This is a genomic window from Nostoc sp. C117, from assembly GCF_043099735.1.
GTDB lineage: Bacteria > Cyanobacteriota > Cyanobacteriia > Cyanobacteriales > Nostocaceae > Nostoc.
Map to the genome: position 1 here is coordinate 6289701 of NZ_CP170991.1, position 57671 is coordinate 6347371.

The following is a 57671-nucleotide window of genomic DNA, read 5'->3' on the forward strand; positions in this document are numbered from 1 at the left end:
AGGAGGTAGGAGTTCTAAAATGCTTGAATCTTGAATTGATTTGTCTCCCTCACTCCACATTCCCTTTTATCAATCAATAAAATCAATAACTAATTGGTAAATACCAGAGTAAGCAAATATGTTCAATGCCACTGAAATTTTAATTGATGCCTTTGTTAATCAAATTCGAGAAGGCTACCGTCGCACCTATGGGTGCTTCAAAAATGATTATCAGGACATCATCGCCTGGGCTGGTAACATGGCTTTAGAAAATATTGCTAATAGCGATGCCCTTTATCATAATGTTGAACACACTATCTTAGTTGCCCTAGTCGGACAAGAAATTTTGCGTGGCAGACACATCAGGGAAGGCGGTGTTTCCAGTGAAGATTGGCTGCATTGTATTATTTCCTTAGTGAGTCATGATATTGGGTACGTTAAAGGAGTTTGCCGACAAGACCGAGAAACAGCAGGATTGTATGCTACAGGAAAAAATGGCAAAATGATTTCTTTAGCTCCTGGCGCTTCTGATGCGAGTTTGACGCCGTATCATGTTGATAGAGCGAAGCTTTTTATTGATGAGCGTTTTGGCGGTCACAAGTTAATAGATGCTGAGGCAATTAAGAGCAATATTGAATTGACTCGATTTCCCGTACCTGCGGCAGAAGATCATCAAGATACAAAGTGCTTTGCAGGATTAGTACGTGCTGCTGATTTGATTGGTCAACTAAGCGACCCACGTTACCTGAAGAAAATTAATTCTTTATATTACGAATTTGAAGAAACTGGTGTAAATAAAGTATTGGGCTATCAAACCCCTGCCGATTTACGTAAGAATTACGCCAAGTTTTACTGGAATGGGGTATTTCCTTATATCCAAGAAGGACTGCATTATCTCTCACTGACACAACAAGGAAAACAAATTCTCGCTAATCTTTACTCGAATGTGTTTGTTGTAGAACACGAAAAACAACAGGAAGAACAGCAGCGGTATTTAGAGGAGTTAGCAGTTAGGAGTTAGCAAACTCCAAGAAATAAAAATAACCGCTTGAAGTTGTTGACTGTTGATTGTTGACTGTTGACTGTGAACAGTGGGATATTTTTTATGAAGAAGGGGAAGGTGGAGTCCCCTCTGGGGATAAGGGGCGGGGGGAAAGTTAAAAACCCTACTTCGTCCCGCTGCATGCTTTGCGCCGAAGTCAAGCGACCTGTTCATCCCTTTCCCCTTTCCCCTTTAACCTTTTATTTGTCAGTCCCTTAGGAGGTATTCGATTTTGGATTTTAGATTTTTCGTAATAATTCAGAATTCAAAAGAATTTGAGACTGAAGCATAATAATCAACAGGAAAATCAAGAATTTATAGGGCACTTGATTTTCCATCATTCTGAATTCTGACTACTCACTCCTGAATTATTACGATTTTTACTTCAATGTAAAATCCAAAATTTAATGATGAATTATGAATTAAGATAAAAGCTTAATAACTCATAACTCTTAACTGATAACTCCTAACTACTATGGATTGGTGGCGACGACTGAAGAAAAATCCTTTGGCACGATTTGGGGCTATTTTGCTGTTAATTTTCTACATAGCAGTAATTGCAGCTGATTTTATCGCTCCTTATGACCCCTACGCCTCACAGCCCAATGGTTCATTGCTACCACCAACTAAGATATATTGGGCTTCTCAATCAGGGCAGTTTATCGGACCTCATATTTATCCGACGACTCAGGGAGACACGAATTTAGACACAGGCGATCGCCAACTTATTGTAGACTTCAAAAAACCCTCACCGTTGCGTCTATTTGTCTCAGGCGCAGAATACCGATTGTTCCAGCTCAGTTTGCCACTACCCCCCACTTGGGACGAAGCTACAATCCTTCCCGGTATTCCCTTGAATTGGCATTTATTTGGTACAACAGACGAGGCAAAATTTAACCTCTTAGGCACCGATGACCAAGGCCGCGACCAACTTAGTCGCTTGCTGTATGGCGGCCGCATCAGCATGTTTATCGGGATTTTTGGCGTTGCTATATCTTTTCCCCTCGGTTTGCTGGTAGGTGGAATTTCCGGCTACTTTGGAGGTTGGATAGATAGCATCATTATGCGCTTGGCAGAAGTGCTAATGACTTTCCCTAGTATTTATCTTTTGGTCACCTTAGGGGCAGTTTTGCCACCTGGTTTAAGCAGTACCCAGCGATTTTTGTTGATTGTGGTGATTACTTCAGTTATTGGCTGGGCTGGTCTAGCACGAGTAATTCGCGGACAGGTACTATCAATTAAAGAGCGAGAATTTGTGCAAGCATCACGGGCAATGGGTGGTAACCCAATTTATATTATTGTCCGCCATGTTTTGCCACAAACAGCTACCTATGTAATTATCTCTGCTACTCTTGCAGTTCCTAGTTTTATTGGCGCAGAAGCAATACTGAGCCTCATTGGTTTGGGTATTCAACAACCCGATCCCTCTTGGGGTAATATGCTTTCTCTGGCTAGTAATGCTTCAATTTTGGTATTGCAACCTTGGTTAATTTGGCCGCCAACTGTGTTGATTATCCTCACAGTGTTGGCATTCAACTTACTCGGTGATGGGCTAAGAGATGCACTCGACCCTCGTAGTTTGCGGAGATAGTCCTTAAAAATAGCAAATGCGATCGCCGAAACTAGTAGTCTGCCAACCCAAAATTGCTAGGTTTTGACTGGGAAAAGGTGACTGGGGTTGGGGGAAGGAATTAAAACCTTTTCCCTTTACCCCGCTAAGACTATCTCCCAAAGGTAGCAAGTTCACATAGGCTAGCTTTATTTGTGAATCTAGACAGTTAGCAGCGTTAAGCAGAATAGAAGTTTTGCCCATTTGCCTGTGACCGTAGAGAACTATAGACTGGAGTTGATTACCCATCACCCAAAGTTCTTTTAACTGTCTGATGACATCTTCTAGCTCAACAAATAGATGACCTTGAACGGGGTCACCTACCACATAGGGATTAATCACAGGCTTGATGATGAAAATTTCTCCCACTTCACCAGCGATTTGTAAAAGGCTTTCTTTCCAAGTTTGGCTTAAGTCGATCTATCTACAGAGTGAATTTTTTTATAACTATAGATAGTGGCAAGTTCATTCTACAGATTGATACGTATCTGATGCTTTTCCAAGTACAAATAAATCAGGCAAACATTGAAAGTAAGAACTTGTCAAGAGTATTTGGTAATTAACCATTCTAGAGTTAATACACAAACACAAAGGCAATTTCTTCAAGTTAATTTTTGAAGTACTTCAAGATTGAAGCGTAGCTTGCTATTTTGCTTGGTCAAATTTGCCAAATAAAGGCATAGTCTTCGCTTATAGAGTAAATGTTTTGCGTTGTTAACGCTGTTATCGAGGATTTGAAATGAAAGTTATTGCTTCTGTTCTATCTATCTTGCGTCCAGTACGTTTTCTAGTTGTTGCTTTTACTTGTGCCTTACTATTGTTATCTAGTGCTTTTCCTGCTTTTGCGATCGATAGCTACCAAAGCAAGTCTACCGAAGGTGAAACACAACTGCTTGATATTCAGCGCGAAACTGATAAAGCCGCTACAAAACCACCAGCCGGATTGAAAGAGGTTCAAAAGAAATCTAACGAAGGACTCAATGAAGTTCAAGGAGCTGCTGACTTTGATAAGCAGAAGCGTCCTGACAATTCACAGAGTGCAACCACCGTGGAAGAAAATGTAAAGAATTTGTTGGATAAAGTTACAGGTAAGTAAAACAATCAAGACTTTACTTTAGTAATTTATCGGTAGTAATGGGTGATTGCATGAAAGCAGTAACCCATTACTAATTCCTAATTTTTAATGCCTTTGTATCACTGGTGAGTCAAGTATAGAATTAAGTCTAACTAATTAATAAATCATCCGCTTATTAAATACCTATTAAGGCATAGGTATAATTATCAATATTGTCATCAATCTCAACTGATAATGCGTCCTTTGGTTGATGTGTATTATGTCGTAAATTTGGGATTTTAATGAATAGTAAGTTTGTTTAGGAATGAAAAATAATGCGTGCGATAAACATTGGTTTGACACAAGAACAGCGTCAAGGTGTGATTAATCTGTTGAATCAAGATTTGGCAGATGCCTATTTACTGTTAGTAAAAACCAAAAAGTACCATTGGGATGTCGTTGGCCCTCAGTTCCGCTCTTTGCACCAACTTTGGGAAGAACACTACCAAAAGTTGACATTAAATATTGATGCTTTGGCAGAGCGGATTCGCGCTTTGGGTGGTTATCCGATTGGCACAATGGAGGGATTTCTCAAGATTGCTACCCTGAAAGAACATGCTGGTAATGTTCCTACAGCTACGGGAATGGTAGCTAATCTAGTGCAAGATCACGAGCAGGTTATTCGTAATCTCAGAGATCATGTGGATCAGTCTGGTGAAAAGTTCCACGATCAAGGAACTGCGGACTTTTTGACTGGATTGATGGAAGAACATGAGCAGATCGCTTGGATGCTGCGTTCATTTATTGAAGGACAAGCATTAGAGGGAGATGGGACAGAACCTACGGCACATGCTAAAACTCCTGTAGGTGTATAGCTAGCTAGTTGAGGGAGGATTAATTCCTTCCTCGCTAGTACCGTTTCACTTTAAGATTGATACAGATTCTTGCAGGGGGAGCAAGAATAGTGATTTAAGCGTTGCATAAATCCGGAATGAATTGACATTTTTGACCTAAGTCAAAGATTGATTCTTTGCGCGTTTGCGCGAAACAAAATTCATCCCATCAATCAGCAACGCCGCGATCTATTTGTATCCATTGCGGCATGATGAGCTAGCCAGAGATATCTGCGTTTCTGAATTTATTTATCGTATATTGACATCGTATATTCACATTTTTAAGCTATATTTTGCTCTGCCATTCCACATCTATCTGAGGTTACTATAATTTACTTAACTTTTCTCTCCCCTGATGGAAGTAAAAAACAATACATTCCCAGTATATTTAATAATAAGTCAACTAACTACAAGCAGGGAATAAAAACCATGAGTGCCGAAAAAAGAATAGAAGCTACTGCAAAAAATATTGAAGGAAAAATTCAAGAGGTTGTGGGTGAATTAACTGGAAACCCACAAGATAAAGCTGAAGGACAAGCAAAGCAAGCTGAAGCTCAAGTTGCTCATACCGTGGAAAACATCAAAGATGAAGTAAAGAAAGCTTTAAGCTAATTTAACTTGTCCAATCTAAATTGCAATTTTAGTCATACTTGATTACTGAGATTCTAATATCAATTGCTCCACTAACTTTTAGGATGTGGAGTTTTTATTTTATATTTGGGAAAATTTTATTAACAACTTGGTTCTAATTCTAATTATCCCGTTTGTAACTTTTTAAATATCCTCTCAGATTCCAATTTTTTGTAGATATTCAGGTGGTACACTATCCACTAACCAAACACCATTCTCGGAACAATAGAAAATATAACCTGCCTGATGCATTGCCGCAGCATCTACAATAAAAACGACTGGTTTTCCATGTCTTGCACCTACTGTTTGTGCTGTAGCAATATCCCTTGATAAATGGACGTGATGACGCGACATTTTGCAAAGTCCTGCTTGCAAAATTGACTCTACAGATTTGTGTCCCGTGCCGTGATAAAGCTGGTCTGGGGGAACAACAGATTCTAATTGTAAATCAACTTCTGTACTATGTCCTTGATTAGCGCGAATTAGAGTACCTGTGGAGTCAAAAGAAAAACGTTGTTTGTCGTTTGATTCAACTACCATCTGTAATTCCTGACGGCTAATTGGAAACTTGTTTTTAGCACAGGCGGTAAGTAGTTCATCAACAACGACCCAGCCACCAGGAGCAAGTTTAATTCCAATTACATCTGGTGTGTGTCGCAGATATTTACTGAGATATTTACTGATTTTGATCGATCGAGAATCACTCATTGAATTGGGTTATATTATTAATATTACATGTATCTGGTATTTATACTACATTGTAATTTGGATTGATGGTTTGAATTTGTGTAAATTTACAAAATTTCTTTGACCATCAGGGCTAATGCCACTGCAATCATAACAATGAGTGTCACTTTCCCACCAGGAACGAGTGGTTGATTGATGCTATTTGATTTTTTTTGCTCTTGACGTTGCTTCCAAGTCATTAACGCCGGAATAATCCCACCAAGAACTGAGATACTGAAAGTTCCAGTGTAATCTAGGGCAGTAAAAAAGATGCTGGGATTGAGTGTTCCCAGAGTCATAGGAGGGAAAAGAGCCAGCGAATAAAGGGGTAGGCGACCAGATAGTTCGCCTTGTGTAACGAGGAAAATATCTTTGAATAAATCCAGCAATCCGTACACAAATCCAATGAATGATGTGGCGATCGCAAACTCTGAGAAAATTGATACTAGCACTCCTAACCATTCTCCTGCACCACCGTCTCGCAGAATTTGCAGTGGGTCAAAAAAAGTTTTTCCGTTAGACATGCTGTGTAGCATATCGGGACTGACGCTTGCCAAAATTAGGGCATTCCACGCCAAGAACATAATTAAGGGAATTAACGAACCAATGAAGATGGACTGACGAATTTTGCGGACATCTCCTTCGAGTTGGGTCACAACCACCGGCACAACGTTTTGGTAAAACAGCGCCACACACATAACTGAAACTGCACTACCAACAGCACTCCAGTCCTGAATTAAGAATTGGGTACTCTTAATTTGTCCTCCTCCGAGCAACAATAGTCCCAAAAAGGAAACGATGACAATTCCGACAAAGGCGTTGTTTAATTTCTCAATAAACTTTTCTCGCCCAAGATACATAATACCGCCAAATATCAGGGTGAAAGTTGTTGTTCCTACCCAGGTAGGCAATAAGTTCTCTACACCCGAGAGTTTTGAAATGGCAGATATTAAAATTTCTCCGCCTTGGGTGATGTATGCCACCAACAAAGCATAATGCATGAATAAATATGCGCCGCTAGCAATCCGCGCTCCCAACTTACCAAGAGTCTTCTCAATAATTCCCAACAAACCTATACTCGGACGCCCTTCTAGACGGATGGCGTTCAAAGTCACCTCTGCAATCAACAAACCTGAAACTAAAGCGTATAGCCAAACAGCAATTAGCGCAGATGTAGATGGCAAAATCCCAGATGGTAGGGTGAATGCTGGTAGGGCAAGAATCCCAGCCCCTACGGTTGTTCCCGCAATCAGCGCTGTACTTCCCAATACACTACCTGGTTGATGATTGTGTTTATTTCCATCAAATTGAAGGTGAGAAAATAAGCGAGTAACTTGCTCTGAATTCTTGAGAACAGCCTTCATAAGGGTTATAGCAAATAAATGCGCCTAAATTAGGACACAATGCTAACATATGTAAATTTTTTTAGCAAAAACCCCTGATTTATGACTTAAGAACTGTACAAATTTATTATCTTGTGCATTAAGGAAAATACGTTGTTTCAGGCTTTGATAAATCATAACTTTGATAAATAGCGTAGCCGTAGCCCGCCGCAGGCATAGCCTAAAAAGTGTCGAAAAATCAAGATTAAATGGCTGAAATCTATACTACATATTTGGTTTTCCGTATCAATGCCTAAGTCCTAGATTTACTGTAATTAATAGGAAAGTTTTTGCATTATCAACACAAATTTAACAACATAAATGTCACTGATATTATAGACTTTATTAATTAAATAGATCGCGTTTTCGGGAACATTGTCCCTACAAAAGATGTAGTTTAAATAAATGAAAAATTGTATAATAACATCTTTGAAAAGTATTATTTTTAACATTAAAACCTCAACAACCTAACCCACCGAGAAAGTTTTCTCTACAAGGAGATTGCAGGGTGTTTTCATCCAAGCAGAGAAAAACTAAAACTGGGTTTCAAAGCCTCTAACCCTGTGGGAGAGACAAATGGAAGTGGGGTAAAAAGGCATACCACACTTTTACTAAATATCAGATGCCATAGGTTTCACCAGGGATAAAATTTACGTTTACAGATACTTAGTTTTGCCTTATTATCAAAAATAACTGCATCAACACCTGATTTAGCATTGAAACTGGCTAATTTTTCCCCAAAGCAATATTGTCTTTTAAAAGCCAGTTATTGAGAGGTATTGGCATTTTTGGGAGATGCCAATCGGGTTAAATAAAGAAGTTAGCTCGAATAAAGTATGATGTTTTTCATATTTGATTTAATTTGTCAATCTGGAATTATTGTTCCAGAAGTGTCTTCTTCTATTTTCCTTTGAGAATTTCCTCTATGGAGATGCATCTACTCGGTATTAGGTGACGTTGATGAAACAACCAAGCAAACGCAAGCGGGGTGTAATCCTGACCCTAAAAGGCTGGGAGAAATTTCGAGATGCCAAAGCTCAAGTCGAATTTGATGAAAATGCTGGAGATAGCTTTTCTTTAGAAGAACTGAGCGATCGCACCCGTTTGGCTCTACACACTATATCTAGAATTTTGGCACGCTTGGAACCTGTAGATAAAAGTTCCTTGCAGTTTGCCTTCGCTGCCTTTGGGCTAGAGTTATCTCAAAGCGATTATACCCGGCCTACCTCGACCTTAGAGGAATTAGAAACCCGACAACAAAACCCACAATATGATTGGCAAGAAGCACCGGATGTATCTGTATTTTTTGGTCGAGGTGAAGAATTATTCCAGCTACGAGAATGGATATTAGAAGAACGGTGTCGTTTAGTTGGACTGCTGGGAATTGGTGGTATTGGCAAAAGCACTTTAGCGGTGAAGTTGGGGCTGCAAATTCAAAGCGAATTTGAGGTAGTGGTGTGGCGCAGCCTACAAAATGCACCACCAGTAGAGGAGCAAATAACCAACATCCTGCAATCTCTGCTGTCGGGGTTGCAAAAGGAAATGGTAATACCCGAAAGCTTTGATAGCAAACTAGCAAAGCTGATGGAATGTTTGCAATCAAACCGATGTCTGCTGATTTTAGACAATGTTGAGACAATTCTCTCTGGCGATCAAGCAGGGCAATATCGTCCTGGTTACGAGGGATATAGTCAATTATTCAAGCGCGTTGGCGAAGTACCTCATATTAGTTGCGTTCTGTTCACTTCTAGAGAAAAGCCTAGAGAAATGATACCGCTAGAAGGAGACAGAACAGGAGTGCGATCGCTCCCATTAAAAGGATTAAATACTACCGAGGGACAAGAGTTATTTGAGCAAAAAGGACAATTCACGGGTACAGAACGAGAATGGCAAATACTCATCGAGCATTATGCAGGTAATCCCTTAGCGCTCAAGATGGTAGCAGCCGGAACCCAAGAGCTTTTCGACGGTAGAATTGCCCCGGTTTTAGAGTATGTGGAACATGGGATACTAATCTTTGAGGATATTGGCGACTTGTTAGAACGGCAGTTCTACCATTTGTCACCAGTAGAAGCGGAAGTAATGTATTGGCTGGCAATTAATCGAGAGCCAGTATCCCTTGCTGAGTTAGTTGCTGATATAGCGACATCTTCTTCCCAGCGTCTCATACCTTCAGCAGCTAAATCTCTATTGCAACGCTCATTAATTGAAAAAAGCGGGGAGCATTTCTTTCTACAACCAGTCGTGATGGAATATAGCACCCAGCGATTGGTTAAACAACTTTGTCAACAATTAGTAGAGGAAAAGTCTGACCGTTTAGGCTTATTCCAAACCCATGCTTTAATCAAGGCAACCAGCAAAGATTACATCCGGGAGACACAAAAGCAATTAATTGTGCAACCTTTGCTGGAGCAATTGTTGCTAGAGATTGGCAGTCAACAACAACTGATAATTTTGTTGCAGAATGTATTGGAGCAGCAAAGACATCTAACTGCAATATTAACTGGTTATGCAGGGGGCAATGTCCTCAACTTGTTAGCGCATTTGCAGATAAATTTACGAAAGTATGACTTCTCAAATTTGAGCATTAGGCAAGCGGACTTGCAGCGTGTAAATTTAGCTGGAGTTAATTTCCAAAATACTGCTTTTGATCGGTCTGTATTTGCTACAAGCTTGAAGAGTATTTTTTCACTTGCCTTGAGTCCAGATGGAAAACTGTTGGCTACGGGTGATATTGATGGGCAAATTCATTTGTGGCAAATGGCAGATGGAAAAAACTTGTTGACATTTAAGGCACATGATAGTTGGGTTTGGACTATCGCTTTTAGTCCAGATGGGCAAACCCTGGCCAGTGGTGGTCATCATGGATTCGTCAAATTATGGGATACACAAACAGGAGATTGTCTAAAAACTTTAGAGAAACATACAGGTATTGTTTGGTCTGTCAGCTTCAGTCCCGATGGCCAAACTCTAGCAAGTGGTAGTCAAGATACTTCAATTCGGTTGTGGAATGTCGCTTTAGGTAAGTGTCTTAAAGTATTGCATGGTCATACTGGTTGGGTGTGTTCAATCAGGTTTAATCCAGATGGTTCTATCCTAGCCAGTGGTAGTAATGATTCCGACATTCGCTTGTGGAATGTCAGTACAGGTATCTGTATAAAAACTTTGCAAGGTCATGTTGCTAAGGTATGCTCGGTTTGCTTCAGTCCAGATGGTAAAACTCTTGCTAGTGGAAGTAGTGACCACTCTCTTCAGTTATGGAATGTGAATAAAGGTACTTGCATCCAAACATTTCACGGTCATAAAAATGAAGTATGGTCAGTTTGCTTTAGTTCAGATGGTCAAACCATAGCCACGGGTAGTTTTGACTCTAGTGTGAGGTTGTGGAATGTGCAGCAAGGTACGTGCGCTAAAATTTTACAGGGACATAGCAGTGAAGTGTTCTCAATCACTTTTAGTTTAGATGGTCAAACCTTAGTTAGTACTGCTCACGATTCCACCGTGCGTTTGTGGGATGTAAGTAAAGGTGTGTGTGTGAGAACTTTACAGGGTCATACTAACGGAGCGCATTTGGTCAGCTTTAACCCTGATGATAGTATGTTGGCGACAGGTAGTTTAGATGGTTTAGTTCGGCTATGGGATGTTGCGTCTGAGTACTCTACTAAAATTTTACAAGGTCATACAGAGCGGGTATGGTCAATTAGCTTTAGTCCTGATGGTTCTTTACTAGGGAGTGGCAGTGAGGACGACAGCATTAAGTTGTGGGATGTTATTTCTGGTGATTGTATTACAACCATTAACGGTCATAGCGGTGGAGTAACATCAGTTACTTTTAGTCCTGATGGTCAAACCTTGGCTAGTGCTAGTAGAGATGCAAGTGTGAAGTTGTGGGATATTCATGAGCATAGATGTGTAAAAACCTTAGAAGGTCACACTGCTGACATCTGGTCAGTTAGCTTTAGTCCAGATGGCAATACTTTAGCTACAGCTAGTCAGGATTGCTTGGTTAAGTTGTGGGATATGCGTGAAGGTAAATCTATAACAACTTTGCTAGGTCATACTGATGGAGTCTGGTCATTAAGTTTTAGTCCTGATGGTAAAATGCTTGCTAGTAGCAGTGTTGATAACTCAATTAGATTGTGGGATACCAGTAATTTTACTTGCGTAAAAGTGTTGCAAGCACATACTTCTACTGTATGGTCAGTTAGTTTTAGCCCTGATGGTTCCACCTTGGCATCCACCAGTTCTGACCAAACAATTTGCCTGTGGGATACCAATAACTTTATGTGTGTTAAAGTCTTGCATAGTCATAGTAGTGGAGAATCTTCTGTTAGCTTTAATTCTGTTGGTAATATCTTGGTTCATACTAGTCAAGATGAGGGAATTAAGCTGTGGGATGTGGAAACTCTTGAGTGCATTAAAACCCTGAAGGTAGATCGCCTTTATGAAGGGATGAACATCAGGGGGGTGACTGGGTTAACAGCAGCGCAGCGATCGGCACTTTTGGCTTTGGGGGCGGTGGATGGTGTAAGGTAGGTTTTATTGTGGGCGATCGCTTATTTAGAAAACTACTATATAAGTGCGCTCATGCTGTGCCATCTGCGTAAGTCGTATCTAATTCCCACTAACTAAATTTTCTTTTAACTGAAATGCTTTTTTATATTATCCATAGCTTCATTAAATTTTTCGTTATGAATCCAACCTACATAGCCTCCAAATATCATTTTGTTGTTGGAATCTGCTAAAAATATGTGCTTTACTTGTGCCGGGTTTATGTAAATTTTCACTAATGTTCTATCTTTCAATGTGAACAAGGGCGTTGCTCGTTTAAAGTCTCTACTATGAGCCATAGTCATACCAGGTACATTGACTAATATTTCAATAACTTGTTGTGATGTTTGAGAAATACTAGAAGCAATTTCAGCCTCCGTATTCCATTTCATTAAATAATCAAGCGCTTTTTCAGATACTCGAAAGCCTTGTTCAAATGCTCCAAATGAATTTAACATTTTCGTCTCCTTCTTTTAATAGGGTTACTGTAACTGTTCACTGCTTCTTAGATGCTTATATAAGCTATAAGGGGTTAGAAATAAGTTACAGAAATAATTTGACATTTCGCTCGAATCTATTTTTTAAAAGAATCTTTAATAGCACGAAAACCAAGCGGAACTAAAAACAACGTACTCAACGCAAAAACTTTTGCCATGCCGTCGCTAGCACCATGATTTTTAGCAAAATTGTAGCGATTTTCATACTTGTTGGTTGTTGCACTTGCCCTTAATGAGGGGCTTTCTAGAGGAATGGCAAGGCTGGTAATAAACGCAAATGTTCCTACAATAATGAAAGTTTTGGGTTGAACAAAACGCATAGTTTATCTCCTAATTAGTATTTACTTGGTTACTTGCTTCAACTGTCTAACAGACAATGGATAAGAGGGCTATCGCCTTTATTCATAAGTCGCGTTAGCTGTTCTTTGCTTCTTTATAACCCTCTTTTGCCATCTTAAAGATTGTCTGAATAGACTCCTTGTCATCCATGATTTCATCAACTTTAGAAAGACCAAAAACATGTAAAGCAGTAATGATAGGAGTCATCTGCAATCTTCAGGTAGTTGTTTCATGATTACAGTTTGCCTACTTTCCGCTAGTGACACCAGGCAACTTTAGCAAGTTATTTTCAACTTATTTTCAACTTAAGCGTTTCAAAAACAAACGAGAGCGATCGCTGATTTAGTACAGTTGCTCAAAGAGCGATCGCCTACATTAACCCCATAACCATAAAATATGATTTCGGTAATTATTTATACTATATATTGATGAAATTAAACACTGTAGGCATCGCAGTTTGTCAATTGGGAATTTAACTTTTCAATCCAATCCCATAGAAAACAATTTACCAACTTGCGCCAAATCTACATTTCCACCGCTGATGATGACACCAATTCTCGCCTCTGGTGCTGTCACCACACCTTCGAGTAAAGCAGCAGAAGCTAATACCCCAGTAGGTTCAACGACAATTTTCAGACGTTCCCATAAGAAAAACATGGTGCGAAGAATCGCTTCTTCTGATACCGTCACCATATCATCGACGTAATGCAGCACTAAGGGGAAAGTAATTTTACCAAGGCTGGGAGTCCGCGCACCATCGGCGATGGTATTAGGATTTTTGACTGTTTGCAGAGTTTTGGTATGAAAAGAGCGGGTAGCATCATCGCCAAGGGCTGGCTCTACACCGATTACTTTACAATTGGGTAAAAGTGACTTGGCTGCGATCGCACACCCTGAAAGTAATCCGCCACCGCCACAACAAACTAATAGTAAGTCTAACTCACCAACTTCTTGGATCAGTTCTAAAGCACTTGTCCCCTGTCCGGCGATTACATAGGGATGATCGTAAGGTGGAATCAGAGTGAGATTGCGATCGCGTGCTAATTTTTGGGCTAATTCTTCCCGATTTGTTTCTTGGCGATTGTACAAAATTATCTCTGCACCATAACTACGAGTAGCAGTCTTTTTGACAACGGGTGCATCATCAGGCATAACAATGGTGGTAGGAATATTTAGTAATTGTCCAGCTAAAGCGATCGCTTGGGCATGGTTTCCCGATGAATAGGTGATAACGCCTGTTTGTTTTTCTGCTACCAATAGTTGGGCTAAGGCGTTGTATGCGCCTCTAAATTTAAATGCTCCTGTGCGTTGAAAATTTTCGCATTTAAAAAACACTTGACTATTAGTGCGATCGTTAACAGTTCTAGAAGTCAGCACGGGTGTCCGGTGAGCAACCCCCAAAAGTCGCGCTTGTGCTGCTTGGACATCAGTTATAGTCACGAAATTATGCTGTGGCATGATGATGAGTTAATCTAATAGCAGTTGATTTCCCTACTAAAGCTTACGTCTTATCATTTGCAGAAGCGATCGCTAATGAATTACAGAGTACGCCTGTTGAGTATGACTGTTGTTTATCCAAGGTTAACAGCATCAGAATTTAAATAACCTGCTACATTCAATAGATATATGTCAAAAGATAGTTGCTTTTTGCATATATCTATGAATTAAGAATTAGACAGAACTCGCTAGAGCATAAAAATAGTTCAAAATTACAGATAATAATGTTTGTCACTTACGTATAAACGTTTGTATGTTCAGGCATAGCTGCAATCAAAACTATTTCGCACAGGAACATCTATAGGAGAATCTGCAATCTCTATTCTAATCTTCATAACGACTAAAAAAGTGGCTTTTAATAACTTGGTAGTACTAAGTGTATTCTCCTAAATAAGTTTATATCTTTTGGCATTTTATTTTGTTTCCCTATCTAAAAACTCTCTTAATAGCTATGAATTATAGTGATTATTTATTAGTATCTTGAGAATGACAAATTACCTCACCTCAGTAAGATGTACTCTCACTATCTCAATGGTTATTATATTTATTAAATCTAAATTCTAGTTGAATTAATGAGGTAAAAAATGGCAATTAAATTGAAAGTTCCAAGTATTAAAGGTAATGATTGCGCCAAGAAAATAACTACATCTATTCAGACTATGGAATCTGATGCCCAAGTAGATGTCAACGTTGATACTAAAACCGTAACTGTAGACACTGCTGCTTCTGAAGAGTCCATTAAACAGATAATTCAATCTGCTGGTTTTACAATAGAAGGCTATTAGTCAATACTGATTGAGTCGCCACATTCATTATCCGTAAATATTTATTTGCGGATCGTGTTTCTTTATTTTGGCAAAAGTGGGAAACTTTCCATTCGATTCGAACTTACGCAAGTGGCATATTATTTTTAGTTTTTAGTGAGGACTTGAGTCGCCAAAATCAGGGCTGTTCGCTTTGGCGGAGCCTCTCTAAGAGTTGCGTTCCCCCAGGGTAGCCCTTACTACAAAGTAAAAATTTTAATTTTTTGTGACACTTGCGTAAGTCCTAGGATTGTTGCTGTTTATTCTCAAAGGAATGAGTAACTATGCCAATCACCCACTGACTGATAACCAATTTCTTGATATATATGATTCGATGTTGGGTTTGCCAAGTCAGTAAATAAAAAACAGTATCGATTTCCTCGGTTCAATAAAGTTTGACTTAACGCTGCTACGCAAGCACTAGCATAGCCTTGGCGGCGATACTCTGGTGGTGTGTAAACTATACTAATCCGCGCACCATTGGGCGTCATTCCAATATGACAAGCTATTGAAACCGGTACTTCATTCTGCCAAAGATAAGCAGTACCATGCTGCAAAACTCTTTTAACCCAGCTTTCTATATCCGAATCAATACTACCCAAAGCTTCCAGCGAAAAGGCTTTATACCAATTTTTTAGAAGTTCTCCATCGCCCTCTGTAGCTAAACGTAAATAACCTGGGACTTGAGAAATCGGTTGTACCTTTTTTAGTTCAAAAGTACCCAAAGCCATTTTCAACTGATAGGATTGACCAGTCAGCAAATGCCACGCTTGAGTAAAAGCTTGTGCTTCATCTGTGGGAGCATTTACTCCTGGTAATGATTGATAGAAGATAAATAAGTCTTGGGCTATTAACTCCACTGCTTGGAAATCTTTCATCTGTGAAAGTAGCAATGGTCTAGGCGGTGTTCTCATGGCTACAGCCACAATATCTCCATTTACCTCCACAGTTGCTAAATAAGGCTTTTCCTCAAAGCGTTCGGGATTTTCAATTAAGGTATGACTAATTCCCAACAGCAAGTTATGCAGCCCTTCCTGATTCAGCAAATAGTCTTTCACCCTTGGATAAAATTGAGCTGCATTTTGAAATCGATTAAGTTTCATCCTCGTTTCTTTATTCTTGGCTAGTAGTAGTTATGCTACTCATTTGTTCTCGCAAAACTGCAACTTGAGAAAATATTTAAAAATACAGAATTTATATTTGATTTTCAACAAAATTAGTTACAGTAGTGCAGTATTAGGATTGCTATACTCCCTTAGGCTACTGGCGAATGACACTGACTAAATTAAGTTTAGCGTTTATAGGTAGCGATCGCATCCCAAAATTGCCAGATTTAAATCTAACTGCTCACAAGTATTTGAAGCAACACTATAATAGTTTGTAGCTGATTTTCGCAAACAAGACACGAGGAAAGGTTTAATGAATACTATTGTCCTCAATCTAAAAGCGATCGCTAATTTAAGCGATGAGCAATTTTATCAATTGTGTCTTGCCAATCGTGATTTACCCCTGGAAATGAATGCAGCAGGAGAATTAATCATTGTGCCACCAGTAGGAGGAGAAAGCGGAAATCAAGAAGCTGGACTGATAGCTGATTTAGAAATCTGGAATCGTCAAGCTAAATTAGGCAAAGTTTTTAGTTCTTCAACTATTTTTATTCTGCCAAATGGTGCAAAACGTTCCCCTGATGCAGCTTGGGTTAAGTTGGAGAGATGGGAAGCTTTAACACTAGAACAGCGAAAAAAATTTCCGCCACTTGTACCCGATTTTGCTATTGAACTGCGTTCTGAAACAGATAGGCTCAAACCTATCCAAGAGAAGATGCAGGAATACATCGAAAATGGTTTGCGTTTGGGATGGCTGATTAATCCTCAAGATGGAAATGTGGAAATTTACCGAATCGGAAAAGCTGTAGAAGTTATACAAATGCCAGCAATTCTTTCTGGAGAAGATATTTTACCTGGATTGGAGTTGCAAGTATAGCTAAAGAGAGATTTCCACGTACATTCCTAACGAAATGCTCTCAACTTCTACCAAAATTTTATCGGTGATAGTTGCTAATAACTTTAATCGATTTGTGGGAAGCTGAATAATCGCTATGCTTCTTCCAGTCAAGGTTTGCTGGTATTTCAAATTCTTATCTGATGCGATACAAATATCATACACACCATCAATCCCAATACTTCTCGGTTAAGCATTTTTAACTCGGAATCGGGTTTGGGGAAAAGGGTAAAGGGTAAGGGTTAAAGGTTTTTTCTTTCCCTTTACCCTTTCCCCTTTTCCCCTTAACCGAGAAGTATTGCCATCAATCCTCACCATCAGTTCACCATTTTTAACTCCAGCCCATCCCTGCTCCTGAACGGTGGTTACTTCATCAGCTGACAAATAGCGCTTTAAAGCTTTTGGTAAATTTTCATCCAGAATTATTTTCATATTTAACTTCTTCACGAGCAAGTTTCAGAAAATTCACCGCATCTACACGATTAACAGATGGGAAATTGTCTAAAAACTCATCTAATACTCAAGAAGCGATTGGGCTGGAACTCTCGTATTTCGCAATACCAAAGTCCCGCCCATAACTTCGGGATTGGAATTTAGTGGACTTTGGAATAAGGTAATTATAATATTCGTTTTTGCTCTTTCTTTGTCCAGTATATCGTCTCTGAATTCTTTGCCCGTCAGTAGCAAAATAAAAAGCGTTGTGCTTGCAACACAACGCTTTTTCAAATTTATTGCTTGGTTTAAACTTGTATGCCCAGAATTCTATTCTGAATTCTGACTCCTGACTCCTGAATTCTTTCTTATTAAACCAATCTCAAATCAGAATAATTTGCCAATACATCATCGGATGTGAGGGTGTCACCTTCAGATTGCGGAGTCCAAAGAACTTCAATTGCTAGAAGTCTATCACCAGGAAGACTACCAATTTGCCGCAAAGCTTGACGTAAATCATCACTACTATTAATTACTGGGATTTCTAATTTACCTAGTGTCGCCGCTAGTAAGGTGACGATAATATATTCACCAGCTCCTTCAGTAATTAGACGAGTGGGATTGTCGAGTTCATCAGTTGCAGGTAAAGCTTCTTTGGCAAGGGCTGCTTTTAGCTGGTTGTTGACATTAGTCAGAGTTTCTTCGCTAAATTTGCTGCGTTCTGCCAATGATAGGCGGTTAAACTGAGCTTCAGCTGAGTTTAACTTGGCTTGTTGGCTACCACTACCTGCGTATACCCAATACTCAGGATGGCGGAGTAAAGCTAGGCTGGCTTCTTGCAAAATTTCTGCTCTGCCTTCTGGGGAGTTGGTATCAGCAGTTTCGGCAATGTGGTTGAGTTCAGTTTGCAAACTACGAGCTTGAGCTAATAAACCCACTTGCAAACGAGTCACAGAAACTGGGGAGTTGGTGGTGTAATCTTCTGCTTCGATTTCACCGCCAGAGACGCGGCGGAAAGTTTGTAAGAGGAAGTTGGCGATCGCCAAAAAAATTAAGATGGTAAATATACCACCGAATCCGCCTCCAATACCCCACAATGGGAGTAAAAAAGGAAAGCCAAAACCACCACCGCCAGGATAGTACCCACCTCCGCCTGGTGCGTAGGTACGCGGTGTATAGCCACGGCTAGAAGGTACTCTAAAAGAACCACCGCCAATCCGCCCGCCACTAGCTGCTAATGCTCCATCGGCATGACTAAGAGCCAAAGTTAACACCAGGCTTAGGGCTAAGAAGATTTTTAGCAGAGGTTTGATGGTTTGTTGTAGTTTTTTATGCATAATACAATCGCTTCAAAAACGGAATTTTTTATGACTTTTCCTATGCTTTTAGGAGTTTTGCGGTGTGTACCTAAGGCCAGACTGTAACGCACAAGCAAGTTTGTAGCATTCATTTTTAAAGCTACATATTCAATTTACCGCGTCTTATGTTGGGTAGGCAGCGATCGCAGGGGGGATTTCTCGACAGGGAAACCGTACCTAAAGAGATGTTCATCAATACTTAGAGAAATTGGCGATGTCTACGAAGGTCACTGAATCTCGACTCACTTCGACGCCGCTCAGTGCAAGTCGCTCGATTTGAGCGGAGCCGAAATGAGCCGAAATGAGCCAAAGTGCGGGCTACACCTACGAGTAATTGTTGCTATGTCTTGGACTAGCAGTTGTCTGGCTACAGTTTTGAATTATACAGATGATTTGAATTTGTTAGTGATTATTTTGACTCAATTTTTGTAATGCTTCTTGCTATTTGTGGTCTGGTAGACACGTATCAAGGCCGTTTTACTTCTGACTTCGGTCAGTAAGACCTTTATGACCAGAGCTTTTTGGCATTTTGGCATAATAGTCAACATTATTTAATATAATGTATTACATACATATAGCTAAATTTAATTCATAATTTTCGCAACAGTTGCTCATAGAGGAATTCAGCTATAAATTCTAGCTAGATTTATTTGATTTATTTATATATATTTACAGCAGATTTCCAGTTAGTGAACTACAGAAACTAGTACAGCATTGGGTAAATAAACCAGCAATTCCAAATCCATCAAACGCTTATGCTATATACCTGTTTGAATTTTAATTTCTGGCGTTAATAGGTCTGATAGGCAGGTATTATACTTGTTTTACTCCTGAACTTCTGACTACTGGATTTTAAATTATGCTGTATTGCCCATCATTTACACAAATTATCAAGTGGTGATAAATTTAGCAGCAAATATGTATAGGCATCCAGTTGGATTCCTGAATTTGCTTGTGTGGACAGGGTTGGCGGTTGGGGGAACAGGCTGGGGAAAAAAAGGGATAGATACGTACTGAGTCTTGTTTAAAAAACATATAGGAGTCATATCAGAAATGAAACCAAAAATCAATCTGGCTGGCTAATGTTATAAAATATGTTTAGAATTTATCTAGTGTATTCGTTTTTAACCCTGATAATTGTGGCTTTTAAAGTCATCATTGTGCATAAATGAAAAATTATTTAACAATATAGTTATCAACTTGATCATGGAACATATTTCTCAACTCACAGCCAAAATCAGAGACGAAACTGCACATCCGGATATTCTCGTGATATCCCGAGTCTTCCTACCTAGAGAAGCTGTAATTGGGGAATATATGTACAATCGCTGTCTTCAAGATCCAGAAAGAGTGATTGTGCTGGCGGCTAGTTGCTCAGGAGATAAAGTATTTGACGAAAATCAACAGTTTCCTATATACCGCTGGTCTTATCCTAAATATTTGCCTAGTAGCTTTTTAGAAACAATTTTCAATCCTTTGGTGAATATTGTCTGCTCATTTGTGTTAGCAATCAAACTTTATTTTCGCTATCACTACCGTTATATTGAGTGGGGTCACGGCTATGACTTTCCTTCATTACTGCTATTAAGCTATTTTTTACCTATTCGTTTTTTTATCTATCTGCACGGCAACGATTTTCTTTCTCCATTACACAATCCGGTGTTGCGATCGCTATTTAAATTAACACTTCATAGAGCCGAAGGTATTATTTGTAATAGTTCTTATACACAAAACTATCTCAGAACTGCTTTGCGATTAAATACGCCAACCCATGTTATAAACCCAGTAATCAGACCAGAAAAATTTGGCAATGCAACGTTAAATAACCTTGATGATTTAGGTATTCGGGTGCGTCAAATTTACAACATTCCTGAAACATCAATAGTTATTCTCTCGGTAGGGAGATTGCTAAAACATAAAGGTTTCGACCGAGTGATTGATAACATCCCACTACTGCTAACTTTTGGCGTCGATGTCCACTATATACTTTGTGGTGAAGGACATTGTGAGTCTCAACTAAAATCCTTGGCGCATCGGTTGCGGGTAGATAAGCGGGTACACTTTGCCGGATATATACCAGAGAAAGAATTAGCAGCTTATTATGCAGCCTGTGATATATTTGCCATGCTGAGTTTGTTAGATACTAAACCTAATAATATGGAAGGCTTTGGTATTGTTTATTTAGAAGCAAGTTACTTCGGAAAGCCTGTAATTGCTCCTCGTTTAGGTGGAGTTTTAGATACAGTTAAACATGAGGAAAATGGCATACTAGTTAATCCAAATTCTGGTTATGAAGTTTTTCAAGCTTTTAATCGGTTGTGTAAAGACCAACAGCTACGAGAGCAACTTGGTAACAAAGGTAAAGAACTAGCTAAGCGTAGGACTCTTCATCGATCGCTTTATAAATCGTAATATTTTAGAAGACTTTCATTCAGATTGGCATCGGCGCAGACATCGGTAGCCATTGAAAATTACACCCAAAGAGCAAATTAAGTTTTTGCAAAGCCTGTATTAAGGTGATTTGCCTTTCTCCCAACTGACAATAAATCTTGTCAAATTAATTAACCACCACCAACAATAGTCACGACTTCTAAGCGATCGCCTGACTGCACTTTTGTTTCTGTCCAAAACTGGCGGTGTAAAATTTCGCCATTATATTCCACAGCTACCAAACGGGGGTTGAAACCCAACTTTTGAAGTAAGTCCGGTAAGGGAGTTTGAACTGAGCAACTATGGATTTCACCATTGATCTGAACCGTAATCTCATTAGACATAATATCTGAGGCATGGGGAATTGGGTATTGGTTACTGACTTTGGACTAATGACTAACGACTCTTTTAAAGCTCTGGTTTAATGCGATTGAGTTGTGAAAGCAAATATTGCGTTACTAAGGTAGGCTGTTCAGCTTGCATGAGCGATCGCACTACTGCTACACGTTCGGCTCCTGCATCGATCGCATCATTAATATTATTTGCATCTATTCCCCCAATGGCAAACCAGGGAATCGAGCAGTTTTTAGCAACATAGCTGACATATTCTAGCCCTGTTGCTGCCTTACCTACTTTTGTGGGAGTTTCATAAACTGGCCCGACGCCAATGTAATCCACACCTTCAGCAATTGCTCGTTGCATTTCTTCTTTATTTGTGGTAGAAAGACCTACTAAACGCTGGGAACCAAGTAATTGTCGAGCAGTAGCAACAGGCATATCTTGTTGTCCGAGATGTACGCCATCTGCATCCACAGCCAAAGCTAAATCTACGCGATCGTTAACGATAAATAAAGCACCATAGATGTGGCATAACTGCCGAAGTTTTCTCGCTTGTTCCAAACGCAAAGAATCATCACTGGTTTTATCACGGTACTGTAAAAGCGTTAATCCACCTTTGAGTGCGGCTTCTACGGTGTTTAATAAAGTTTCACTAGGGGAAGTCACAAGATACAAACGCGATCGCCATAATAATTGATGGCGCTGATGACCCATTAAATTACTTTCTAAGGTATAAACCTGATAGCGCATCTGCTTACAAGCTTTCGCCATAGTTGGGTGATAAAGCTTGCCGTATTCTTCCAGCACCCGCAAAGCTTCTTCTATCCGACAAAAGTTAGCTTGCAAAACCGATTTTATACTCGCTCTTTCTTCCTCCTGAGGATGGGTTAACTCAGTCCCTGGATCGCCTGGTGTATCTCGCGCTGCTCGTAATTCTGAGGTATGCCACTTGGCTACTTCTTGTCGCAAACGCTTACATTCCAGAGCTAACTGAGCATTATTCAAACCAAACCGACACCATTCCTCAATAATTCGCAACCCTTCACGAGCGCGGTCTAAATTGGCATCTAAAATGCGGTAAACAACATGCTGTATTTGCTCTTTTTGGCTGTATGGTTCGACCATTACAACAACCCCGTTAGTGCTTTCATCGGAATGTGAATTATCATATGTCCTAGTAACCATAAGTTAATTAATTTGCTTTTTTTACTCGATTTTTACTAAATCTACGCAAAATAACGTAGTAATAAGTGTTATGGTAAATTATCCCATGTTGCTATAAACAGCGATCGCGGTAGTTTGAGGCTACAGTTTAGCACTAAGGTTAGTCAACCCCTTTGGGGAATTCAAAATGACGCTCTCTACGAGACGCTGGGTGTAGCTTGCTTTTCGGGATGAGTATGCTGACTCGCTAACAAAATTCAAAATTAACAATCTTCATTGCTGACTCATGACTTGTGAAGTATTCTTGATAAACCTTGAATTTCTCAGTAATATGAATTCTACATATCAGGAGCGCATACTTGATTTCTTGAGAACATAAACTTATTACCTGAATAAACATTTTTGGACAACAAGCTTGGCAAATTTTGCCGACTAGGAATGACCGTTGCAGTTGATTAAGCGCTCCAAGAAAAATATGAAAAATTTTTGGTGTGATTGATTGATAAAATTATTTTACGCAAATATGCAGTTATTGATGAGAAGAAAGGCAGGAGGCAGAGGGGCAGAGGAGAGGGGCGGAAGAAATAATACTAACTCAGCACTCAGCACTCAGCATTCAGACACTTTCCCAATTCCTTGTTTTATGACTCGCCAATAGCTAAATAAGTGAGTAATATTATCGACATACTATTGTTTAAGAATATAAGAAGTTATTAATACTTCTATGGAGCTATGTTAAATATGATTCTACGTAGTGTGTTTTTTAAGCCAGCAAAGCCTCATTTTTTAAAATCAGAAAGGCTTTTAGTGTTTAATTATTATGTATTATATCTGACTACTGCACTTGTAGCAATAAGTATAGGCTTACTTAATATAAGCCTGGGTAGGGCGATCGCTCAGACGCCATTGATACCAGATTCCATGCCTTTGGGTGAGAAAACAAATTCTCAGGTTAATATGCTGTTTGTCAACCCGAATGTTGGAAATGACAGTACAGGTAATGGCAGCGAATCCGCTCCAGTGAAAACCATTACCCAAGCATTGCGATTAGCTAATACTAATACTGTAATTATGCTCTCCCCTGGCACTTATAGCGCCGAGACAGGAGAGGTATTTCCTTTAATACTGAAACCAGGTGTTTCCATTCAAGGCAACCCCAGCAATCAAGGCAAGGATACGATTATTCAAGGAGGTGGTGATTACCTCAGTCGCAGCTTTGGCGGTCAAAATGTCACAATTGTTGGGGCAAATCAAGCGGTACTGACGGGAGTAACGGTAACGAACTCAAACCCCCGTGGTTATGCTTTGTGGATTGAATCTAGCAATCCAATAATTAGGGAAAATACCTTTACTGGTAGCACCCAAGATGGGATTTCCGTTAGTGGTGACGCTGCACCGAAGATTAGCAAAAATTACTTTGATGGCAATGGCGCCAATGGCATCACAATTGCTGGTAACTCCCATCCCGAAGTGAAGGAAAATGTCTTTCACGAAACCGGTTTTGGGATTAATATTGCCCAAAATGCGGCTCCTGTAATCATAGGCAATCAAATTCAGAACAATAGATCGGGAATTATAGTGCAAGCAAATGCTCGCCCGATTTTACGGAATAATATTATTCAAAATAGTAAAGAAGATGGTTTAGTGGCGATCGCCCAAGCAATGCCAGATTTAGGCAACGCCTCCGAACCTGGGGGTAATCAATTTCAAAATAATGGCCGCTATGACATTAACGCCAGTGCAGCCAAACAGGTGATTTCTGCTGCTGGCAATAACCTTGTGAGCGATCGTATCACTGGCAAGATAGATCTCAACGGTACAACAGCATTAGTAGCCGAAAATTCTCAACCCGCTCCTGTTTCCAACAATGTGCTAACCGAAGTACCAGCATCGGAGGAAATCACTTTTTCAGCTCCCGGAGTTTCGCAAACTACTAATGGGCAAACCAGCAACACTATTTCACCAAGTAATCCTGTTCCTGCACAATTGAACGCGCAACTGCTGCCATTATTACCAGCCAGTGTAGCAGTTTCTTCGCCCATATCCAATCAAGAACCACCGACCTCTCAAGTTGCTGGATTTCCTACTCCTAGCAGCTTGTCAGGTAGACAAATATCAACCAATACTCAAGTTATAACTTCCAGTTCAGCACAGTCGCCTAATACACCGCAGTTAAATTATGTGCGGATCGATCCGAACACGATTGAGTTTACTGCACCTCGGTATCCATCAAATTCAGTAGTACAGCCAACAGTTCCCACTATGGGTAATGAAGTTCCCGATGGCAATATCCCCATTGGAAATACTCGCAATCTGGGAACATTACCAGTTGCAAGTTCTAAAACTATGTCCTATGTTGGAAACTCCGGGACACAGTTTGGTATACGTTATCGCGTAGTCGTCACATTAGTAACAGTTAGAGATCAAGATTTAGTGCGATCGCTTGCTCCTGGTGCTTTTCCCACAGTCTGGCAAGGTCAAAAAGTAATGCAAGCAGGAGTATTTAATAATGAATATAACGCCAAAGAAATGCTCAAAACACTTTCGAGCAAAGGATTAAGAGCTATTATGGAGCCGTTGAATTAATTGGGGAATTGGGCATAAATGAAAATTACTGTAATTCCCCTCGCAGAACAGTTACTGCTTGTCCGCCAAGCAAGACGCGATCGCCTCCATCATAATAGACCTTCACCACGCCACCGCGATTTGATGCCTGATAAGCTAAGAACTGATTTTTATGGAGGCGATCGCGCCAGAAGGGAGCAAGACAACAATGAGCCGCTCCAGTCACTGGGTCTTCATTGATGCCTAATCCTGGTGCAAAGAAACGTGAGACGAAATCATATTCTGAATCAGAATTAGCGCTGCTGGTGACGATGACATCAGTAATAGACAACGTTTTTAGTAATTGAAAATTGGGCTGTAATTGGCGCACCAATTCTTCAGATTCCAATTCCACTAAATAGCCGAGTGAATTCTGCAATACAGATTTGTAAGGGACACCCAAAGCTTGGCTCAGTTCTGGAGGAGCGATCGCTGCTTTGGAGTGATTCACAGGAAAATCCAACTCAATCCACTCACCTTGCAACTTAGCAATCAGTTCTCCGCTTTTAGTATAGAAACGGGCAATTTCATCAGGTAACAAATGCTCTTCTGACCAAAGTACATGGGCACTAGCTAAAGTTGCATGACCACAAAGAGGTACTTCTACCGTTGGCGTAAACCAACGCAGATTAAAGCCATCGTTTTGTTTGACTAGAAAAGCCGTCTCCGATAAATTCATTTCCTGTGCTACATTCTGCATCCAAACATCATCTTGGGGAGTATCTAAAACACACACAGCAGCAGGATTACCTGCAAATGGTGTATTAGTGAAAGCATCAACCTGAGTAATGATTTGTGCCATAGACTTACCCTCAAAGTTATTAGTCGCTGTTCGTAAATCTCTAAAACGAGAATTAGGGTAACCAAAGATAGATTGTACATAATTTTTAGTTATGTATTAAATCACCTATCTTTAGAGAGATATACGATGTACAGTCTGAAATTGTACATATTACTTAGTTGTATTAACTAATAGTTATTTATTTTTCTCAAATGATTTGCTGTTAGTGAGTGCTTTCAGCGCTCCTGTTATGCAACTTAGATCGTTTACAAAATAAAAACAGGAATCAACAGCAATGGCAGCTAATCCAGCAGTTTTTAACCTGTCTGACTTGAACGGGAATAATGGTTTTGCGATCGTAGGCTCTTACTTGGGCAAATCCGTTAGTAGTGCCGGAGACATCAACGGCGACGGCTTCGACGACCTAATTATCGGGGCACAGTATGCAGGTGGCAATTTTGCTGGGGAGAGCTACGTGGTGTTTGGTGGCAGCAGTGGCTTTGAAGCTAAACTCAACCTATCCACTCTCAACGGCAGCAATGGCTTTTTTCTCACTGGTATTTATGCATATAACTTCTCAGGTTTCTCCGTCAGCACTGGCGGAGACATTAACGGTGACGGCTTGGATGACTTGATTATTGGGGCACCCTTTGCCTCGCCCAACGACAACGGCGGTTCTGGGGAGAGCTACGTGGTGTTTGGCAGCAGCACTGGCTTTGAAGCTAGCCTCAATCTGTCCACCCTCAATGGCAGTAATGGCTTTCTCCTCAACGGAATTGATACAAATGACTACTCAGGCTTCTCAGTTAACAGTACTGGAGATATCAACGGCGACGGCATCGACGACCTGATTATTGGAGCAAGAGGTGCTGACCCCAACGGCAAGACGAATGCTGGAGAGAGCTACGTGGTATTTGGCAGCAGTACTGGCTTTGAAGCTAGCTTTAACCTCTCATCTTTGAATGGTAACAACGGCTTCACAATCAACGGTATTGATGTAAATGACTTCTCAGGCGCTTCCGTTAGCAGCGTTGGAGATATCAACGGTGATGGCTTTGATGACTTGATTATTGGGGCAGATCGTGCAGACCCCAACGGCAAGATAGATGCTGGAGAGAGCTACGTAGTGTTTGGCAGTAGCACTGGCTTTGAAGCTAGCCTCAATCTCTCGTCTTTGGATGGCAGCAACGGCTTTACGCTCAATGGCATTGATGCAAATAACTTTTCAGGCAGACCTGTCAGCAGTGCTGGAGATTTTAACGGCGACGGCATCGACGACCTGATTATTGGGGCAAGCGGTGCTAGGAAGAGCTACGTAGTGTTTGGCAACAGCACTGGCTTTGAAGCTAGCCTTAACCTCTCGTCTTTGGATGGCAGCAACGGCTTTACGATCAACGGCATTAATGCAAATAACTACTCATTTATCTCCGTCAGCAGTGCTGGAGACTTTAACGGTGACGGTTTCGACGACCTAATTATTGGGGGAAGTGGTTACTACGATAGAGGAATCTTCCGTGAGGTTTCTCAAGGGAAGAGCTACCTAGTGTTTGGTGGCAGCAGTGGCTTTGGAGCTAACTTTGACCTCTCATCTCTAAACGGCAGCAATGGCTTTGCGATCAACGGTGGATATAGCTTTTTGAATAGTAGTGCTGGAGACATCAACGGCGATGGCTTTGACGACTTGAGTCTCGGAGCAACTTCTTATTCACGCCGCCTCCCAAATTTGGATGGGCAGAGATACGTCATTTTTGGTTTTGCAACTACTACACCTCCGAATCAACCTCCAGTGGCAGTTGCCGACACAGTTACTACCAATGAAGACACTACCATTAATATTTCGGTGTTAGCCAATGACAGCGATCCAGATAATAATCCCTTAACGGTAACAAATGTCAACGGTATGATACCGTCGATAGGCATTCCTATTACCTTGAGTTCTGGTGCTTTACTGACTTTCAATGCTGATAACACCTTTAGCTACGACCCTAACGCTCAATTTGAAAGTTTGGGTGTAGGTGAAACCGCCAGTGACACATTTTCTTACACGATCAGCGATGGTAGCTTGACGAGTACAGCGACTGTTAACCTGACCATCAACGGAGTTAATGATGCACCCACCACATTAATTCCTGCTTTCAACCTCTCGTCCCTAAATGGCAGCAACGGCTTTGCAATTAATGGGATTAATGAGGGTGACTTCTCAGGCTCCGACCTTAGTAATGCCGGAGATATCAACGGTGACGGCTTTGATGATTTAATTATTGGCGCACCCTCTGCTGAACCCAACGGAAAAGTAGGTGCTGGGCAGAGCTACGTGGTGTTTGGCAGCAGCAGTGGCTTTGGAGCTAGCTTTAACCTCTCATCCCTGGACGGCAGTAACGGCTTCGCGATCGATGGTATTAATGAGCGTGACGCTTTAGGCTTGGTTAGTAATGCCGGAGACATCAATGGCGACGGCATCGACGACGTGATTATTGGGGCATCCGGTGCTGACCCCAATGGTCAGCAATATGCTGGGCAGAGCTACGTGGTATTTGGCAGTAGCAGCGGCTTTGGAGCCAGCTTTGACCTGTCATCCTTGGATGGTAGCAATGGTTTTGCGATCAACGGTATTAATGAGCGTGACGCTTTAGGCTTTGTTAGTAATGCTGGAGACATCAATGGCGACGGCTTCGACGACGTGATTATTGGGGTACCCGGTGCTGATCCCAACGGCAACTATAATGCTGGGCAAAGCTACGTGGTGTTTGGCAGTAGCAGTGGCTTTGGAGCCAGCTTTGACCTGTTGTCCTTGAATGGCAGCAATGGCTTTGCAATCAACGGTATTAATACAGGTGACTTATTAGGCTCCTCTGTCAGCAGTGCGGGAGATATCAACGGTGATGGCTTCGATGACCTGATTATCGGGGCAAGGGGTGTCAGTCCCAACGGTCAGCCATATGTTGGACAGTGCTACGTGGTGTTTGGCAAGAGCAATGGCTTTGGAGCTAGTCTCAACGTTTCGTCTTTGGATGGCAGCAACGGCTTCACGATCAACGGCATTAATGATTCATTTAACTACTTACCGTCTTCTGTCAGCAGTGCCGGAGACTTCAACCACGATGGCTTTGACGACCTGATTATTGGTGTAACAAATGCTAATGCTAGCACTAGCACTCAGGGACTTCCTGGAAAAAGCTACGTGGTGTTTGGCAATAGCAGTGGCTTTGGAGCAAGTCTCAATCTCTCGTCTCTAGATGGGAGTAACGGCTTTGCAATCAACGGTATTAATCCCAATAGCCTTTCCGGCTGCTCTGTTAGCAGTGCCGGAGACTTTAATGGCGACGGCTTCGATGACCTGATTATTGGAGCATTCGGTGCCGACCCCAACGGTGAATTTTCTGGGCAGAGCTACGTGGTGTTTGGCAGCAGTAGTGGCTTTGGAGCTAGCTTTGACCTCTCATCCCTGAATAGCAGTAACGGCTTAGCACTCAACGGCATTAATGCCAATGACTTCTCAGGCTCCTCTGTTAGTGGTGGAGGAGACATCAATGGCGACGGCTTCGATGACCTGATTATCGGGGCATCCTTGGCCTCCCCCAATGGTCAGACTCGTTCAGGGCAGAGCTACGTCATCTTTGGCTTTGCAACTACAGCTAGTACCCAAGAAGATACCGCAGTTAAGATCCTTGCCAGCACCATCTTGAGCAGATATTCAGACGTTGAAGGTGATACTCTAAGCATTAGTAACTTTGCCAACCCTGCTAACGGCAAACTCACCTTCAACGACAACGGCACTGTTGGCAACCCCAGCGATGACTACTTCATCTACACCCCTAATGCCAACTACAACGGCGCTGACAGCTTTACCTACACTGTTGCTGACGGTAATGGCGGCACTGTTTCTGGTAGTTTTAACCTAAACGTCAAGCCAGTCAATGACGCACCAGTTGCCGTCAATGATACTGTTACCGCTGCCAAAAATACAGGTGTGCGTATCCAAGCAAATACTCTGCTGGCTAATGATACAGATGTTGACAGCAGCAAACTCACTATTACTGGTGTTAGTCGTGCAATTAACGGGACTGCGGTGCTGAAAAATAACGGCACTCCCAATAACACAGCAGATGATTTCATTTTATTTACGCCAACTAGCGGCTTTAGTGGTGCAGCTAGCTTTAAATACACCATTAGCGATGGTGAATTAACTAGTACTGCAAAGGTGACTGTGCAAGTAGGCGATCGCCTTTTTGGTGGCAACGGCAACGACAATCTAAACGGCACTCCTGGTAATGACTACCTCAATGGTGGCAATGGCAAAGATTCCCTCAATGGTGGCAATGGCAAAGATTCCCTCAATGGTGGTAACGGTAATGACATACTTTGTGGTGGTAATGGCAAAGATATTCTCTGCGGTGGTAATGGTAATGATAGATTATCTGGTGGTTCTGGTAACGATACCCTGACTGGTGGCAATGGCAAAGATAAATTTGTCTTAGCTGCAACTCAAGGTACTGATACTATTACTGACTTCTGCAAGGAGAATGATTTAATTGGATTGTCTGGGGGTTTAAGCTTTGGTCAACTCAGTTTCTCTGGTCACAAAATCATTGTTACTGCGACTGATGAAGTTTTGGCAACGTTGACGGGGATTAATACTACGACGTTGACTGCTGCTAATTTTACTATCGTCTAAAAACCACAAAGTTGTATCAAAGATGTAAGGTAATACATCTTTGATGCATTGACCTGCAATGTTAATGCATCGACCTGCAATGTTAATGCATCGACCTGCAACGTTAATGCATCGGTCTGCAACGTTAATGCATCGACCTGCAATGTTAATGCATCGACCTGCAATGTTAATGCATTGACCTGCAATTTTAATGCATTAACCTGCACAAATTAATCCAGCGTTTGTTTTACTTTACAAATTACTATGATTATTTGTTTGGTGAGAAAAAGGCTGAAAACTAGCTCATTATAAACATTGCTCTCGTTATAATACACTTTCATATCTCCATCGCTACTTCATAGCAGGATTACTTGCCAAGGGTGTATTTATGAAAGGATCAAACGGAAATATAAAGCTAAAAATGCTTAGAGCCATATTTGCTATTGTTAATTTGGTGCTAATTTCTGGAGGATTAGTTAGCTGTGTTGTTCAAGTACCAAGGCCAGTTGCTCCCAGTGAGCAACAAAAACCAACTTTAGAACCTAGTCAAGGGAACCCCAATCACAATGATGACGACGACAAAGATGATGATAAGGACGATGATAAAGAGAATGATGGTAAACATAATGATGATAAAGACTAAATAAGCTTCATCCTTTTTTCAACTTTCTATTTATGCTTATCCAACAAACTTCTAATTCCCTGGTTGATACCTTACGCCAGCGACGACAAAAACTAGCCAGCTTAATTAATTTTCCCGCAATTCTGTGGTCGGGTAATAATAGCCCACGCAATTTTCGCGCAAATGCCTTTCCCTTTCGCGCAAGCAGTCATTTCCTTTATTTTGCAGGACTCTCACTATTAAATGCGGCAATTCGCTTAGAGGCGGGCAAGCTAGAATTATTCATGGAAGATCCTTCACCCAGCAGCGCCCTTTGGTATGGAGAAATGCCAACACGGGAGGAAATAGCCGACAAGATTGGTGCAGATGTGGCTCGACCAATGGCAGAATTAGGATCTTGGGTAGAAAATGCCGCGACGATCGCAGTACAAGACGCCGCTACTTGGACGCAGCAATCACAGCTATTAAATAGATGGGTTTTACCCCAAAGTCCTCCCGAAGGAATTGACTTAGAATTAGCTAAGGCGATCGTTTCTCTCCGTCTCACCCACGATGATGCTGCATTAACTGAGTTGCGAAAAGCTGCGGCTGTCACTATTGAGACACACAAAGCTGGTATGGCTGCAACACCTCAAGCCAAATTAGAAGCAGAAGTTCGTGGAGCAATGGAAGGAGTAATTATTGCTCATAATATGACCACTTCCTACAACAGTATTGTCACTGTTCACGGCGAAGTTTTACATAACGAGCAGTATCACCATAATTTGCAACCAGGTGACTTAGTTCTCGCTGATGTTGGTGCTGAAACCGAGACTGGTTGGGCTGGTGATGTCACTCGTACTTGGCCGGTTTCGGGCAAGTTTTCATCTACCCAAAGAGATATTTATAATGTTGTCCTCGCAGCCCATGATGCTTGCATTGCCAAAATATATCCTGGTGTGGAGTATGGGGATATTCATTTCCTAGCTGCTAGAGCGATCGCTGAAGGGTTAGTGGATTTAGGCATTCTCCAAGGAAATCCCAACGATTTGGTAGAAATGGATGCCCACGCTTTGTTTTTCCCCCACGGTATTGGTCATTTACTGGGTTTAGATGTTCATGATATGGAAGATTTAGGCGATTTAGCAGGGTATGAAGAAGGAAGAACAAGAAGCGATCGCTTTGGCTTGGGCTACCTACGTTTAAATCGTCCTTTGCGTCCAGGAATGTTAGTCACAATTGAACCTGGTTTTTATCAAGTACCAGCAATTTTAAATGATGCCAATATACGCTCAAAATATAAGAATGTGGTGAATTGGCAGCGTTTATCACAATTTTATGATGTACGCGGAATCCGCATTGAAGATGATGTTTTAGTTACAACAGAAGGCAGCGAAGTTTTAACAGCTGCATTACCCAATGATGCCGATACTGTAGAAAATCTAGTTAATATCTAAGTCGCCTATTAGTTAGTGAATCGAGCAACATTTTTAACAAAGAGGCATCGTATTCTTTATCGGTGTTAGAGTATTGTGCTGGATCTCGATTTACCTGCACTTGGGTAATCTTGACGCTTTCTCCAACCACCTCAAAACGCGCTTTAAAAACGCATAAACCAGTCCAACTACGATGCATGTATAGCCAAGGAGCCTCATAGAAAATGAACCATTTATGTTCCATGCACTCTGGAATTACTCCAGTAGTAATGCGGTCAAACTCTTGCTGTGAGTAAACTTTTTCTACAGTTATATTTGTGGACTCAGAAGGCATAGGTTCTGTTTTCCAATCATCGCGTTTGGCTATTTGCATAGTAAAAATAAAATTACTTCGTGAGTTTTTAGTTGGCAATATGTTTTGGTTAAGGCAAGAGACGCGATAAATCGCCGTCTCTACAAAGGATTGATGACTGTAAAAATATAATATGATACATCGTAATATCTAAAATAATTCCAAATTGATGATTAAAAATCCTATAACATTAGTACTCGGTGGAGTTATTTTTAGCTTCGGACTATTACCATTATTGGCTCAAGCACAGCAGCAGGTTTCCGATCGCCAAGTTGCGGCAATGGTAGAAGCGTTGCGACAAGCTGCACCGCAGACAAAAAATCCCAACGATGGACTTTACAGCCAATGGCAAGTTCAACCAGAAACCCTCAAAGGCTGGTCCAGAACTTGTCTCAAACGAGAACTAACACCGACGCAGTTTGAAAACAGCCCCGCGATCGCCCGCCAAGTTGTATCCTGTATTACTCGCCGTGAGTTAACCAATCAGTTCGCCGCCACCAACTATAATGAAATTGCATCTGTGCGTGGTGCTGCTTGTTGGTGGATGACTGGTAACTATACAGGCTGCAACAAAGGCTTTACTGCTGACTATGTGCAAAAAGTTGTCCGCTTTTACCAACAAGAGCGTTCCAAACCAGCAGGAACTCAATCATCAAAGGCCGGTTCTTAAAGAGGAGTTGGAATTATCGGCGTTGCTGAATATGGGATGATGGCGTTGCTGAATCAGAGTATGAATTGACATTTTTCAATATAACTAAATAACGATTCTTTGCGCCTTTGCGCCTTTGCGTGAGACTAATTCATACTTTCAATCAGCAACGCCGATAAATGGCTAAATCCTCATGAGTTCTAAAATACTTTTTCCCTTTTCTTCCATCTTCTTTAATTTCGACCGCTTCATTCTTCATCTTCCCACACCTCCCACACTCCCCACACTCCCCACATCTCCCAAGCTAACCTAATTTTTCATCACCGCATCCAATAGCACATCGGCACCAAAACGGACTACATCGGTACAAGGTAGACCTGTTTCTGCTGTGGTTTGAGCGATCGCTTCATGAGCCGCAAATTCATCTAGATGGGCTGTATTAAGAGCTATACCCACTACAGGTACTGTTCCAAAAGCACCACCAGCACTAGCAATAGTTTCATAAAGCTGGATTACCTTACGTAAAGGTGGAATTAATACATGTGGATGATTACGTACATGAACTTGTCCAGCTCGATGTGCCAACACTAGTTGAGTTGGTTGAGAACCACGAATCAACGGTAGGGTTGCGGTTGAACCAGGGTGTAACAGTGAACCTTGTCCTTCTATGTGCAGGATCTCGTAGTTTTTGCCGTAGCGCATAACCATCTGTTCCACAGCACCAGCAGCAAAGTCTACCCGCACGGCATCTAAAGCTACACCGTCTCCTTCCAACATCACCCCAGTTTGTCCTGTGGCTAAGAATTTAGAACTCCACCCCCGCAGTTTTGATGCCCAATGTAACTCTAGGCTAGTTGACATTTTACCGATCGCCATGTCGGTTCCCACTGTCAAAACCCGCCGACACAAAAGTGTACGTGCCATTCCACTAGCAACACCAATATTAGACGGTTCTTTCCGCACATCCCAAATTAGTTGCCCTGGTTTGAGCAGTGCATTTAATTCTGGCATATTTGCCATTGCTGTATGTAAACCATTTACCAAGGACATTCCACCTTCTAGAGCGTCTTTGATTTCCAGCCAGTAATCATCCGGTAAAGCGCCACCTCCTGGGGCGATGCCTATTACCAAGACTTCTGGTTGATATTCTAGGGCTGCGGCTACAGATGCCACAATCGGCACATTACGCTTGATACCTGTTAATTCTGGTAGGGATTTACCAGCAGACTCGCGATCGATTACTGCTACGATGGGGGCTTCACTGTAACGTAAAATTGCTAGCCCTGTTTTGCCGTGAGAACCTCTAATTCCCTCATGAAGTAAAATAGCTATTCGTTGATTAAGTGTTAGACGCACTATGTTGTACTCCCAAACCTGGTAAATCCTTTGGCAAAACTCTTCCTTGTTTTAGCAATGCACCTGTAAAAGGGTCATCAATTAAGTTAAGGTGACTGTCTAAATCTAAATAATCAGCTAGTGGTGCTAGCTGTGTTGCTGCTGTATTAGCCAGCGAACTGTCAGAATAGCAACCAAACATTACTTGTAGACCGTAGGCTCGAGCTGTATGTACCATTCGTATTGCCTCGGTTAGTCCGCCTGATTTCATCAGTTTGATATTAATACCATCCACGTAGTTTGCGAGATAGGGAATATCAGAGCTTGTAAAACAACTTTCATCAACAAAGATGGGCAGAGGAGAGTTTTGTTTGAGTTTTGTTAAACTTTCTTCCTGTCCTCTTGGTAATGGCTGTTCTACATACTTTATACCTAAATCAGCTAGCCAATTGCACATGGCGATCGCATCTTCTAAACTCCAGCCCCCGTTAGCATCAACGAAAAATTCTGGTTCTGGTGCTGCTTCTCGCACTGCTAAGAGCATTTTTTGATCTGCTTCGATGCCATCTGGGTTACCTAGCTTGACTTTGAAAAGACGAACATCGGTAAATTTTAACCAATCTTTTGCTCTAGCGATCGCACCTTCTGGTGAATTAATGCCAATTGTCACAGAAGTTGGGACGATAGCGTGGCGATCGAGTCCGCAAATTTGCCACAAGGGTAATCCGACGCGTTTACCGAGCCAATCGTGCAGTGCCATATCCAAGGCTGCTTTCCCAGCAGAAGGCATCTGGTTTTGGATTAAAATTTGCTCAATTTCCTGCCGCTGCAAGGGATTGAATGCTTGTAACATCGGCACAACTTGCTCTAGGGCATTTTTGATTGTATCAGTTGATTGCCGATGATTACCCACACCAAATGGCGATGCTTCCCCCCAGCCTTCGATTCCATCTTCGGAAATCCTCACCCAGATATTCGTTGTTTGTGCAGTTGTACCCCGACTAATAGTCAAGGGAAATCTCTTGTTGACTGTAAATAAATTTACATTTATTTGCATATTTTTTATGCATATTATGTTAATGCAAAAGCCAGTGTAAGTTCAAATTTTAGATTATCGGATACATCTGTTATACTTTTTTACATTCATTGAGCGATCGCTAAATTTTTTATACATTATTTTCTTAATTACTGAATTTATGAGTAACTTAAAAAAATGGAAAACTTTAAAATCAAAAATGGTCTTAGACCATTACTGGTATAAGGTCAGACAAGATGAAATAGAATTGCCCAATGGGAAAATTATTGATGATTATTTTGTCAGTATTAAGCCTGACGTTGCAATGCTTTTACCTATTACTAGTAGTAGAGAAATTATTTTTGTCCGGCAATATAGACACGCCGTAGGTGATTTTTTTTTGGAACTGCCAGCAGGGAATTTCGATCCAACAAAAGAGAGTGCCGAAGTAGCAGCAATTAGAGAATTTACCGAAGAAACGGGTTATATTGCCCAAGAAGTTAGAAAAATCGGAACTTTATACGATAAGCCAAGCAAAGATACCAATCAAATACATTTATTTTTAGGAGAGAATGTTAGTAAAGTTGGAGAGCAACAACTAGATATTACCGAAGAAATCGAGATTCTATTAATTCCCATAGAATCAATTTTAGAGAAAATTATTCAAGGTGAAATTTCTGTAGCAGGAACTGTAGCGGCTCTTTTCTTAGGTTTAAAATTTATCACTTAATTAAGGCAAGGAGGTTTGAATTGTTAATCCTGTGCCCCGGCTTTTTGTAGACTCCGCACTACATCTTGATAACCATTAAATTCTGCAATCATCAAAGCAGTATAACCGCCTTGGTTTTTCAAATTCACATCTGCCCCAGCTTGGAGTAATAACTGCACAATTTCTCCATAACCTGCGGAAGCAGCCCACATCAATGCTGTTGCCCTTGCAGAGTCTTGAAAATTCACATCTGCCCCTTTTGCCAACAGCAAATGTATTATCTCTGTGTGGTTGCGTTCAGTTGCCTTAATCAAAGCACTTTTGCCATTCTCTGCTGGAATATTCACATCAGCACCATAGTCTAGCAAGACTTTCACTGTTTGAGTGTGCCCTTGTGATGCAGCCAGTGTCAAAGGTACTTCACCGAGGTTTTTTCCATTAATATCTCCTCCAAAATGCAGCAGTGCTTCGACAATTTGGCTGTGTCCCTGCAATGCTGCTACGAGTAGTGGCGTATCGCCGAGATGGTTTCTAATTTGGACATCCGCACCTTTGTTAAGCAAGACTTGCACGAGATCAACATAGCCCTCGACAACGGCAAGGTGTAAGGCTGTTTCACCATCTTGGTCTTGAAGATTAATCTCTGCACCTCCATCTAGTAAAGCTTCGGCGATCGCCCTATGTCCCGCCGCCACCGCCGCTGATAACGCAGTTGCACCATCCGCGTTTTTCGCCTTCGGATCAGCCCCCGCCGCCAGCAATACTTTCACAACTTGCAGATGTCCCAAGTCCGCCGCTAACATTAAAGGTGTCTCACCTTCCTCATCTGGTAAATTGACATCTAAACCAGTTTGGAGAATTGCTTCAAGAACTTCTATTTTTCCCTGCTTAACTGCCAGTTTCAAAGCTGTATCATCATCTTTGTCAGCAATATCCACTTCCGCACCAGCAGCCAGTAAAACTTTTACTATATCCACATAACCTTTGAGTACTGCTGCCATTAAAGCTGTGCTGCCATCTTCATTACTGGCATTTACATCAGCACCTTTAGATATTAAAAGTTGCACAATGTCAAGTTGTTTGGCACTGACTGCCAACATCAAAGCCGTCAAACCATAGAGTTTTCTGGGTAAATTAATATTTGCCCCAGCATCCAATAGCGATCGCACAATTTCGGTGTAGCCTAAATTTGCAGCAAACATTAACGCTGTGGTACCTTGGCGATCGCACGCATCTACCTTTGCACCAGCAGCCAGTAGCGCACACAGCCCTTTGATATCCCCATTTTTAGCAGCATTGAGCAGCAAAGTATCGTTGTTTTCAGTCATGGATTCAGATCCCACCCAGGAAAGTTTTATTCTTCTAGCCTCAAAATTTAGTCTGAGATTGTTTATGCACTTTGGCAAGAGGGGAAAATGAGGATGCGGGGACGCAAAGACGCAAAGCAATGATGGGGATGAAGAAACCAGGAGAGTCTTTTGTAAGCTGTTACGCATTTAATTTGTACATTTACCTGATGACTGATGACTGAAAACCCGTCAACAGTCAACAGTTAACAGTCAACGACCATCAAGAGTGTTTATATACTTTAGACGCGCATCAGCTTACAACCAATGTCCTAAATTCTCAATTCTGACTTCTTCTTCAAATTGTGCAACTTTAAGCACATAAAATCGAGTTATGCTAATTTTTGTGAAGATTTAACAATTGGACGAGGACACGATGAGTTTGGAACTTTCTGCTTCGGTGAAATATTGGCTGAACTTCTTTCATCCCGCGATTATGTGGGGGTTATTGGCACTTTCAGTTTATGCAGCCTATTTGGGCTTGCAAGTACAGCGTACCAGAAATGCTCAGGGAGAAGAAAAGAAAGAACTGATTAAAGGTAGATATAACCTCAGACACTACCAAATCGGGTCTATACTCCTAGCTTTGATGGTGATAGGTGCGATTGGAGGGATGGCTGTCACTTACATCAATAATGGTAAGTTGTTTGTCGGACCTCACCTGCTAGCAGGATTGGGAATGACGGGTTTGATAGCGTCTTCTGCGGCTTTGTCTCCTTATATGCAAAAAGGAGCAAATTGGGCACGTGCAACTCATATTTTGTTGAATTTCACGCTTCTGGGGGTTTTTGCTTGGCAAGCTTTTACTGGAGTGCAAATTATCCAAAGACTTCTCACTAAAGCTTAGTCGTTTGTCATTTGTCATGAGTTTATGACAAATGACAAACGACTGTTGAGTTAGCGCTTTTTGTGAGAATTCTTGGGAAAGGGTATTTGGTAAGATTTGTGAAAATCTTCTTGGACTTTGCGAGTTAAGCGACGAGAGACTTGGCGGACGATTTGATTGAGTAAGCGATCGCCTGTAGATTGAATTAAAGACTTGGGTAATCGCTGAATAAATCTAGGAAAGTGTAAATAAACGATTAAATCCAACTCCCATTCAACTCTCGTCACCTCCCCAATACTAGTAGAAATATCAGTTCCCACATTTTCTATTAACTTCAGAGATGCTCGATAATCTACGTCATAACCAGGCGGATGGTAATCAGGAATGGGAATTGTACGGATGCGGTAAATACCCTCATCTGGAGGTAATAATTCCAAACCAATTTTTGGTTCTACTTCATAACCAAAAGAACCAAAACGACCAATTGTCAGAGCATAGCCATTTTCCCCTAATTCTTGTACCTTCATCGGTTCCGCACAGCGGGAAAACCATGAATTGTGAGAATTGAGATGCTCAGCAACCTTCTCTACTGGAGCAAACATTTCCATACAGTCTTGATAATGACCGTAAAATTTTGTCAGGGTTGCTACATTTGCTTCAGTTAATGTTTCCTCTGCTTCTTCTTGGCTAGTCGCTACTGGTAAAACTGTTTCTGTTATTTCCAAGGATTGAAATTCGCCGTTTCTTAAAAGCATAAATGCATCACTGTATACTTTGGCGTTTGTCTATATTAATAATTCCCCGCTTAATTGGGTTATTTCGCACAAATGTCCTATTTTGACAGAAACCTCAATAATCTGCTATCAGCTCCATAGAATCACTAAAATAAAGAACTAAACAAGCACATAATAGTTTCCCAGGATAACATTTCTCATGAAAGCATTTGTAGCAGGGGCAACGGGTGAAACAGGTCGCCGAATCGTTCAAGAGTTGGTAGCGCGGAATATCCCTGTCATAGCCCTGGTGAGGGATATTGAAAAAGCTAGGGCTATTCTCTCTCCAGAAGCTGAATTAGTGGTAGGGGATATCTTACAACCAGAAACTCTGGCTGGTGCATTGGGAGATAGCACAGTTTTACTGTGCGCCACTGGCGCAAAACCCAGCTTTGACCCCACTGGCCCCTATAAAGTAGATTTTGAAGGGACGAAAAATTTAGTAGATGCTGCGAAGACGAAGGGAATTGAGCATTTTGTTTTTGTTTCTTCTTTATGTACCTCTGTGCTTTTCCATCCACTGAACTTGTTTTGGCTGATTTTGGTGTGGAAAAAACAAGCTGAAGAATACATCCAGAAAAGTGGTCTTACATATACGATTGTCCGACCTGGAGGTTTGAAGAATGAAGACAATACCGATTTTATCGTCATGCAGAGTGCTGATACACTGTTTGACGGTAGCATTCCTCGGCAAAAAGTTGCCCAAGTTAGTGTAGAGGCGCTGTTACAACCAGCAGCACGCAATAAAATAGTCGAGATCGTTGCTAAACCTGAAGCAGCCTCGAAAAGTTTTGCAGAGCTATTTCAACAGTGTTAGCTTGAAAAAGGGAGACGCGATGAATCGCGTCTGTACAAGAGTCGGGAAGAAATTTAGAAATTACAGTTAAAGCGATCGCTCTTTGTCTTCTTTTTTTTGAAAAAAGAATTGCATAATCATAATATTTATTCTCTATTTCTGTACAGATGCGATTTGTCGCGTGTGTACTCACTTCCTCATCCCTATTTTGGAGAATAATTAAAAGATAAGCAGTAGTTGAGGTAGCGATGTCTGTGTAATTGCTAAGACAGAAATTCACAGTTGACCAATATCATAAAATGATTGAGTCGGGGATTTTGAAAGAAGATGGGCGGGTGCAATTGATTCGGGGAGAGATTATTGAGATGTCACCTATTAGGACAAAACACGCTGCTTGTGTAAATCGACTAGTTAATTTGTTGGTGCAGTTGTTGGGGAAACACGTTATGGTTGCTGCTCAAAATCCTGTAGTTTTGGATAAGAACTCAGAACCTCAGCCAGATGTGGCATTACTCATTTTCCGCATCAAAGGCGCAACCGTCAGCCTCAAAGCGGTAATTTTCCGTATCAAAGGCGCAACTGTCAGCCTTAAAGGCTCAACTGTGGCAATATTAACCTTGCAACCACATCAAAAACTAAAAACCTTATAGATGCTTGGATCTTTAAAGATAGCCATGTATGGTATAGAAATGTATAGAATCTTGAATAGATATAAAATATAGTTCTTAAATGCACACAATTTCAGCATCTTCCTCAATGCAGCTGTCTGTACCACCAAATCACTTTCAGCCAATGAAGATTGTCGCACTGGGGGACAGCTTAATATATGGATTCGGCGACCCGGAAAAAGGAGGTTGGATTGAGCAACTACGGCGATGGTGGATGTTGCCGGATAGTGCTGGTCATGTTCTTTATAATTTAGGGGTCAGGGGCGATCGCACGCAACAAGTAGCTCAAAGGCTAGAAGTTGAATTTCGCCATCGCGGTGAACTGCGAAATCGTGTTCCTGACTTGATTATTTTATCAGTAGGCGTAAATGACTCAGCGCGTTTAGCACGTCCCGATGGTCGAAGTTACACAGATTTTACTGTATTTGAAAAAGAAATTGCTTCTCTGTTAGATTTAGCACAACAACTCTGTCCTGTGTTATTTGTGGGCATGGTGCCAGTAGATGAAGCTAAAATGCCATTTTTAGATTGTTTTTATTATAATCATGTCGATCAGTACCGTTACAAAGAAGCAACTCGCATTGCTTGTAATAAACGGCAAATTCCCTATTTAGATATTTTTGAGAAATGGATAGAACGCGGTGAAACTTGGCGAATTAAACGCTTGAGTGATGACGGACTTCATCCCAATACAGTAGGTTATCAAGCCTTGTTAGAAGATGTCATAAATTGGGATGCAATTAAAAATTATCATTCTAAATTTGATTACCAACTCAAACCATCGTCATAACCAATTTTATATTTTGAATTTTTCCTCCGAGAAAATATTTAAAGTCTAAAATCTAACAATACTCCTATGACACCAACTTTACTTGGCCGCTGGCAAACTCGATTATTTTTACTTGCAACTGTGGGTGTATTTGTATCTTTGCCCTTTGCAATGGGTTTGATTGGTTCTGGTGCTAACTCCGTTTATTTTTGGATACTTGGTTATGTAGCTGTTTTTGGGTTAGGTTGGGATGTACTTTATAATTATCTGCAAAAATTTCGTTGGGACAGAGATTGGCCGGCAATCTATCAACTTTTAGCGGGTATTTGGGAATTAATATTTGTGTTCTGCGGAATAAAACTGTTCGGCTTCTTACCAATACCTTTACCCAAAGAAGAATTGTCCCCAAGAGATTTTTTATTGCACTATACAGTCGTCTGGTTAGCAGTTTTTATTACTTCTCAAAGCTTAATGCGAATTATATTTCTGCGTTGGCGTTTTCGGGGTGGAGAGTGGTTGTAATATCATGTATGGTTGAATACTTAGCGACTGACAAATAAAAAAACATCCAATTTTTCTTGTGGGGTGGACATCTTGTCCGCCGCAAGCCTTGGGCACTCGTGTCGCCCACCCCACAATATTGGATAATTTATTTTCCCTTATCATTTAGACTGACCCGAGGATGCGGGGACGAGGAAAATTTTTTTGATAATTGATTAGGTGGACATAATATTATTCATAATTTTTGAACTCAGATTTCATTTGTGTTTCTAAATGGTTGTATCTGTAGCTTTATAAGTAGTTGCATAACCTAGATGCTTTCTCAATGCTTCGCGCATCACTTCTACAGGTATATTTTCCTGCTGGAACCAAATTTTTAATGCTGCTACTCCTTGTTGGACGAGCATTTCTAAGCCATCGATCGCAATTGCACCTTGTTTTTGTGCTAGCTCTAGAAATTGCGTTGGTTTAGGAATATATATTAGATCGTAAGCGATCGCACCTGTTGGTAAATTCGCTATTTCCTCTACACTCAAAGGCGACTCATTAACTTTGGGATACATACCTATGGGGGTTGTGTTTACCAGCAGATTAGCTTGAGGAATTAAGTTTGCTAGTTCATCCCATGTACCGACTTGCAAATTTTCGTTTATAGGTGAATTACTCCAACTATTGCAAAAGGCTTGTAATTTCTGCACGTTGCGCCCCAACACATAAATTTTGGCAAAACCTAGCTGGTGACAACCTGCAACAACTGCTCTGGCTGCGCCACCATTGCCTAAAATCACTGCTATTTTCTGACTCCAATCTTGTTTATATGTTGTCTGCAAAGGAGCGATAAATCCTTCTATATCTGTATTTGTGCCTACCCATTGATTATTTTGGCGGCTAACAGTATTTACTGCACCAATAGTTTGAGCAAGAGGGGTAATTTCGGAAAGTAGGGGTATGATGGCTTGTTTGTGAGGTATCGTCACACTAAAGCCGACAACACCAATAGCGGCGAAACCTGCGATCGCCATCTCCAAATTTTCTGGTGCTATGGGAAAAGGCAGATAAACATAATCTAATCCCAAGTGAGCTATCGCCGCATTATGCATCACCGGCGACAGCGAATGTTCTATTGGATGTCCAATGACTCCTAGTAGTTTAGTTTTACCTGTAATCAATTTGTTTGTCATTTGTTATTGGGCATGGACAAGAAGGACTACTCTTCACTCCCCACTAGCCTACAATTATTAGAGCTACTTAACACTTCTTTGAATCATGCAGGTAACTACAGCCCTCTCTACAACCCCAATTCCTGGTAAATATTGGCAGTGGCGCGGGCACAATGTTTACTATGTGCGTGCTGGAGAAAAGCAAACGCAACGTCCGCCTTTGCTTTTGGTACATGGATTTGGTGCTTCCACAGACCACTGGCGCAAGAATATCACAGGATTGTGCCAAGATTTTGAAGTATTTGCGATCGATCTTTTGGGATTTGGGCGATCGGCAAAACCGAAATTGCAGTATAGTGGCGACTTGTGGCGCGACCAACTTGAAGATTTTATCAGTGAAGTGATTGGTCAAAAAGCAGTATTAGCAGGTAACTCTCTTGGTGGGTATGCCTGTTTGTGCGTTGCAGCACAACGTCCTGACAGTGCAACTGGTTTAGTGTTACTCAATAGTGCAGGGCCATTTAGCCAAAGCCAACCTACATCAGAACCTGAAGCTTTACAAAGTCAAATTCAGCCACCCAAACAATTTTCTTCTTTAGAAAAACTTATGGGTGATTCGGTTAAGTGGATTTTTCAACAACCTTTAGCTCAATTTCTCTTATTTCAATACGTCCGACAACGTTGGGTAATTCGTCAAACCCTAGAGAAAGTTTATCTTGACAAGAGCGCGATTACAGACCAATTAGTAGAAGAAATTTATCGCCCTGCTTTCGATCCAGGTGCAATGGATGTGTTTGTTTCAGTTTTTAGCACTCCTCAAGGAGAAAAAGTTGATGTGCTATTAAAGCAATTAACTTGTTCTTTATTAATCTTGTGGGGAGAAGCCGATCCTTGGATGAATGCTAGAGAACGTTCTCAAAAGTTTCGTCAATATTATCCTGAACTTACAGAACATTTTCTCACAGCAGGTCATTGTCCCCACGATGAAGTACCCGATCGAGTAAACCAACTTTTAAAGGATTGGGTTTTGTCTATTTCCCAGTGATAAGTTGTTACGCATTTAATTTGTACATTTACCTGATGACTGTTGACTGATGGCTGATGACTGAAAACCCGTCACCCGGATTTCTCACAAAGCCCTGCTGGAGAAGAAACTGAAATTGCATTAACGATCGCAGTCATGACGCTTTGGTTTGGTTAGCTTGGCTCAATTTTAGCCCATTGTCAAACTGTTTTCTGGACTGCGATCGCAATTATTCGCACTCTCGACTCATTACCAATATGGAATAGTTAAACATTTGCTATGGGTGAAAATTGGTGAGAGAGTTGACCTAAGGAACATCCTAGAGTGAAGATAAAAAGGTTGCATCTCTTGTTAAAGCAGTCAGGACATCTGAATATCGCTTGATTTTTTTTCGTTTCCCTGGTTTTAGGGTAAAACGTGGCCTGGTAGCGATAAACATTAAGGCGGCAAAAAACTCAGAAAAGTAGAGACGGATGCTGAAAACGTGGCTGAGTAAAGAGGGTTAAATGCACTGTTGCAAACCGATGAAGGGTCAAGAAATAACTGATTAAATCAAATTTTAGGCGGTTTAATCATATATTTTGTAGCAGATACTTGTGGAAAAGCAAATGTTAGGTGTAAATGTTGTTATGAAAGTTGGCGATCGCGTCCGCGTTAAAGATTCGGTAGTGGTGTATCATCATCCTGAACATCGAAATCAGCCTTTTGACATCAAAGGCACAGAAGGCGATGTAATAGGTATTGCCACCCAATGGCGAGAAAGACCAGTAAGTGCTAATCTGCCGATTTTAGTCCAGTTTAGTAAAAAGTTTAAAGCCCACTTACGCGAAAATGAGTTAGAAATCATCTAAATCATTCATCGGCGGCGAAACCACTGGAAAATATTCAGTTCGCCGCGCATTTTTTGTAAGTCTTGGCGGTTGCGCTCAGCTGTGGTATGATACCATTCACAATGATGCTGAAATTCTGCCCGTTTCTGAACTTCGTGATAAAACTGATGGGTTGTTTGGTAACCGGCAAAAGCTTCCTCAATTTGGGGCTGAGGCGATGGAAGAATATAGGGTAAATTTTTAGACATAATTTAATTAAAGCCAACCGCGTAAGCGATAGACAAAAGAACCAATATACTCTTTTAAAGCTGTGGTAAATTGGTGCAAGTTATCAGTATCAGGTAATAAGTTTAGTATAGCGGCTTTGGGAGTACTGCCAAGTTCTTGCATTTCACCCTGAGTAACGAGAAAATCAGTTGGTGTAGGAATAACATTAATTCCTTGACGTTGGAAAATCTTCAGCGATCGCGGCATATGCATTGCCGAAGTAATTAATAAGACTTGTTTAATACCACGTGCTTCCAGAATTTTTCGGACATTTACAGCATTTTCATGAGTGTTCAGAGAGTCTGGTTCTTGGATAATGGCTTCAGATGGAATACCAATAGATGTGAGTATTGTTGCCATATCTGCCGACTCTGGTGAACCACTGCCACGCCAATCGATACGCCCACCACTGAGGATGATGATAGGCGCTTTTTTTTGGCGATACAGTTGTGCGGCGTAAATCACGCGATCGCCTGATTCACTCAAATCAACAGTAGGTCTGGGAGGAGAAGCTGATTTAGTTGCACCACCCAAAACCACCATTGCTTCTGCCTTGGGTATTTCGGCATATGGAAGATTTTGCCATTCTAGCGATCGCACCAGTGACTTAGCAATCCAAGCATTGCTGCAAAAGAGGAGTAAAGTTAGTGCAAAAGAAATGGCGATCGCTGCAAGGCGTGGTCGTTTCCACAATGTAACTAATGCTACGACTAAACTGACGCAAGCTAGCCCTAGCGGATAAAAAAATAGTGGTAGTAATTTCGAGAGATATAAAAACATAATGGGGAATAGAGGATGAGGAGAATTTATTAATTACCAAGAAATAAATTATCCAAGATTGTGGGGTGGGCGAGACGATTGCCCAAGGCTTGGGGCGGACAAGATGTCCACCCCACAAGAAAAATTGGATGTTTTTTATTAGAAACTCCCTTACAGAAAGTCTTTCTCCTGTGCCCCTTGTACCCAATGCCCAATTTCCAATTCCTACCTTTGCCAAAATCTAAAATTGAAACTACTTCCAGGAGCGCGACGGGAACGGCGGGTGGTTCTTCTTGTTTGCCGTTTGTTAATCCTCTCGTTGGGTTGTTCAATTTCGCCTTCTTGAGACTCTTCAACTTGTAATTGAGTTTTAGTTTCTTCCTTGCTTCCCCACCAAGCAGTAATCCAACCTCCACCTAAAGCGCCTATTCCACCTAGCAAGATACTCATGGGTGCAGGATATCCCAAATATACAAAGCCAAGCATGAAAAATAACCAGTATTTCAATCCGGCATCGACGCCATCAGAGGAGGCTACAGTTGGGGCTTGGGGGCTATTATTAGTTGCATTGGTAATTCCACTTAAAATAAAACCGCCCATAATCCCTAAGAAGATGCTCAGGGCTGGTGCCGAGCCAGTCATGATTAATATAAACGTTAGAAATGCCCCAAATAAAAGTTGAGAAAAGAAGCTGGGAGAAATCGTGAAAAAGTCGTTTTTTTTGTCTGCCATAAACTAAAAAAGCTATTGGGGAATTACTGCTTTTAATTGTGCTTCTCGTGATTGAGTTGTATCTAAAATCTTGATGTAAGATTGTTCTTCTTCAGTGAAGGCTTCAGCTTGTTTGAGTTGTGAGTCTAATAAATCGGCGGTGGCATCGGCGATATCACCAGTACGTTTATTCAGACGGTCTTGTAAAACTTCTAGCGGTGCTGTGCATTGAATAATTTGTAGCGGAAGTTGGTGTTTTTTCGCTTGGGCGATCGCTTCTTGGCGCAACTGTTGTTTGTCATATTTGGCATCTAAAATTACTGAAAAACCTTGATTAGCCAGTATAATCCCCAATGACAGCAACCGTGTATAAGTTTTTTCGGTCATTTCCGGTGTATACAAATCATCGCCACCTTTCTCCCACAGCGGAATTCCCCCTAAATGCTTCCGTACTGCATCTGAACGCAGGTGAATTGCTCCTAGTTGACGAGCTAAAAGCCTGGCTGTTGTACTCTTACCAGAACCAGACAACCCTGACATCAAAATTAGTTGTCCTTGCTTTGGTTTAGTGTACTCCCAAGCCTGTTTGTAATAATCACCAGCGGTTTTTGTCGCTTCTTCCTTCTCTGTCGCAGGTACACTCGGATCGTCTAGCAAAAATGAAGTTACCTTTGCCCGGACATAAGCTTGACGGCTTAAATACAAAGGTAATATCTGTAAACCTTCCCAGTCTCCAGTTTGCTCAATGTAAGAATTCAAAAACGCATTACCCAAGTCTTGGCGTTGGCGGGCTTCTAAATCCATCACCGTGAACGCGACATCGTACATAACATCCACAAAGCGAAACAACTCATTAAACTCAATGCAATCAAACAGCAAGATTTTATCGTGCCACAGCGCAATATTTCTCAGGTGTAAATCGCCGTGACATTCACGAATATAGTCGTTTTGAATTCTGCTAGCGAATAAATCTTGACGTTCTGCAAAAAACTTATCTGTATATTGCTTTGTTTCTATAAACTGTGCCTGAGTTTGGGGACCACCGATATAGTTTTCAGATTGTTCATAATTCTCGTCAAAAGCAGCCCGGACATTTGGCACTTCACCAAAACCCCGAATATAATAATTCGTTTCAGCTTGAGCATGGTATTGAGCCACCACCCGTCCCAAAGCATCTAGGTGTTTCTCATTTAACTTACCTTGTTCAAAAAGTGTGCTTAATAGTGCGTCTTGGGGAAACTGGCGCATCTTCAGCACATATTCTACTGGCTCTCCAGTATTCCCTAGTTTATATTGTTCTCCTACCAGAGCGATCGCTAAAACTTCTAAATATAGTTCACCTGCTCCCCGCTGATTCAACCGCAACTCTTCCTGACAAAAATGCTGCCGCTTCTCTAAAGTCGAAAAGTCCAAGAAGCCAAAATTAACTGGTTTTTTCAGCTTATAGGCATAATCCCCGGTTAGTAGCACATAAGAAACGTGAGTTTGAATCAGTTGAATAGATTCTGTTACCTCATGGGGATAAAATTCCGGCTGCAACATTTGCTCAATTAAAGCTGGAAGACTGACTTCTGTCATCTTTTGGCCTCGGCGGTTCAAATACAAAAAAACCAGGAGTTTCCCCCCGGTAACATCAAAAATTATTACATAGTTTACTAATTGAGTTTCGAGCTAGGGAGCAGAAGAGCCCAAGGAATGATAGGAACTCCTAACTCGTGTGCATAGGCGATTAATCGCGTATTTACTCCTAACTTTTAAGGAACTGAGAAATAAAAGAATATCCAAATATGTATTATGGGATAGGCGTCTCGCCCGCCCATTAACCAAGGGTAGGCAAGATGCCCACCCCACAAGATTGAATAATTTATTACCTGGAAGTTCCTAACTTACCACTCTTTGCTTACGATGCTGTCTCAGCTTCCGTCTCAGCATCAGCGTTAATCTGTGGTGGTAAAACGCTGACAACAAGTCGCTCCAATTCAGCCAGAGGCGTTACGCCTTCAGCAAAGGGTATATCACTGATATGCAAGCTGTCTCCAATTTGTAGGTTAGAGACATCGATTTCAATGACATCTGGGATGTTTTCAGGCGCGCAACTTACTTGCAATTCGGTGATTACGGTGTCTAACACACCACCATCTTGTTTAACACCAACAGCAGTTCCCACAAAACGCAACCGTACTTCTACAGTGGTGTCGCCATGACCTGCAACCGCAAAAAAGCTGAGGTGGTAAGGTGTACCTTTTGCAGGATGAATCTGAAGTTCCCGCAGCAGGGCTTTCCCCCGCCAAGGTACATCAGTAATGCTTAAATCAATCAAGGTGTTATTGACTGAAGCTCTTTTGAGCAAGCGTTCAACAGTTTTGGCGTTAATGGTCAAAGAGATTGATTCTGTACCTTTGTGACCATATAAATTTGCCGGTATTTCTCCAGAACGGCGCAAAGCTCTGGGCTTGCTACCTTCTGGTCGCTTTTGACATTCGACTGTAATAGCCATAGAAGTTGTTAATTATCCTTTGTTATTGGGTATGGGGTAAAAAAGCGCTGAGTGCTGAGTTAAGAGTTAGAGTTTTGTTTATCTCCTTGTCCCCTTGTCTCCCTCATCTCCCCACTCCCCACTCAGCACTGACTAAGCACTTAGCAAGGTAGCAGGTGTACCGTCGGCGTGCAATAAAGCCCGTTTGGGACCGTGGATGGGGTCTTCTACGATTATCGTTTGATCGCGGCTTGCTCCGAGTGAAACGATCGCGATCGGGACTTTCATCAATTCTGCTAAGAATTTTAGATAATCCAGCGCTTGCTGTGGCAATTCTTCCAGGGTGCGGCAGTGACTTGTTGACACTTGCCATCCCGGTAAGGTTTTGTAGATGGGGCGACATCTAGCAAATTGACGGGAACTAGTGGGGAAGTGTTCGCTGCGTTGGCCATCTATTTCATAGGCGACACAAACTTGGATTTCTTCTAATTCATCGAGGACATCTAGTTTAGTGAGTGCCATACAATCCATACCGTTAATCCGGACGGCATAACGACCAATTACGGCATCAAACCAACCGCAACGCCGTTTGCGTCCGGTGGTTGTGCCAAATTCGGCACCGCGATCGCACAACAATTCTCCCAATTCTCCATGCAGTTCAGTGGGAAATGGTCCCTCTCCCACTCGTGTGGTATAAGCTTTTGACACCCCAATTACCCGATCTATCATTGTCGGTCCTAGCCCTGTACCAACGCAAGCCCCCCCGGCTACTGGGTTAGAGGAGGTAACATAAGGATAAGTTCCGTGATCTAAGTCTAGGAGTGTACCTTGTGCGCCTTCAAATAGAATATTGCGCCGTCGCAGAACTGCATCATATATTTTCAATGATGTATCAATGACGTAAGGTCGCAAGCGTTCTGCATACCCTAGATATTCTTCAATAACCTCTTGTGGATTTAGAGGCGGTAAGTTGTAAAGCTTTTCTAAAATGGTGTTTTTATAATTAATCGTCCACTCCAACTGCTCGCGTAGTCCATCGGAGTCCATCAAATCCAAAATCCGAATACCTGTACGTTCAGATTTATCAGCATAAGTCGGACCAATACCCCGACCTGTAGTGCCGATCTTATGGCTTCCACGTCGTTCTTCTGATGCTTGGTCAATCAATCGATGATAAGGCATCGTTACGTGAGCGGTCTCAGATATCAGCAGGTGGTCAGTGGAAATATTTAATTCTTTTAGTTGATCCAGTTCTGCTATCAATATCTGTGGGTCGATGACTGTTCCAGTGCCGATAATGCAATCGGTATTTGGATACAAAATACCAGAGGGAATCAAGTGTAATTTAAAGGTCTGACCTTTGACTACAATTGTGTGTCCAGCATTGACACCCCCTTGGTAACGTACCACAACATCTGCCGAACGGCTGAGTAAATCTGTTATTTTACCTTTTCCTTCATCGCCCCACTGGGCACCTATGACAATTACGTTAGCCAAGCGTTTATATTATGAGGTAAAGTTTCCACAAACTATAATTATCAACATACTTGGTGAAACATGTCAAGCTTTTGCAGAATAATCTAATTGTTACCCACAGAAATATTGCACTGTGAGTACTCAGGCGTGTCATTAATCATTAGTGTAAAGGGCTAATGACAAAAATTAATTTATATTAAAAATTAGCGGTTTTATTTGTGAGTATTATGTATAGATAATTATCCGCAAAATCAAGATATTTAGCACTTTAACAGATTGTATTTTATTATCCGTGTTGTCAAATTTGTTCCAATATTTTCAGTATTTTTTTTCGGTCTTTACTCTTAACTAATGGAGGGCGTCAGCGGCAAAAAAGGGCGATCGCATGATAAAAAAATGGTCTAGAGTCCAAAAGCACAAAGCGATATTTATCTTGGCATTGGCAGTTGTATTTACTAATACTTTAGTCTCTTTTGATAACACTATTAAGCTGATTCATCACAAACAATGGATGGCAGAGTCTCAGGAAGTTATTAATCAACTTGAAAGTATACGAGAGACACTGCAAGATACTGAAACTGCACAACGTAATTACTTAATTACCTCTGATATAGACTACCTGCAAACTTATCTTCAGGCAGATCAAAAAATCGATGAAAATATCAAAATTCTCAGCAATTTAACTGCAAATAACCATCAAAATCAACAGTGGTTTTCTTTATTGGAGCAAAAAATTGCCAACAGACAGAACATCCTCCAACAAGAAGTTGATTTAAGACAAAACCAAGGATTAGAGGCAACTCGACAGCTAATTTTGTCTGATAAAGACAAGGAAATCAGCAAAGAGATTCAACAGCTGATTCACGACTCTTTAAAAAAAGAGCAAAATTTATTACAGCAACAGATGGAGGAGTCACAACTAACTTCTGAAAAAGCCATAGTTACATTTGTTGCAGTTATTGTTGTGGATTTAGTATTTGTGGCATTATTGTATGACTTGTTGTGGCGTTATATCAGGCGACTTCAGCAAGCAGAACAGAAAATTCGCGAACAACAGTTGTTGGTGGATGTAGCCAAGGATGCCATTGTAGTGCGAAATATCCACAATCATATTTTATTTTGGAATAAAGGTGCCCAGAGTCTTTACGGTTGGAAATTGGAAGAAGTTGTAGGTAAGAATATTTTGCAACTTTTGTATAAAGAAAGTTCACCACAGCTAGAAGATGCTTACTTAAAGGTGATGAATACTGGTGAGTGGTGGGGTGAGTTGCATCAACTGACAAAAGAAGGTCAGGAAATTATCGTTGAAAGTCGGTGGATATTGTTACGACATGAGAATGGACAACCCAAATCGATTTTGAGTGTGAACACTGAAATTACAGAGCAGAAAGAATTACAAGCTCAACTTTGGCGATCGCAACGTTTGGAGAGCATTGGTACTTTAGCTAGTGGTATCGTCCACGATCTCAACAATATACTATCGCCAATTTTAATGTCAGTTCAACTGTTGCAGAAGAAATTACCGGACTCCCAGAGCCAGAAAGTACTACAAACCTTAGAAAAGAATGTTAAACGTGGTGCTAATTTACTCAAACAAATCTTATCCTTTACACCCGATATCGAAAGCAAAGGGACAATTGTTCAAATTCAGCCTGTAATCGCAGAAATTGAGCAAATTATCGCTCAAACATTCCCCAAAGATATTATCTGCCAGATAGATATTGCCAAAAATCTTTGGTGCGTCCGTGGAGACACAACTCAATTGTATCAAGTACTGATGAATTTAGTGTTCAACGCCCGTGATGCCATGCCTAATGGCGGTATCTTGAGGATTGCGGCGGAAAATTTTGTAATTGGTAAATATTGTGCCCAGATTAATTTTGCTGCCAAAGTGGGTTCTTATATTGCGATCGTGGTAACGGATACTGGTATGGGGATGTCGTCGGAAGTCCAACAAAGGATTTTTGAACCATTTTTCACTACAAAAGAGGTAGGAAAAGGTACAGGTTTAGGACTTTCCACGGCATTGAGCATTATTAAGAATCACGGTGGTTTTGTCAATCTTTACAGTCAGGTAAGCAGAGGTAGTCAATTTACAGTGTATTTACCTGCTTTAACATCAAGAGACACACATTTACTGTCTCAACAATTAGAATCAGTTGTAGGAGATGGCTAATGTATTTTGCTGGTGAAAGTATCGCAGACGATATAAATAGTATCAACCAAAACTTTTTTTCTATGTTGGAAATTGGTTAATATAGCAATCCTAAATCATTCCTGAAAAATTAGATACCCGACTTCTCGAAGAAGTCAGAAATCTAGACATCGTGCATTTTCACAACTCATTTAGGATTGCTATACAAATAAAAATATCAGTTAATATGATACGCCGTTATCACTATCAATCCGTTGCACCGCAATTGTTATGCAGCGACCGAGCACCGTCTTAATGATGCTGCCTCAAGCAGACTCTAAGAGCGCGATCATCTTCTCTGCGACACCTTTGGCAGAAGCAGGATTCTGTCCGGTGACGAGATTTCCATCGGCGATGCTGAATGCCTGCCAGGGTGCCGTCTTGTGGAAGAGTGCGCCTTGTTTGGTGAGCGCCGTTTCTAACTCGAAAGGCACATCAGCTTTTGCGTAGTTTTCTTCCTCGTCGTTCGTAAATGAACTGATATTCTTCCCGGCGAGCAGGAGAGTGTCGTTGCTCAACTTAACGTTCAGTAACGAGGCTGGACCGTGACAAACGGCCCCAACAACAGCGCCCCGCTCGTATGTCTCTTTCACAACCTTTTTGAGAAGTGGATGTTCAGGCATATCGACCATTGGTGCCAAACCGCCAGGCATAAAGATGGCATCGTACTGGCTGACCTCCACGTCTGAGAGCTTCTTCGCTTTCTGCATTGAGGCCCACCCTTTTCCTACTAAGAAGGCTAGGTTGTCAGGGTCGTCAGCAAGATTGAGCGCATCCAGAAACGGCGTATCTCCGGTGAGACTTGCGAAATCAATTTGGTATTTTGCTCTGTCGAATTCAGCATAGGGATGTGCAACCTCTGGCAGAAAATTTCCCGTCCTTCGGTTGTTCGGACCAATAACGCACGCGTTCGATACGATAATGAGAATCTTCTTTGACATAACTTTTCCTTAGTACGGTTGTTTGGTTCGGTTCGGGACAGAGCTTTAAACAAGCTTCTTCACCAATATCACCTCGCGGGCTTCAAGATGGGGGATGATCTCTTCTGCGACAATTTTTTTATAGTGTTCCGATCGCTTGTGAGATTCTGCGGCAGCAGTGTCAGTGTAGTGTTCGCAAAGAATGAGTTCGCAAGGATCGCTTTCCGACTGATAAATCGTGTAGGAAATGTTGCCTTCCTCCGATCTGGTCTTCTCGGCCAGCTCCGGTAGCAATTTCAGTATCCGGGACGTTTCCGACTCCAAAATTCTCCATTTCACGATCGCGATCTTTTCCATGTGCTTACTGCTCCCTTATAAGACAAGCATATTAAACCCCAGTAGCTTGCGAAACAGTTGTCGTGCCGTCTGTGAACGCTTAACTGCGATTAAGATGTTCGGACAAGTCTGTTGGATAATTGGGTATTATACCGAATTTTTCCGTATATTCCTTGGTGTTCTCAAGAATTTTCCGTATAACATCCTAATTTAGATTATTATTTCTGTTAGCTGTATATTTTATTTCTTGAAAGTCCCTAAGATTTCAAAAGTATTTGAGTTGAGAACCGTACAATTAAAAGCTGTTAGTCTCTGTATTTGATGTCTGTTTAGGGTCATAGCTACCCTGGTAAGTCGTAAAAATTCTATATCCATCAAGTAGGACTTTTGAGAGCATTTTTACCATTAGCGAAAAATTAGCGATCGCTCCCGTAACAATGGGAACAAACCTTTAAACTTGTAGTAAGGACTTTAGTGCTGAAAAAATCAAGGACTAAAGTCCTGACTACAAAGATGTATGACCATCCAAATTAATGGGATAGACCACTAGTTTTGAACATTATGTGAGGAAGCAAGTCTTTACTTTTTTCTTATCGCCGACCGCGAAAACCCTGTCTTCCATTAACTTGGTCAAAGAGGACATCGTATTTATCAAAAAAGGCGATGCCAGTATTTACAAATATAGGAACTTCTGACTGTGGCGAAATACTCAAATTCCAGCGATTAAATCCGTCGCGGGTTCCTGGTGTCAGGCTGTAATCAAAAATGCCATTAATTGCTACTTTCAGAGCATTTGCTGAGCGTAATATTCCTGGTTTGAGTTTACCTGCTGTGGAAGCTGACTTGAATTCAGTAAAACCATTAATAGTTCCAGTATCAGCGATCATTGTGCCATTACAAGAATTTTTAGCAGAACTCCCAGCAATAGTTAAACAAACTTTACTCAGTCGAGAGTCCCATCTGTTACCAGGTAGACCATTCATGTCGGGTTGTTTACTCCAGGGAGCCATTTTGAAACCTGCTTGATTATCAGCAGTTAAGCCGAGAATTAGGCTGCCATTATTGTTACTACCACCATTTCCCGTGATAATAAATCCGTTACTCAGGTTGCCTGGTAATTTTCTCAATGGATTATAGAGAAGTGACTTTTCAAAATAGTTGACGCCGATAATACCGGAAAATTTTACACCACTCTTTGCTGAACAATTAGGCTTTTGGGCAGTACATTGGCGACTGGTAACAACCTGTACCGGAACAGGTTCTGCGGCGGGAAGCAAACCAAATCGGATGTTAGCATAAACTAATTCTCCCTCAAGGATAGTACCATCACTTAATACCTCCTTAATATTTTGTCCTGTTCTGCGGATTGGACTATTACCTAAAAATTCTTGGGGAACTCGCAGCCCTGCTGACCCTGTATCTAATAATATACGTCTTGATTGACCATTGGCGATCGCCATTTCCAAAAAATAGCCGCGAACGCGTTGACCAAGTGAAGGTTTTGTGTATAAAGGCAGGGATACGGTATCAAAACTTGGCTGGCGGGGTGTATTTTGAGAAATATCGCGCAATGCTGGGTTTGGGAAAAGAGCCGCAAATGCTGACTGGCGTTGCGCTGCTGGTTCAGCCGCGATATCCCAAAGACTTTCGTAGTAGAAAAAGCCAATACCTAAACCGCGTTGTTGTACTGCTTGTACCTGGGGTTGGATTTGTGATAATGAAACTGGGCGATTTCGTAACCCCGCTAAAATACCGATACCAGTCGGGATGATTTTTTGGGTTTCTAAAATTTCTGGGCGGGTAATTTGACCGATAAAACTTGCCAAATCATTACGGTACACCTGCATAACTAACTCATCGACAATACCCAACCGTACCCAGTTGAGCCAGTCTTGCAGTTGCACCTTATAAGCGTATTCAGAATCAACAGGAGAAACTGAGAAGATAGCGTTCGGTTTTCGAGCTTTTACGGTTTGGGAAAGGTCTACCATGAATGCAGTGATTTTATCCGCCCGCCATTTTTTCCATGCTGTAGCTTGGGGATTAGGTGGAGGAGGATTCCCAGTTTCTTGAGTATATAGACTAATTGTGTACTTATCGTAACCAAAATCCACAGGTAAACTCGTATGATCGTCAAATTGAACGCCATCAGCATCGTATTGAGTAATGACTTCCATCACGAGTTCGGTGATAAACTTTTGCACTTCGGGGTGAAAGGGATTCAACCACGCTACTTCACCCGCAGCACTAATTGAAGTTTGAGTCCCATCGTGCTTTTGTGTCAGCCAATCTGGATGCTGGGATGCGAGTTCTGAAGTTAGGGGAACCATGAAACCAAATTCAAACCAGGGTATTGCTAGTAGCCCTTCTCTGCGGGCTTGGCTGATAATATCTGCAATCACATCTTGTCCATCTGTTCCCTTGAAGAAGAAGGGAATACCCATTTTTTGCATGATGGCGCTTGGGTAATGTGTATAACCATCGTTCCAGACTACTGGATAAACAGTGTTAAAGTTTAATTCCCGCAGTTGGCTCATCGCTGCTTGCACCTTGGAACGATTTCGGAAAACGCTAAAATCGTTACCACTGAGCCATACCGCCCGAATTTCTTCACGAGATTGAGGAGGTAGTTGGGCAACAACAGGGGCAAAGCTGTTAAGTAGCAATACTGCAACGAAGGATATTACACATAATAATGGCAGCAGACGCTTTCTTAAAAGCCACCAATCTTGACTAAAATAAATTTGCATAATTTATTTTTGGAAGTTCCAAAAAGCAAAAGAGGGAGATAAACTCCCTCAATTAACAAAGCAATAATTCAGTTACATACAAATAATCAAGAATTACAGGCGTTCCGGTAAGAAAGCTATTGGGTTAACAGCACCCTTACCTGATGGATGAATTTCAAAATGGCAATGTGGACCAGTACTGTGACCTGTAGTACCCATTAAAGCGATTGTTTCTCCCTGATTTACCT

The 57671-nt window shown here is 41.3% G+C and carries 53 protein-coding genes and 2 pseudogenes (1 of these 55 only partly in view); 24 read left to right on the plus strand and 31 right to left on the minus strand.

Annotation, left to right across the window (positions count from 1 at the left end):
• The first annotated feature begins 118 nt into the window (after positions 1–118).
• Together ACFG4S_RS26965 and ACFG4S_RS26970 are read left to right on the plus strand one after the other, a co-directional pair.
• Complete coding sequence (locus ACFG4S_RS26965; protein WP_392532000.1) at positions 119–1000, plus strand: Npun_R2479 family HD domain-containing metalloprotein; 882 nt, start codon at positions 119–121, stop codon at positions 998–1000.
• Between the two features lie 496 nt (positions 1001–1496).
• On the plus strand, positions 1497–2612 hold the full coding sequence (locus ACFG4S_RS26970; protein WP_392532001.1) for an ABC transporter permease: 1116 nt from the start codon (positions 1497–1499) through the stop codon (positions 2610–2612).
• Positions 2613–2615: 3 nt separating this feature from the next.
• Here ACFG4S_RS26970 and ACFG4S_RS26975 read toward each other — a convergent pair whose 3' ends face one another.
• Positions 2616–2999, minus strand: coding sequence for a hypothetical protein (locus ACFG4S_RS26975; RefSeq protein ID WP_392532002.1), 384 nt, complete (start codon positions 2997–2999; stop codon positions 2616–2618).
• Between the two features lie 370 nt (positions 3000–3369).
• On the opposite strand from ACFG4S_RS26975, the gene ACFG4S_RS26980 reads away from it, so the two are divergent.
• The 3 genes from ACFG4S_RS26980 to ACFG4S_RS26990 all read left to right on the plus strand — a co-directional run bounded on the left by ACFG4S_RS26980 (position 3370) and on the right by ACFG4S_RS26990 (position 5189).
• The gene (locus ACFG4S_RS26980) at positions 3370–3726 is read left to right on the plus strand and encodes a hypothetical protein (RefSeq protein ID WP_392532003.1); all 357 of its coding nucleotides are present in this window, start codon (positions 3370–3372) and stop codon (positions 3724–3726) included.
• A 293-nt stretch (positions 3727–4019) separates the two neighbouring features.
• On the plus strand, positions 4020–4559 hold the full coding sequence (locus ACFG4S_RS26985) for a Dps family protein (protein ID WP_392532004.1): 540 nt from the start codon (positions 4020–4022) through the stop codon (positions 4557–4559).
• Between the two features lie 447 nt (positions 4560–5006).
• Complete coding sequence (locus ACFG4S_RS26990; RefSeq protein WP_392532005.1) at positions 5007–5189, plus strand: CsbD family protein; 183 nt, start codon at positions 5007–5009, stop codon at positions 5187–5189.
• Positions 5190–5363: 174 nt separating this feature from the next.
• On the opposite strand, the gene ACFG4S_RS26995 is transcribed toward ACFG4S_RS26990, so the two are convergent.
• Together ACFG4S_RS26995 and ACFG4S_RS27000 are read right to left on the minus strand one after the other, a co-directional pair.
• Positions 5364–5915: an RNA 2'-phosphotransferase gene (locus tag ACFG4S_RS26995; RefSeq protein ID WP_392532006.1), complete on the minus strand. Its 552-nt coding sequence runs from the start codon at positions 5913–5915 to the stop codon at positions 5364–5366.
• An 86-nt stretch (positions 5916–6001) separates the two neighbouring features.
• The gene (locus tag ACFG4S_RS27000; protein ID WP_392532007.1) at positions 6002–7297 is read right to left on the minus strand and encodes an amino acid permease; all 1296 of its coding nucleotides are present in this window, start codon (positions 7295–7297) and stop codon (positions 6002–6004) included.
• Between the two features lie 978 nt (positions 7298–8275).
• Here ACFG4S_RS27000 and ACFG4S_RS27005 point away from each other — a divergent pair.
• Positions 8276–11851 (plus strand): NB-ARC domain-containing protein, encoded by a 3576-nt coding sequence (locus ACFG4S_RS27005; protein ID WP_392532008.1) that lies wholly within the window; start codon positions 8276–8278, stop codon positions 11849–11851.
• 104 nt (positions 11852–11955) lie between these two features.
• Here the strand turns inward: ACFG4S_RS27005 and ACFG4S_RS27010 are convergent, their stop codons facing one another.
• From ACFG4S_RS27010 to ACFG4S_RS27025, 4 genes are all read right to left on the minus strand, one after another.
• Complete coding sequence (locus ACFG4S_RS27010; RefSeq protein WP_392532009.1) at positions 11956–12324, minus strand: hypothetical protein; 369 nt, start codon at positions 12322–12324, stop codon at positions 11956–11958.
• Between the two features lie 116 nt (positions 12325–12440).
• Positions 12441–12683, minus strand: a complete 243-nt coding sequence (locus ACFG4S_RS27015; protein ID WP_392532010.1) for a hypothetical protein — start codon at positions 12681–12683, stop codon at positions 12441–12443.
• Between the two features lie 94 nt (positions 12684–12777).
• Complete coding sequence (locus ACFG4S_RS27020; RefSeq protein WP_392532011.1) at positions 12778–12909, minus strand: hypothetical protein; 132 nt, start codon at positions 12907–12909, stop codon at positions 12778–12780.
• 273 nt (positions 12910–13182) lie between these two features.
• Positions 13183–14160, minus strand: coding sequence for a threo-3-hydroxy-L-aspartate ammonia-lyase (locus ACFG4S_RS27025; protein WP_392532012.1), 978 nt, complete (start codon positions 14158–14160; stop codon positions 13183–13185).
• 14 nt (positions 14161–14174) lie between these two features.
• Here ACFG4S_RS27025 and ACFG4S_RS27030 point away from each other — a divergent pair.
• Both ACFG4S_RS27030 and ACFG4S_RS27035 read left to right on the plus strand, forming a co-directional pair.
• Positions 14175–14301 (plus strand): annotated as a pseudogene (locus ACFG4S_RS27030) (short-chain dehydrogenase); the annotation flags it as partial.
• A gap of 482 nt (positions 14302–14783) precedes the next feature.
• Positions 14784–14984 carry a heavy-metal-associated domain-containing protein gene (locus ACFG4S_RS27035; RefSeq protein ID WP_392532013.1) on the plus strand — a complete coding sequence of 67 codons (201 nt, stop codon included), beginning with the start codon at positions 14784–14786 and terminating at the stop codon, positions 14982–14984.
• 284 nt (positions 14985–15268) lie between these two features.
• Here ACFG4S_RS27035 and ACFG4S_RS27040 read toward each other — a convergent pair whose 3' ends face one another.
• Entirely contained in the window at positions 15269–16105 is an 837-nt protein-coding gene (locus ACFG4S_RS27040; protein ID WP_392532014.1) for a GNAT family N-acetyltransferase, read from the minus strand.
• 316 nt (positions 16106–16421) lie between these two features.
• Here ACFG4S_RS27040 and ACFG4S_RS27045 point away from each other — a divergent pair, with 316 nt between their 5' ends.
• Complete coding sequence (locus tag ACFG4S_RS27045; RefSeq protein WP_392532015.1) at positions 16422–16985, plus strand: Uma2 family endonuclease; 564 nt, start codon at positions 16422–16424, stop codon at positions 16983–16985.
• Here the strand turns inward: ACFG4S_RS27045 and ACFG4S_RS27050 are convergent, their stop codons facing one another.
• The 3 genes from ACFG4S_RS27050 to ACFG4S_RS27060 form a co-directional block, all read right to left on the minus strand.
• Positions 16986–17168 (minus strand): hypothetical protein, encoded by a 183-nt coding sequence (locus ACFG4S_RS27050; RefSeq protein WP_392532016.1) that lies wholly within the window; start codon positions 17166–17168, stop codon positions 16986–16988. It lies immediately after the preceding gene.
• Positions 17169–17192: 24 nt separating this feature from the next.
• The gene (locus ACFG4S_RS27055; RefSeq protein ID WP_392532017.1) at positions 17193–17435 is read right to left on the minus strand and encodes a hypothetical protein; all 243 of its coding nucleotides are present in this window, start codon (positions 17433–17435) and stop codon (positions 17193–17195) included.
• A gap of 371 nt (positions 17436–17806) precedes the next feature.
• Positions 17807–18772: a DUF1517 domain-containing protein gene (locus ACFG4S_RS27060; RefSeq protein WP_392532018.1), complete on the minus strand. Its 966-nt coding sequence runs from the start codon at positions 18770–18772 to the stop codon at positions 17807–17809.
• A gap of 1227 nt (positions 18773–19999) precedes the next feature.
• Between ACFG4S_RS27060 and ACFG4S_RS27065 the strand changes: the two genes are divergently transcribed.
• Entirely contained in the window at positions 20000–21205 is a 1206-nt protein-coding gene (locus ACFG4S_RS27065) for a glycosyltransferase family 4 protein (protein ID WP_392532019.1), read from the plus strand.
• A gap of 149 nt (positions 21206–21354) precedes the next feature.
• On the opposite strand, the gene thiS is transcribed toward ACFG4S_RS27065, so the two are convergent.
• Positions 21355–21567: a sulfur carrier protein ThiS gene (thiS, locus tag ACFG4S_RS27070; RefSeq protein ID WP_392532020.1), complete on the minus strand. Its 213-nt coding sequence runs from the start codon at positions 21565–21567 to the stop codon at positions 21355–21357.
• Between the two features lie 64 nt (positions 21568–21631).
• Positions 21632–22687 (minus strand): thiamine phosphate synthase, encoded by a 1056-nt coding sequence (locus ACFG4S_RS27075; RefSeq protein WP_392532021.1) that lies wholly within the window; start codon positions 22685–22687, stop codon positions 21632–21634.
• Between the two features lie 780 nt (positions 22688–23467).
• Here ACFG4S_RS27075 and ACFG4S_RS27080 point away from each other — a divergent pair.
• Complete coding sequence (locus ACFG4S_RS27080) at positions 23468–25312, plus strand: DUF1565 domain-containing protein (RefSeq protein WP_392532022.1); 1845 nt, start codon at positions 23468–23470, stop codon at positions 25310–25312.
• Positions 25313–25337: 25 nt separating this feature from the next.
• Here ACFG4S_RS27080 and ACFG4S_RS27085 read toward each other — a convergent pair whose 3' ends face one another.
• Positions 25338–26132, minus strand: a complete 795-nt coding sequence (locus tag ACFG4S_RS27085) for a PhzF family phenazine biosynthesis protein (RefSeq protein WP_392532023.1) — start codon at positions 26130–26132, stop codon at positions 25338–25340.
• A gap of 274 nt (positions 26133–26406) precedes the next feature.
• Between ACFG4S_RS27085 and ACFG4S_RS27090 the strand changes: the two genes are divergently transcribed.
• Positions 26407–30786, plus strand: coding sequence for a beta strand repeat-containing protein (locus ACFG4S_RS27090; protein ID WP_392532024.1), 4380 nt, complete (start codon positions 26407–26409; stop codon positions 30784–30786).
• Here ACFG4S_RS27090 and ACFG4S_RS27095 read toward each other — a convergent pair.
• Entirely contained in the window at positions 30783–30992 is a 210-nt protein-coding gene (locus tag ACFG4S_RS27095; protein WP_392532025.1) for a hypothetical protein, read from the minus strand. The genes ACFG4S_RS27090 and ACFG4S_RS27095 overlap by 4 nt on opposite strands.
• A gap of 194 nt (positions 30993–31186) precedes the next feature.
• Between ACFG4S_RS27095 and ACFG4S_RS27100 the strand changes: the two genes are divergently transcribed.
• Together ACFG4S_RS27100 and ACFG4S_RS27105 are read left to right on the plus strand one after the other, a co-directional pair.
• Positions 31187–31408 (plus strand): hypothetical protein, encoded by a 222-nt coding sequence (locus tag ACFG4S_RS27100; protein ID WP_392532026.1) that lies wholly within the window; start codon positions 31187–31189, stop codon positions 31406–31408.
• A gap of 32 nt (positions 31409–31440) precedes the next feature.
• Complete coding sequence (locus ACFG4S_RS27105) at positions 31441–32823, plus strand: aminopeptidase P family protein (protein ID WP_392532027.1); 1383 nt, start codon at positions 31441–31443, stop codon at positions 32821–32823.
• On the opposite strand, the gene ACFG4S_RS27110 is transcribed toward ACFG4S_RS27105, so the two are convergent.
• Positions 32813–33175 carry a hypothetical protein gene (locus ACFG4S_RS27110; protein ID WP_392532028.1) on the minus strand — a complete coding sequence of 121 codons (363 nt, stop codon included), beginning with the start codon at positions 33173–33175 and terminating at the stop codon, positions 32813–32815. The genes ACFG4S_RS27105 and ACFG4S_RS27110 overlap by 11 nt on opposite strands.
• 148 nt (positions 33176–33323) lie before the next feature.
• On the opposite strand from ACFG4S_RS27110, the gene ACFG4S_RS27115 reads away from it, so the two are divergent.
• Entirely contained in the window at positions 33324–33824 is a 501-nt protein-coding gene (locus ACFG4S_RS27115) for a hypothetical protein (protein ID WP_392532029.1), read from the plus strand.
• Between the two features lie 288 nt (positions 33825–34112).
• Here the strand turns inward: ACFG4S_RS27115 and ACFG4S_RS27120 are convergent, their stop codons facing one another.
• Entirely contained in the window at positions 34113–35159 is a 1047-nt protein-coding gene (locus tag ACFG4S_RS27120) for a DUF1611 domain-containing protein (RefSeq protein ID WP_392532030.1), read from the minus strand.
• Positions 35143–36195, minus strand: coding sequence for a dipeptide epimerase (locus tag ACFG4S_RS27125; RefSeq protein ID WP_392532031.1), 1053 nt, complete (start codon positions 36193–36195; stop codon positions 35143–35145). The genes ACFG4S_RS27120 and ACFG4S_RS27125 overlap by 17 nt, the downstream gene beginning before the upstream one ends.
• Before the next feature lie 139 nt (positions 36196–36334).
• On the opposite strand from ACFG4S_RS27125, the gene ACFG4S_RS27130 reads away from it, so the two are divergent.
• On the plus strand, positions 36335–36883 hold the full coding sequence (locus ACFG4S_RS27130) for an NUDIX hydrolase (RefSeq protein WP_392532032.1): 549 nt from the start codon (positions 36335–36337) through the stop codon (positions 36881–36883).
• A gap of 23 nt (positions 36884–36906) precedes the next feature.
• Here ACFG4S_RS27130 and ACFG4S_RS27135 read toward each other — a convergent pair whose 3' ends face one another.
• Positions 36907–38190, minus strand: a complete 1284-nt coding sequence (locus ACFG4S_RS27135; protein WP_392532033.1) for an ankyrin repeat domain-containing protein — start codon at positions 38188–38190, stop codon at positions 36907–36909.
• Positions 38191–38584: 394 nt separating this feature from the next.
• Between ACFG4S_RS27135 and ACFG4S_RS27140 the strand changes: the two genes are divergently transcribed.
• Positions 38585–39055: a DUF4079 domain-containing protein gene (locus tag ACFG4S_RS27140; protein WP_392532034.1), complete on the plus strand. Its 471-nt coding sequence runs from the start codon at positions 38585–38587 to the stop codon at positions 39053–39055.
• 50 nt (positions 39056–39105) lie between these two features.
• Here ACFG4S_RS27140 and ACFG4S_RS27145 read toward each other — a convergent pair whose 3' ends face one another.
• Positions 39106–39789 (minus strand): DUF1997 domain-containing protein, encoded by a 684-nt coding sequence (locus tag ACFG4S_RS27145; RefSeq protein WP_392532035.1) that lies wholly within the window; start codon positions 39787–39789, stop codon positions 39106–39108.
• A gap of 178 nt (positions 39790–39967) precedes the next feature.
• Here ACFG4S_RS27145 and ACFG4S_RS27150 point away from each other — a divergent pair, with 178 nt between their 5' ends.
• The 4 genes and pseudogenes from ACFG4S_RS27150 (at position 39968) to ACFG4S_RS27165 (ending at position 42562) form a co-directional block, all read left to right on the plus strand.
• The gene (locus ACFG4S_RS27150) at positions 39968–40624 is read left to right on the plus strand and encodes an NAD(P)H-binding protein (RefSeq protein ID WP_392532036.1); all 657 of its coding nucleotides are present in this window, start codon (positions 39968–39970) and stop codon (positions 40622–40624) included.
• Between the two features lie 278 nt (positions 40625–40902).
• Positions 40903–41118 (plus strand): annotated as a pseudogene (locus ACFG4S_RS27155) (Uma2 family endonuclease); the annotation flags it as partial.
• A 214-nt stretch (positions 41119–41332) separates the two neighbouring features.
• Complete coding sequence (locus ACFG4S_RS27160) at positions 41333–42061, plus strand: GDSL-type esterase/lipase family protein (protein ID WP_392532037.1); 729 nt, start codon at positions 41333–41335, stop codon at positions 42059–42061.
• Positions 42062–42127: 66 nt separating this feature from the next.
• Positions 42128–42562, plus strand: a complete 435-nt coding sequence (locus ACFG4S_RS27165; protein WP_392532038.1) for a hypothetical protein — start codon at positions 42128–42130, stop codon at positions 42560–42562.
• Positions 42563–42810: 248 nt separating this feature from the next.
• Here the strand turns inward: ACFG4S_RS27165 and ACFG4S_RS27170 are convergent, their stop codons facing one another.
• The gene (locus tag ACFG4S_RS27170; protein ID WP_392532039.1) at positions 42811–43722 is read right to left on the minus strand and encodes a shikimate dehydrogenase; all 912 of its coding nucleotides are present in this window, start codon (positions 43720–43722) and stop codon (positions 42811–42813) included.
• 85 nt (positions 43723–43807) lie between these two features.
• Between ACFG4S_RS27170 and ACFG4S_RS27175 the strand changes: the two genes are divergently transcribed.
• Together ACFG4S_RS27175 and ACFG4S_RS27180 are read left to right on the plus strand one after the other, a co-directional pair.
• Positions 43808–44746 carry an alpha/beta fold hydrolase gene (locus ACFG4S_RS27175; RefSeq protein WP_392532040.1) on the plus strand — a complete coding sequence of 313 codons (939 nt, stop codon included), beginning with the start codon at positions 43808–43810 and terminating at the stop codon, positions 44744–44746.
• 608 nt (positions 44747–45354) lie between these two features.
• Positions 45355–45576 (plus strand): ferredoxin-thioredoxin reductase variable chain, encoded by a 222-nt coding sequence (locus tag ACFG4S_RS27180; protein ID WP_392536091.1) that lies wholly within the window; start codon positions 45355–45357, stop codon positions 45574–45576.
• Positions 45577–45581: 5 nt separating this feature from the next.
• Here the strand turns inward: ACFG4S_RS27180 and ACFG4S_RS27185 are convergent, their stop codons facing one another.
• The 6 genes from ACFG4S_RS27185 to ACFG4S_RS27210 all read right to left on the minus strand — a co-directional run bounded on the left by ACFG4S_RS27185 (position 45582) and on the right by ACFG4S_RS27210 (position 51265).
• Positions 45582–45803, minus strand: coding sequence for a hypothetical protein (locus ACFG4S_RS27185; RefSeq protein ID WP_392532041.1), 222 nt, complete (start codon positions 45801–45803; stop codon positions 45582–45584).
• Positions 45804–45810: 7 nt separating this feature from the next.
• Entirely contained in the window at positions 45811–46602 is a 792-nt protein-coding gene (locus ACFG4S_RS27190; RefSeq protein ID WP_392532042.1) for a YdcF family protein, read from the minus strand.
• A 204-nt stretch (positions 46603–46806) separates the two neighbouring features.
• A complete protein-coding gene (locus ACFG4S_RS27195) occupies positions 46807–47313 on the minus strand; it encodes a hypothetical protein (RefSeq protein WP_392532043.1) in 507 nt (168 codons plus the stop codon).
• 12 nt (positions 47314–47325) lie between these two features.
• The gene (locus tag ACFG4S_RS27200) at positions 47326–48870 is read right to left on the minus strand and encodes an AAA family ATPase (RefSeq protein WP_392532044.1); all 1545 of its coding nucleotides are present in this window, start codon (positions 48868–48870) and stop codon (positions 47326–47328) included.
• 322 nt (positions 48871–49192) lie between these two features.
• The gene (locus ACFG4S_RS27205) at positions 49193–49789 is read right to left on the minus strand and encodes a 50S ribosomal protein L25/general stress protein Ctc (protein ID WP_392532045.1); all 597 of its coding nucleotides are present in this window, start codon (positions 49787–49789) and stop codon (positions 49193–49195) included.
• Between the two features lie 132 nt (positions 49790–49921).
• The gene (locus ACFG4S_RS27210; RefSeq protein WP_392532046.1) at positions 49922–51265 is read right to left on the minus strand and encodes an adenylosuccinate synthase; all 1344 of its coding nucleotides are present in this window, start codon (positions 51263–51265) and stop codon (positions 49922–49924) included.
• Positions 51266–51629: 364 nt separating this feature from the next.
• Here ACFG4S_RS27210 and ACFG4S_RS27215 point away from each other — a divergent pair, with 364 nt between their 5' ends.
• Positions 51630–53420, plus strand: coding sequence for a CHASE3 domain-containing protein (locus ACFG4S_RS27215; RefSeq protein ID WP_392532047.1), 1791 nt, complete (start codon positions 51630–51632; stop codon positions 53418–53420).
• Positions 53421–53704: 284 nt separating this feature from the next.
• Here ACFG4S_RS27215 and ACFG4S_RS27220 read toward each other — a convergent pair whose 3' ends face one another.
• The 4 genes from ACFG4S_RS27220 to ACFG4S_RS27235 all read right to left on the minus strand — a co-directional run.
• A complete protein-coding gene (locus ACFG4S_RS27220; protein WP_190882226.1) occupies positions 53705–54379 on the minus strand; it encodes a type 1 glutamine amidotransferase domain-containing protein in 675 nt (224 codons plus the stop codon).
• Positions 54380–54424: 45 nt separating this feature from the next.
• The gene (locus ACFG4S_RS27225) at positions 54425–54715 is read right to left on the minus strand and encodes a putative quinol monooxygenase (protein WP_392532048.1); all 291 of its coding nucleotides are present in this window, start codon (positions 54713–54715) and stop codon (positions 54425–54427) included.
• 569 nt (positions 54716–55284) lie between these two features.
• Positions 55285–57444, minus strand: a complete 2160-nt coding sequence (locus ACFG4S_RS27230; RefSeq protein WP_392532049.1) for a glycoside hydrolase family 10 protein — start codon at positions 57442–57444, stop codon at positions 55285–55287.
• A 93-nt stretch (positions 57445–57537) separates the two neighbouring features.
• Positions 57538–57671, minus strand: the end of a protein-coding gene (locus tag ACFG4S_RS27235; RefSeq protein ID WP_392532050.1) for a peptidoglycan DD-metalloendopeptidase family protein. 2125 nt of this gene lie beyond the right edge of the window; only the last 134 of its 2259 coding nucleotides appear in the window; its start codon lies beyond the right edge, outside the window — the gene reads right to left on this strand; its stop codon occupies positions 57538–57540.

What these genes read in the sequence shown, in the direction of transcription:
- ACFG4S_RS27180 (WP_392536091.1), top strand. Translation starts at nt 45,355, where the DNA reads ATGAAAGTTGGCGATCGCGTCCGCGTTAAAGATTCGGTAGTGGTGTAT.
- ACFG4S_RS27185 (WP_392532041.1), bottom strand. Translation starts at nt 45,803, where the DNA reads ATGTCTAAAAATTTACCCTATATTCTTCCATCGCCTCAGCCCCAAATT.
- ACFG4S_RS27090 (WP_392532024.1), top strand. Translation starts at nt 26,407, where the DNA reads ATGGCAGCTAATCCAGCAGTTTTTAACCTGTCTGACTTGAACGGGAAT.
- ACFG4S_RS27075 (WP_392532021.1), bottom strand. Translation starts at nt 22,687, where the DNA reads ATGGTCGAACCATACAGCCAAAAAGAGCAAATACAGCATGTTGTTTAC.
- ACFG4S_RS26965 (WP_392532000.1), top strand. Translation starts at nt 119, where the DNA reads ATGTTCAATGCCACTGAAATTTTAATTGATGCCTTTGTTAATCAAATT.
- ACFG4S_RS27135 (WP_392532033.1), bottom strand. Translation starts at nt 38,190, where the DNA reads ATGACTGAAAACAACGATACTTTGCTGCTCAATGCTGCTAAAAATGGG.
- ACFG4S_RS27220 (WP_190882226.1), bottom strand. Translation starts at nt 54,379, where the DNA reads ATGTCAAAGAAGATTCTCATTATCGTATCGAACGCGTGCGTTATTGGT.
- ACFG4S_RS27200 (WP_392532044.1), bottom strand. Translation starts at nt 48,870, where the DNA reads ATGACAGAAGTCAGTCTTCCAGCTTTAATTGAGCAAATGTTGCAGCCG.
- ACFG4S_RS27055 (WP_392532017.1), bottom strand. Translation starts at nt 17,435, where the DNA reads ATGAAAATAATTCTGGATGAAAATTTACCAAAAGCTTTAAAGCGCTAT.
- ACFG4S_RS26990 (WP_392532005.1), top strand. Translation starts at nt 5,007, where the DNA reads ATGAGTGCCGAAAAAAGAATAGAAGCTACTGCAAAAAATATTGAAGGA.
- ACFG4S_RS27165 (WP_392532038.1), top strand. Translation starts at nt 42,128, where the DNA reads ATGACACCAACTTTACTTGGCCGCTGGCAAACTCGATTATTTTTACTT.
- ACFG4S_RS27150 (WP_392532036.1), top strand. Translation starts at nt 39,968, where the DNA reads ATGAAAGCATTTGTAGCAGGGGCAACGGGTGAAACAGGTCGCCGAATC.
- ACFG4S_RS27065 (WP_392532019.1), top strand. Translation starts at nt 20,000, where the DNA reads ATGGAACATATTTCTCAACTCACAGCCAAAATCAGAGACGAAACTGCA.
- ACFG4S_RS27175 (WP_392532040.1), top strand. Translation starts at nt 43,808, where the DNA reads ATGCAGGTAACTACAGCCCTCTCTACAACCCCAATTCCTGGTAAATAT.
- ACFG4S_RS26970 (WP_392532001.1), top strand. Translation starts at nt 1,497, where the DNA reads ATGGATTGGTGGCGACGACTGAAGAAAAATCCTTTGGCACGATTTGGG.
- ACFG4S_RS27035 (WP_392532013.1), top strand. Translation starts at nt 14,784, where the DNA reads ATGGCAATTAAATTGAAAGTTCCAAGTATTAAAGGTAATGATTGCGCC.
- ACFG4S_RS27100 (WP_392532026.1), top strand. Translation starts at nt 31,187, where the DNA reads ATGCTTAGAGCCATATTTGCTATTGTTAATTTGGTGCTAATTTCTGGA.
- ACFG4S_RS27170 (WP_392532039.1), bottom strand. Translation starts at nt 43,722, where the DNA reads ATGACAAACAAATTGATTACAGGTAAAACTAAACTACTAGGAGTCATT.
- ACFG4S_RS27215 (WP_392532047.1), top strand. Translation starts at nt 51,630, where the DNA reads ATGATAAAAAAATGGTCTAGAGTCCAAAAGCACAAAGCGATATTTATC.
- ACFG4S_RS27145 (WP_392532035.1), bottom strand. Translation starts at nt 39,789, where the DNA reads ATGCTTTTAAGAAACGGCGAATTTCAATCCTTGGAAATAACAGAAACA.
- ACFG4S_RS27005 (WP_392532008.1), top strand. Translation starts at nt 8,276, where the DNA reads ATGAAACAACCAAGCAAACGCAAGCGGGGTGTAATCCTGACCCTAAAA.
- ACFG4S_RS27105 (WP_392532027.1), top strand. Translation starts at nt 31,441, where the DNA reads ATGCTTATCCAACAAACTTCTAATTCCCTGGTTGATACCTTACGCCAG.
- ACFG4S_RS27025 (WP_392532012.1), bottom strand. Translation starts at nt 14,160, where the DNA reads ATGCCACAGCATAATTTCGTGACTATAACTGATGTCCAAGCAGCACAA.
- ACFG4S_RS27115 (WP_392532029.1), top strand. Translation starts at nt 33,324, where the DNA reads ATGATTAAAAATCCTATAACATTAGTACTCGGTGGAGTTATTTTTAGC.
- ACFG4S_RS27000 (WP_392532007.1), bottom strand. Translation starts at nt 7,297, where the DNA reads ATGAAGGCTGTTCTCAAGAATTCAGAGCAAGTTACTCGCTTATTTTCT.
- ACFG4S_RS27040 (WP_392532014.1), bottom strand. Translation starts at nt 16,105, where the DNA reads ATGAAACTTAATCGATTTCAAAATGCAGCTCAATTTTATCCAAGGGTG.
- ACFG4S_RS27110 (WP_392532028.1), bottom strand. Translation starts at nt 33,175, where the DNA reads ATGCAAATAGCCAAACGCGATGATTGGAAAACAGAACCTATGCCTTCT.
- ACFG4S_RS27010 (WP_392532009.1), bottom strand. Translation starts at nt 12,324, where the DNA reads ATGTTAAATTCATTTGGAGCATTTGAACAAGGCTTTCGAGTATCTGAA.
- ACFG4S_RS27130 (WP_392532032.1), top strand. Translation starts at nt 36,335, where the DNA reads ATGAGTAACTTAAAAAAATGGAAAACTTTAAAATCAAAAATGGTCTTA.
- ACFG4S_RS27195 (WP_392532043.1), bottom strand. Translation starts at nt 47,313, where the DNA reads ATGGCAGACAAAAAAAACGACTTTTTCACGATTTCTCCCAGCTTCTTT.
- thiS (WP_392532020.1), bottom strand. Translation starts at nt 21,567, where the DNA reads ATGTCTAATGAGATTACGGTTCAGATCAATGGTGAAATCCATAGTTGC.
- ACFG4S_RS27140 (WP_392532034.1), top strand. Translation starts at nt 38,585, where the DNA reads ATGAGTTTGGAACTTTCTGCTTCGGTGAAATATTGGCTGAACTTCTTT.
- ACFG4S_RS27045 (WP_392532015.1), top strand. Translation starts at nt 16,422, where the DNA reads ATGAATACTATTGTCCTCAATCTAAAAGCGATCGCTAATTTAAGCGAT.
- ACFG4S_RS27125 (WP_392532031.1), bottom strand. Translation starts at nt 36,195, where the DNA reads ATGCAAATAAATGTAAATTTATTTACAGTCAACAAGAGATTTCCCTTG.
- ACFG4S_RS26995 (WP_392532006.1), bottom strand. Translation starts at nt 5,915, where the DNA reads ATGAGTGATTCTCGATCGATCAAAATCAGTAAATATCTCAGTAAATAT.
- ACFG4S_RS27085 (WP_392532023.1), bottom strand. Translation starts at nt 26,132, where the DNA reads ATGGCACAAATCATTACTCAGGTTGATGCTTTCACTAATACACCATTT.
- ACFG4S_RS26985 (WP_392532004.1), top strand. Translation starts at nt 4,020, where the DNA reads ATGCGTGCGATAAACATTGGTTTGACACAAGAACAGCGTCAAGGTGTG.
- ACFG4S_RS27225 (WP_392532048.1), bottom strand. Translation starts at nt 54,715, where the DNA reads ATGGAAAAGATCGCGATCGTGAAATGGAGAATTTTGGAGTCGGAAACG.
- ACFG4S_RS27230 (WP_392532049.1), bottom strand. Translation starts at nt 57,444, where the DNA reads ATGCAAATTTATTTTAGTCAAGATTGGTGGCTTTTAAGAAAGCGTCTG.
- ACFG4S_RS27205 (WP_392532045.1), bottom strand. Translation starts at nt 49,789, where the DNA reads ATGGCTATTACAGTCGAATGTCAAAAGCGACCAGAAGGTAGCAAGCCC.
- ACFG4S_RS27020 (WP_392532011.1), bottom strand. Translation starts at nt 12,909, where the DNA reads ATGACTCCTATCATTACTGCTTTACATGTTTTTGGTCTTTCTAAAGTT.
- ACFG4S_RS27190 (WP_392532042.1), bottom strand. Translation starts at nt 46,602, where the DNA reads ATGTTTTTATATCTCTCGAAATTACTACCACTATTTTTTTATCCGCTA.
- ACFG4S_RS27060 (WP_392532018.1), bottom strand. Translation starts at nt 18,772, where the DNA reads ATGCATAAAAAACTACAACAAACCATCAAACCTCTGCTAAAAATCTTC.
- ACFG4S_RS27080 (WP_392532022.1), top strand. Translation starts at nt 23,468, where the DNA reads ATGATTCTACGTAGTGTGTTTTTTAAGCCAGCAAAGCCTCATTTTTTA.
- ACFG4S_RS27015 (WP_392532010.1), bottom strand. Translation starts at nt 12,683, where the DNA reads ATGCGTTTTGTTCAACCCAAAACTTTCATTATTGTAGGAACATTTGCG.
- ACFG4S_RS26980 (WP_392532003.1), top strand. Translation starts at nt 3,370, where the DNA reads ATGAAAGTTATTGCTTCTGTTCTATCTATCTTGCGTCCAGTACGTTTT.
- ACFG4S_RS27160 (WP_392532037.1), top strand. Translation starts at nt 41,333, where the DNA reads ATGCACACAATTTCAGCATCTTCCTCAATGCAGCTGTCTGTACCACCA.